Origin of the sequence: Luteimonas padinae (assembly GCF_014652935.1) — a bacterium.
GTDB classification, from domain to species: Bacteria; Pseudomonadota; Gammaproteobacteria; order Xanthomonadales; family Xanthomonadaceae; genus Luteimonas; species Luteimonas padinae.
In genome coordinates, this window is the sequence record NZ_BMZT01000007.1 from 168,940 (window position 1) to 218,428 (window position 49,489).

A 49,489-nucleotide genomic window follows, 5' to 3' on the forward strand; every position below is an offset into this window, starting at 1 on the left:
TGGGCTTCCTCTACGGGCTGGCGAAGGCACCCGGCGGCCGCTACGTCCGCCACGGAGGCTGGGGCGGATTCGGAGGCGGCGGATGGGGTGGCGGCGGCTTCGGCGGCGGAGGCGGCGGCTTCGGTGGCGGCGGCTGGTCCGGCGGTGGCGGCATGAGCGGAGGCGGCGGCGCCTCGGGGAGCTGGTGATGGCGGGCGTCGTGCGGCTGCTGCGGCATCTCTTCGCTCCGTCGGCCAGCGGTCTGTTCCCGGCCGATCGACTCCAGCGCATTGCCGGCGCGGTGGCCGCCGGCGAACGGCGCCATCGCGGCGAAGTCTGCTTCGCGGTGGAGCCGGCGCTGCCGGCGTGGCGCGCGCTGCGCGGCCTGGATGTGCGCCAGCGCGCGCGCGAGGTCTTCGCCGAACTGGGCGTGTGGGACACCCATGCCAACAACGGCGTGCTGGTCTACTTGCTGCTGGCCGACCACTGCATCGAGATCGTCGCCGATCGTGGCCTGGATGGGCGGGTGGGCGATCCGGCGTGGGCGGCGGTCTGCCAGCTGATGGAGGCGCACCTGCGCGCGGGTGATCCGGAAGGCGCCGCGGTGGCCGGCGTCGAGGCGGTCTCCGACCTGCTGGCGCGCCACTTCCCGCAGGCCCCCGGGGACCAGGACGAGAACGAGCTGCCCGACCTCCCGCAGCTGCTCTGAGCGCCGCGGCTGACGCCGGCGTCAGCCGCGCTCGCGCGCGATCGCGCGCCAGCCGATGTCGTGGCGGTGGAACTCGCCCGGCCAGGAAATGCCCGCGACCGCGGCATAGGCCCGCTGCTGTGCCCCGGCCACGCTGTCCCCCAGCGCGCAGACGCACAGGACGCGGCCGCCGGCGGTGACAGCGTGCTCGCCCTCGATGCGGGTGCCGGCGTGGAAGACCTTCGTGTCCGCGAGGTCGGGCACGTCCATGCTGTTGATCGCGTCGCCGATGCGCGGCGTCGCCGGATAGCCTTCCGCCGCCATCACCACGCCCAGCGCCGGGCGGGAATCCCAGGCGGCCTCGGCGGCGTCCAGCGTACCGTCGATGCCGGCCTCGACCAGCGTCGCGAAGTCCGAGCGCAGGCGCATCATGATCGGCTGCGTCTCGGGATCGCCGAAGCGCACGTTGAACTCGATCACCTTCGGCGCGCCGTCGGCGCCGATCATGAGCCCGGCATAGAGGAAACCGGTGAACGGCGCGCCGTCGGCGGCCATCCCGGCTACGGTGGGCTCGATCACCTCGTGCATGATCCGCGCGTGCACCGCGGGCGTGACCACGGGCGCCGGCGAGTACGCGCCCATGCCGCCGGTGTTGGGACCGGTGTCGCCGTCGCCGACGCGCTTGTGGTCCTGGCTGGTGGCCATCGGCAGCGCGGTGCGGCCGTCGACCATGGCGATGAAGCTGGCTTCCTCGCCGTCGAGGAACTCCTCGATCACCACGCGTGCGCCGGCCTCGCCGAAGGCGTTGCCACCGAGCATATCGCGCACCGCGGCTTCCGCTTCGTCCAGCGTCGCCGCCACGATCACGCCCTTGCCCGCGGCCAGGCCGTCGGCCTTGACCACGATCGGCGCGCCCTTTGCGCGCAGGTGCGCGAGCGCGGCATCGATCTCGGTGAACACCGCGTAATGCGCGGTCGGGATGCCGTGGCGGGCGAGGAAGTCCTTGGCGAAGGCCTTGCTGCCTTCCAGCTGCGCGGCCGCGGCATTGGGCCCGAAGATGCGCAGGCCTTCGGCCTGGAAGCGGTCGACCACGCCGGCCACCAGCGGGCCTTCGGGGCCGACCACGGTGAAGTCCACGCCCTCGTCGCGGGCCAGGGCGACCAGCGCGTCGATGTCGGCGGCCGCCACCGCGACGTTGCGGCAGCCTGCCTCCCGCGCGGTGCCGGCATTGCCCGGCGCCACCAGCACCTCGTCCACGCGCGGCGACTGCGCCAGCTTCCACGCCAGCGCGTGCTCGCGTCCCCCGGAACCAATCACAAGCACTTTCATGACCTGTCAACCTGCCATATCGGATCGTCGGAAGAGCATAGCCCCCTGAGTCAGGGGGCGATTCGCGCCGAAGGCGCGAATGGGGGTGTGGCAGCGCAGGGCGGGGCCCGAAGTTCGCGCAGCGAACTTTGGGATTGATGCCCGGCACAGCCGGGAATCAATGCCGGAAGTGGCGAACGCCGGTGAACACCATCGCGATGTCGTGCTCGTCGGCCGCCGCGATCACCTCGGCGTCGCGCATCGAGCCGCCGGGCTGGATCACCGCGCGGATGCCGGCCTCGCCGGCCGCGTCCAGGCCGTCGCGGAAGGGGAAGAAGGCGTCCGACGCCATCACCGAACCCGGCACCACCAGCCCCGCGTCGCTGGCCTTGATGCCGGCGATGCGCGCGGAATAGACGCGGCTCATCTGCCCCGCACCGACGCCGATGGTCGCTTCGTCCTTCGCATACACGATGGCGTTGGACTTGACGAACTTCGCCACCCGCCAGGCGAACAGCAGGTCGCGCAGCTCGGCCTCGCTCGGCGCGCGCTTCGACACCTGCTTCAGCTCGCCCACGCTCATGCCGCGGTTGTCGGACGACTGCAGCAGCAGTCCCGAGCCGATGCGCTTGCTGTCGTAGTTGTTCATGCCGTCGCCGTGCGGGATGCGCAGCACGCGCACGTTGGCCTTCTTCGCGCAGTAGTCCAGCGACGCGGGCTCGTAGTCCGGCGCGATCAGCACTTCGACGAACTGGCGGTCGAGGATCGCCTTCGCGGTGGCCGCGTCGAGCGTGGTGTTGAACGCGAGGATGCCGCCGAAGGCCGAGGTCGGGTCGGTGGCGTAGGCGCGTTCGTAGGCCTCGCCGCAGCCGGCCGCGGTGGCCACGCCGCAGGGATTGGCGTGCTTGACGATCACGCAGGCCGGCGCGTCGAACTGGCGCACGCATTCCCAGGCCGCGTCGGCATCGGCGAGGTTGTTGTAGCTCAGTTCCTTGCCCTGCAGCTGGGTGAAGGTCGCCAGCGTCCCGGGCACCGGATACAGGTCGCGGTAGAAGGCGCCAGACTGGTGCGGATTCTCGCCGTAGCGCAGGTCCATCACCTTCACGAAGGTGGTGCTCATCTGCGCCGGGAACTCGGCGCGCGCCGGCACCTCAGCCGTCGCGTCGGTGATGGCCGACAGATAGTTGCCGATGGCCGCGTCGTACTGGGCCACGCGGTTGAACGCGGCCACCGAGAGCGCGAAGCGGGTCTTCGCCGACAGCGTGCCCTCGTTCGCTTCAAGCTCTTCGACGATGCCGGCGTACTGCGCCGGGTCGGTCGCCACCGCCACGCGCGCGAAGTTCTTCGCCGCCGAGCGCAGCATCGCCGGGCCGCCGATGTCGATGTTCTCGACCGCATCCGCCAGCGTGCAGTCCGCCTTCGCGGTCACCGACTCGAAGGGGTAGAGGTTCAGCACCAGCAGGTCGATGGCGTCGATGCCGTGCTCGGCCATCACCGCCTCGTCGATGCCGGCACGGCCGAGCAGGCCGCCATGCACAACCGGATGCAGGGTCTTGACCCGGCCGTCCATCATTTCCGGGAAGCCGGTCGCCTCCGACACGTCGCGCACGGCCAGGCCGGCCTCGCGCAGGGCACGGGCGGTGCCGCCGGTGGACAGGAGTTCGACGCCGCGCGCCGCGAGGGCCTGGGCGAGTTCAACCAGCCCGGTCTTGTCGGACACGGACAGCAGGGCCCGGCGCAGGGGCAGGCGATCGGTGGTCATTGCGTGGGGAGGCAGCGGGAGACCCCGTGATTATACGGCCGCGCCCCGCCGGGACCGGCCGCGCAGGGCTCAGACGATCCCGTAATCGCGCAGCTTGCGGCGCAGGGTGGCGCGGTGGATGCCGAGCATGGTCGCGGCGCGGCTCTGGTTGCCCTCGCAGTGGTTGAGCACTTCCACGAACAGCGGGATCTCCAGCTCGCGCAGCGCGATCCCGTACAGGTTCTCGGCGTCGCAGCCGTCGAGGTCGCGGATGTAGCGGCGCACGGCGGTGGCCACGTGCTCGCGCAGCGGCGCCCGATGCGTGCCGCGCGGCTGCGGCTCGTTGCTGTCGGCGGCGTTCAATCGGACCCCTGGACCTGCTCGCGCCTCGCGCGCGACGGGTATCGAGTCTAGCGCGCCCACCGCATCGCTGCCATTGCGCGTCAGCGGAAATCGAAGGCGAATCCGACGGCGCCGGGGCCGGGCTCGAGCACGTCCATGCGGATCACCGCGCCCGCGCCGCTGTCGAGCAGCGCGGACGGCGGCTCGGCGCCCAGGTATTCGGCGGGGCGGAATGCGCGCGCGCCCAGCGGCCGGCCGTCGATGTCCGACAGCGTCAGCACCACGTCGGGCCAGGCCTGGGCCCAGGCGGCGTCGTTGCGGAAGCTCGCGGTGATGCGCAGCGCGCCCGCGGTGCCGGGATGCGGGCGCACGTCGCGCTCGAGCAGCACGAAGGCGGAGGGTTCGCGCCATGGCGGCAGGCTGCAGCGCAGCAGGCTGCAGGCGCCGGCGACCACCGGGCGCCAGGCGGGATTGGCGGCCAGGCGCGCGCGGTCGGCCAGCAGCCACTGCAGGCCGAGCAGCAGCGCGAGCCCGGCGATGGCCGCCGGCAGCAGCCAGCGTCGGCCCGCGGGGGCGTCCGGCGCCGACGCGACGCGGGTGCGCGCGAAGCTCGGCGTGGCGCGGCGCGGACGCGGTGCCGGTGGCGGGGCGGAACGTGGCGGTTCGGTCGCGGCTGCGGCTGTGGCCGAGGCTGCGAGTGCAGGTGCAGGTGCAGGTGCAGGTGCCGGTGCCGGTGCCGGTGCGGGTGCGGGTGCGGGTGCGGGTGCGGGTGCATCATCTGACGCAGACGCAGACGCAGACGCAGACGCAGACGCAGACGCAGACGCAGACGCAGACGCAGGCATGGCGTTGACGGCGTCCGGCTGGGCGGGGGCGGCGTGCTCGACGTCGATTGGAGCGAGTCCGCCCGTGCCGGCCGACGGAGCGCGCCCTTCCGGGGCCGGGGCCGGGGCCGGAACACGCGCCGGTTCCCCGCCGCTGGCCGGCTCCGCAGCGTCCTGCAGGAGGTTGGCGATGGACATGGCCGGCTGCGCCGCGCGGTCTCTGGCCGGGTCCGCCGCGCCGCCGCCCTCGGTCGCGTCATCGAGGTTGCCGAAGGCCTCGGCCATGGCCGCCGCCACGCCGCTGCGGGCATCGTCGACGGGCGCGGGCGCCGCGTCCGGCATGTCGTGCAGCACCGCGGCGCAGCGCGGGCAGCGCTCCGGCGGCCGGTCGGTGACGGGATCGGTGGCGACCAGTCCCCGGCAGAACGGGCAGTTGACGAACATGGCGGCTATTCAAGCACGCGCCACGCCAGCCCGGCAGCCGTCAGCCGCGCCGGATGCCGTCAATGCGAACCCAGTCACCCTCGACCTCGACCCGGAGCTGGTCGAACCACGCGCCGTAGCGCGCCAGCAGCGGCGGCTGCTGGCCGTCGAGGATGCCCGACAGCGCCAGCCGCCCGCCGGGCGCCACGCGCGCGGCGATCGTGTCCGCCAGCGCGTCGAGCGCCGAGGCCAGGATGTTGGCGACCACCACCGGCCAGGTGCCTGCGGGGGCGTCGTCGGGCGCGTGCACGGCCAGGCGGTCGGCGACGCCGTTGCGCTCCGCGTTGTCGGCGGTGGCCTGCAGCGCCTGCGGGTCGTTGTCGATGCCGGTCGCATGGGCGGCGCCCAGCTTCAGCGCCGCCAGCGCGAGGATGCCGCTGCCGCAGCCGAAGTCGAGCATGCGTGCGCCGTCGAGCAGGCCTTCCCCGGCCAGGCCATCGAGCCAGCGCAGGCACAGCGCGGTGGTCGGATGGGTGCCCGAACCGAAGGCCAGTCCCGGATCGAGGCGGACAACGGCGGCGCCGGCACCGGCCTCGTCGGGGAGTTCGCGGTTCCAAGGCACGATCCAGGTGCGCTCGCCGAAGCGCAGCGGCACGTACTGGTCCATCCACGCCCGCTCCCAGTCCTGGTCCTCGACGTTGCGGAAGGACACGCGGCCCCAGTCCAGGCCAGGGTCGAAGCCTTCCAGCGCGGCGAGCAGCAGCAGGGCGTCGGCGTCGTGCGCGAACAGCGCGCTCAGGGTGATAGAGGCCCAGAGCGGGGTCTCGCCCACGCCGGGCTCCAGAATCGCGTCCTCGTTGCGGGTGCCGGCGTCCGCGTCGAGCATGGTCACCGCCAGCGCGCCGACGTCGTCGAGGGCGTTCTCGTAGCGGGGCTGCTCGGATTCGCTGCAGTGCAGGGTGAGTTCGAGGAAGGGCATCGCGCGTGGGGCCGGTCGGAAACAGGCCTGCATGGTACCGGCCCCGCTCGGAGCCGGCCCGGGATGTCCCGGGCCGGCGGGTTGGATCAGAGGCCCGGGACCAGCGTGGCCACCTCGTAGGCGGCGCCACGGCCGGCACCGTCGGCGCGGAGCACCGCAGTGCCCGCCACCGGCGCCTTCGTGGAGTGCACCGTGAACGAGTACAGCTCGCCCCAGCCCAGCGAACGGCCGCTGCTGCCGGCCGCCCACTCGACGCTGTCCGCGCCGACCGTGAAGTCCCAGTCGTTGCCGGCGTCGAGGTCGCCGTCGCGGACCCGGGTCGAGGTGATGCTGGCGCCCGATCCGGTCTCCAGCGCGAAGGCGTCGAAGCCCTGCGTGGACGTGATCCGCAGGTTGGGCGTGTTGCCTTCGGTCTCCGCGAACGCGAACTCGAAGTTCATCAGCGCGTAGTGGTACTCCCAGCCGCCGGTGCGCAGGCGCTTGGCCTTCACCGCCAGCTTGGCGCGGGCATCACCGGCCACCAGTTCGCTGATCTTCCGGCGCTCCTTGTCCGGGTTCATGTGCGGGTTGCGCGGGTTGAACGGCACGGGCGCGGCGCCGAACCAGCGGTCGATGGCCGAGCCCAGGCGCTCGGCGCTGGAGGCGATGTTCCAGGTGCTGCCGGTCCAGCCCGGCGTCGTCACCCGGGTCGACATCGAGTTGTAGATGTTGATGTCGTAGCGGGCCAGGTACCAGGACTCGAACAGGAAGGTGGCGCCGGGATTGGCGGTCGGCGAGACCTGGGACTCGTTCACCAGCATGCGGTAGGTGTAGCTGTCGCCGGGCGAGTTGTTCATCACGCCGTCGCAGTTGGGGTCGAACACCGAGCCGCAGCGGCCCCACAGGCCGGCGGCCGGCAGGATCTCGTCGCGCGAGGTCATGCCCTGGGTGTAGTCGTTGTTGCCGACGGAGTAGGTGTCGGTGCAGCCGCGGCCCAGCGCATGGCCGTGGTGGTCGCCGCTGTCCAGGCAGCTGCCGTTGGTGGTCAGGTAGGCGTGCTTCACGCCGGAGCGCCCGATCTGCTCGAGGCTGCCGTCCGGATTGGTCCGGTACATGTTCCAGATCAGGTACGGGTGCTGGTCGTTGTTGTACGGCGGCGAGGGCGAGGTGAACTTCTGGTACCACGGGATGCTGGCCGTCCACATCGCCGTGCTGGTGCCGAGCGGGTCGCCGGGCACGGTGGCGTTGATGCTGCCCTCGTTGACGTTGTTCTTCAGCGTGGCCGACGGCGTGATCACCATCGTGCCGCTGCCGCTGTTGCCCGTGCAGCCCTGGCAGCGCGAGAACTGCGTGAACGTGCTCAGCATGAAGATGTCGTTCTCGTAGGTGCCGCCGTTGGGCGCCGGGTCTCCATGCCAGGTGATCTGGTTGGCCTGCGGCTGCAGGTCGCCGCTGCCGCGCACCTGCACCGGTGCGTCGAGCTGCAGCTCGGCGATCGCCATGCCGGCCGCGTGCGGCGCGCCCAGGCGCCGCGCCAGGCGTTCGCTGATGCGGATGTCGGAGGAGCCGATGGTCAGCGACGGCGGATCGTCGAGCAGCTCGTGCATGACGTGGTCGACATGGAACCAGGCCACGCCCTGCGCGTCGACGAGGTCGAACTCGGGCTCCATGCCGGGCTTCACGGCGCGCGGCACCATGCGGAAGCCGTCGAGGTCGATGCTGCCGTCCTTGAGCCCGATCACGTAGCCGCCGCGGGCCTGCAGCGCGCCGCCAGCCATTTCGCGGGCGTAGCCGTTGGTCACCAGGAACTGCAGCCGCCGGCCGTCCTGGAGCGAGAAGCGCTCCGAGCCGTCGGAGGCGCGCTGGCCGTGGACCGAGCCGGGTGCGATGCGCATGCCGAGGTCGCCGGCGAGGTCACGGTTCCAGCGGATGCCGATGTCGCCGCCGCCGGCGCTCCATGGCCGTTCGGCGCCGGCCGCGGCCGCGCCCTTGGGCGCCGGTGCCGCGGTGCGCGGCTGTGCGAAGCTGATCCCGGCCGCAGCCGTGACGAGAAGGCCGCCCACTACGACGGTCGCGAGCCTGTTCCTGCGATAACGCATCGATCCTCTCTCCCATGGTCGTTGGTGCCGGCCCCCGTGCCCGGCGAGTCCCGAGCATATGCGAGTGCCGGGCGGCGACCATGGTGCGTTGCCGCATGGTCGCCGCCGACGGGAGCGGGCGGCAGGCCCGTCAGAGGAGCGAGAGCGATTTCTCCCTGCGTTCGGCCAGGCGCTTCTCCAGGTAGTGGATGTTGCGCCCGCCTTCCTCGAAGCCGGTGTCGGCAAGGATGCGCTGCTGCAGCGGGATGTTGGTGCGGATGCCGTCGATCACCATCTCGCTCAGGGCCACCCGCATGCGGCAGATCGCCTGTTCGCGGTCGGCGCCGTGGACGATCAGCTTGCCGATCATCGAGTCGTAGTTGGCCGGCACCGTGTAGCCCTCGTAGACATGGCTGTCCACGCGCACGCCCGGCCCGCCCGGGGCGTGGAAGTGCTGGATGCGGCCGGGGCAGGGCAGGAAGCTGTCCGGGTCCTCGGCGTTGATGCGGCACTCGATCGCATGGCCGCGCAGCACCACGTCCTCCTGCCGGATCGACAGCGGGCGCCCGGCGGCGATCATCAGCTGCTCGCGTATCAGGTCGATGCCGGTGACCATCTCGGTGACCGGGTGCTCGACCTGGATGCGGGTGTTCATCTCGATGAAGTAGAAGCGGCCGTCCTCGAACAGGAACTCGAAGGTGCCGGCGCCGCGGTAGCCGATGCGCAGGCAGGCCTCGACGCACACCCGGCCGATCTCCTCGCGCATCTCCGGGGTGATGCCCGGTGCCGGGGCCTCCTCGACCACCTTCTGGTGGCGGCGCTGCATCGAGCAGTCGCGCTCGCCCAGGTGGATGGCGTGGCCCTGGCCGTCGGCCAGCACCTGGATCTCCACGTGGCGCGGGTTCTCCAGGAACTTCTCCATGTAGACCATGTCGTTGCCGAAGGCCGCCTTGGCCTCCTGCTTGGTGGTCGCGATGGCGTTCACCAGCGCGGCCTCGGTCTGGACCACGCGCATGCCGCGGCCGCCGCCGCCGCCGGAGGCCTTCACGATGACGGGATAGCCGATCTCGCGCGCGATGCGCACGTTCTCGGCCGGGTCGTCGCCCAGCGGGCCGCCGGAGCCGGGCACGCAGGGCACGCCGGCCTCCTTCATCGCGCGGATCGCCTCGACCTTGTCGCCCATCATGCGGATGGTGTCGGCCTTGGGGCCGATGAAGACGAAGCCCGACTGCTCGACGCGCTCGGCGAAGTCGGCGTTCTCGGCCAGGAAGCCGTAGCCGGGGTGGATCGCCTGGGCGTCGGTGACCTCGGCGGCGGCGATGATGCTGGCCATGTCGAGGTAGCTCTGCGGCGACGGCGCAGGGCCGATGCACACCGACTCGTCGGCCATGGCCACGTGCTTGAGGTTGCGGTCGACCGTGGAGTGCACGGCCACCGTGCGGATGCCCAGCGCGTGGCAGGCGCGCAGGATGCGCAGCGCGATCTCGCCGCGGTTGGCGATGACGACCTTGTCCAGCATCGCCGCCGCCTCAGCCGATCACGAACAGCGGCTGGTCGAACTCGACCGGCTGTCCGCTCTCGCCGACGATCGCCAGCACGGTGCCGCCGACGTCGGCCTCGATCGGGTTGAACATCTTCATGGCCTCGACGATGGCCAGCGTGTCGCCGGCGTTGACGGCCTGACCCACGGTGACGAAAGGCGGCTTGTCCGGCGCCGGCGAGGCATAGAACGTGCCCACCATCGGCGAGCGCACGACGTGGCCGTCGGGCAGCGCGGGGCCGGTCGGCTCCGCCGGGCGCGCACCGCCGGTGGCGGCCTGCACCGGGGACTGCATCGGCATGACCGGCTCGGCAGCGGCCGCGTACTGCGGCGCCGGCTGCGCGGGGACGAACGCACCGCGCGGCGTGCGCGCCAAGCGGACGGACTCCTCGCCTTCCTTGATCTCGATCTCGGCGAGGTTGGAGTCCTCGAGCAGGTCGATCAGCTTCTTGATTTTTCTCAGGTCCATGCGGGCCTCTCGGGTAGTGCCGGGCGCGCGCGCCGGCGAGGGAAACGGGGTGGGGTCAGGACGCCGGCGCGAGGCGGGCCAGGGCGGCGTCCAGGGCAAGCGAATAGCTGGTGGCGCCGAAGCCCGCGACGATGCCGACGGCCAGGTCGCTGAAGTAGCTCTGCTGGCGGAAGGGTTCGCGGGCGTGCGGGTTGGACAGGTGCACCTCGATGAAGGGAATCGCGACCGCGGCCAGGGCGTCGCGCAGGGCCACCGAGGTGTGGGTGAATGCGGCCGGGTTGAACAGGATGAAGCGGGTGCCGTCGCCGGCCGCGGCCTGGATCCGCTCGACCAGGACGTGTTCGGCATTGGACTGCAGGCGTTCGAAGGCCAGGCCCGCGGCCTCGGTCCGTGCGCGCAGCGCGGCGTCGATCGAGGCCAGGGTGTCGCGGCCGTAGATCTCCGGCTCGCGGCTGCCGAGCAGGTTGAGGTTGGGGCCGTGGAGGACGAGGATCCGGTCCATTCGAAGCGGCGTGGCGGCCTGCGGAAAAACGGCGGCCAGTCTGCGCCAAGCGGCCGATGCTGTCCAGATCGCCGAAGTTTTGCGACAAAGCGCCGTTTTAAGCGCTTGTTTGAATCAGTCCTCGAGCCGCACCCAGTCGTCGAGCTCGCCGTGCACGAAGGGGCCGATCCGCTGCTTCAGCAGGCGGCCGTCGGCCGACACCAGCGCGGTATAGGGCAGCACGCCGCGCGGATTGCCGAGCTGGACGCCGGCATCGCGCGGCCCGGGCGCGTCGATCAGGATCGGATAGCGCACCGGGATGCGCCCCAGGAAGTCCGCCACCGCGGCCGGGTCGTCGAGCGCGATGCCCACCACCTGGACGCCGTTGTAGCCCTGTTCGGCGGCGTAGCGGTCGAGCTCAGGCATTTCCTCGATGCAGGGCCCGCACCAGCTGGCCCAGACGTTGACCACCAGCGGCCGGCCGTCGAAGTCTTCGGGCAGGGTGCGCGGCGTGCCGGCGAGGTCGGGCAGGGTGATCGTCGGCACCGGCCCGCCGCGCTTCGCCACCGCCAGCCCCTCGGGCGCCGGCGGCGCCACCGCTTCCATCGCCTGCTGCACCGCGCGCTGCCCCAGCTCGGTGCGCAGCAGCGGACCCGGGCCGTTCACGGCCAGCCCGGCGACCACGCCCAGCACGCCCGCGACCAGGGCCACCAGCAGGATGGTGCGCGTGCCCATCAGCGCGCCGCCCGCTCGAGCGCGGCGACCGCGGTGTCGCGGTCGAGCACCGCCGGCAGCACCTCGCCCTCGCCGCCGCCGCGCGGATAGACGACGTAGAGCGGCACGCCGACGGCCCGGTGGCGTTCGAGGAAGGCGCTGATCTCCGGATCGACGTTGGTCCAGTCGCCGACCATGTAGGTGGCGCCGGTGCGTGCGAGGGCGTCGCGGAAGGCCTCGCTGGACAGGGTGGTGCGCTCGTTGGCCTTGCAGGTCACGCACCAGTCGGCGGTCATGTTGACGAAGACCGGGGTGCCGGCGGCGCGCAGCGCCTGCAGCCCGTCGGCCGAATACGGGACGCTGCCGCCCTCGGCGGCGACCGCGGTGTCCGCCGGCGCCGGGAGCCGGCCCACCAGCCAGGCCGAGGACAGTGCGACGGCCAGCAGCGCGACCGCCGGCAGCCGCTGCAGCCAGCCGCCGCGCATGCGCGCGCGCTCCAGCCACCACAGGGCGAGTGCCATCACCGTCGCGCCCGCGGCCACCAGGGCCATCGCGTCGACGCCGCGCTGGCGGCCCAGGACCCAGGCCAGCCAGATCGCGGTCAGGTACATCGGGAAGGCCAGCACCTGCTTCAGCGTGTCCATCCACGCGCCGGGCCGCGGCAGCCGGTCGGCCAGCGCCGGCACGAAGCCGACCAGCAGGAAGGGCAGGGCCAGGCCGACGCCCAGCGCCAGGAACACCAGCACGGCCACCGCCGCCGGCGCGGTGAAGGCGTATGCCAGCGCGCCGCCCATGAAGGGCGCGATGCAGGGGCTGGCCACGACGCAGGCCAGCACGCCGGTGAAGAAGTCGCCGACCGGGCCGGTGCGCGCGGCGAGTCCCTGGCCCAGGTTGGCGCTGCCGCCGACGCTGAACACGCCCGACAGGCTGAGGCCGACCGCGGCCATGAGCAGCGCCATCGCGGCGACGAAGCCCGGCTGCTGCAGCTGGAAGCCCCAGCCCATGGCCTGGCCGGCCGCGCGCAGCCCCAGCACCGCCAGGCCGACCACGGCGAACGCGGTGAGCACGCCCGCCGTGTACCAGAGCGCGTGGCGGCGAGCCCGGGCGCGGTCGCCGCCGCCCTGGGCCAGGCCGAGCACCTTCAGCGACAGGATCGGCAGCACGCAGGGCATGACGTTCAGCAGCACGCCGCCGGCCAGCGCCAGCAGCAGGGCGAGCGCGAGGCCGCCGCGGCCAGCGGCGGGCGGCGTGCTGCGCGCGGCGTTGTCGGCGGTGGCGTCCGCGCCGGCATCGCGCGCGGACGCGCCGCCGCCGGGTGCCTTCACGCCGGGGGCGGCCCCGACGTCCGCGATGTCGTTGCCGGCGGCCGCGCCGTCCACCGTGTCCGTTGCATCGTCCGGCGTCGCGGCGGCCGGGTCCGCAGCGAAAGTGCCGGCCTGCGCGCCAGGGGTGGACGCCGCAGCTGCCGAACCCGCCGCGTCCGCCGCGCCGGTCCCAGCCACCGCGTCCGCTCCGTCCGGCGCGGACGCCGAAGCCGGCGCCGTCACCGTGCCCGCCGGCAGCGAGAGGCGGACCTTGCGCGTCATCGGCGGGTAGCAGATGCCGTTGGCCTGGCAGCCCTGGAAGGTGGCGGTGAGGGTCGCCTGGCGCGGCTCGGCGTGGCTGCGCACCAGGGGTAGCGGCAGGTCGAGCTGGTCGAAGTAGACGACCGTGTCACCAAAGTATTCGTCGCGATGCTGCACGCCGCGCGGCCAGCGCGGCGTGCCGGCGCGGATGCCGTCGGCGTCCAGCTGGAAGCGGCTCTGGTCGCGGTAGATGTAATAGCCCGGCGCCGGCGTGAGGCGGACCAGGATCGCGTCGCCACCGTCGGCGATGGCCTCGAAGGTGAAGGCCTGGTCTTCGGGCAGCGGCATCGCGCCGGCCGCGCCGGGGAGCGCCAGCGGCCGCGGGCCGGCGCCCAGCGACTGGCCGAGCGCGGAGAAGCCTGCGTCGGGCTGGCCGTTGCCGGCGCTGTTCCGCGCGGCTGCCGCCGGCAGCGCCACGCTGATCGTGCGGGTCTGCGGCGGATAGCAGATGCCGATGTCGGCGCAGCCCTGGTAGCGCACCTTCAGCTGCGTGCGGGGGGCGGTGGCGGTGCCGGGCAGGCTGGCCTGGACGTGGCCGCGGTAGGTTTCGACCTCGCCGAAGAATTCGTCGGTGTGGCGCTTGCCCGCAGGCAGCTGCAGGCCGCCGGGCGCGGCGCGGAAGCCGTCGTCCAGGGGCTCGGCGCCCATCCGGTGGCGATACAGGTAGTAGCCGTCGGCGATCGCCCAGTCGAGCTCGATGCGGTCCGCCGAAGTGGCTTCGGCGCGCAGCACGAAGGCCTCGTCCACCGGCAGCAGGTCGTCCATGTCGATGGCGCGGGCCGCCGGGGACGCCAGCAGCGCGCCGGCGATCGCGGACAGGCCGGCCAGGCGGATGAGGAGGGAGCCGCGACGGACGATGGACTGCAGGTTCAAGGCGATGCCATGCGGGGCAGGGGCCGACTAGGGTAGCCGAGCGGGTCGGTGCGGCGCCGGCGCGAGCGGTGGACGCATCGTTGCGCCGGAACGGAAAAGGGCGCCGGTTTCCCGGCGCCCTTCCCCTGGCTACGGCCTGTCGCGGTCAGCGCAGGCGGCTGGCCCGGCTGACGGTGGTGGCCGCCGGCTTCGGTGCGGGTGCCGTCACGCGCTCGCCCAGGTTGCGCAGCCTCGGGTTGCGCGGCGGGTTGGGCTCCGGCGTCGCCAGCTCGCAGGTCGCCGGCGTGGTCGAGGTGAACAGCGCCACGCTGCCCCATTCCGGATGATCGATGAACGGGTTGCGGTTGCCCTGGTGGGCGAAGATCACCTCGTTGCGCGCGCGCTCGGCGTCATCCGGCGGGTCGGCCAGGTGCCATTCGATCAGCGTGGACAGCAGGCCCATGTAGGCCGGGGCGTCGAGCGAGCTGGTGCTGACGATCAGGCTGCGGTTGTCGGTGAGTTCCAGGTCGGGCTCGCGCTGGCCGGTGGTCGGATGCTGGCCGCCCTCGTAGCGGATGGCCATGTACATCACCGCGCGGGCCATGTCGCCCTTGCGCGCGCCCCAGACTTCGAATGAACCGGTGTTGCCGTTGCTGCCCTGCACCCAGTTCGAGTTGCCCGGGTACACGCCGGTACCGCCGCCACGGCCGTTGTTGGCCTCGGTCGGGCGCTCGCCGCAGCCCGCGCCGCAGTTGGCGAAGGGCATGTTGCCGCGGTTGGAGTTGTAGACCTCGTCGCTCAGGTAGAGCATGTGGGTGTCGGTGTAGGGCGCGTTCGGCAGGCCATCCCGGCTGTTGCTCGGGAAGCCCAGCGAGTTCGGCCAGGTGTGCTCGCGGTTGTACTTGTTGCTGCCGCCGGAGCCGGCGCGGTCCTGGCCCTTGGTGTAGCTGCGGTTGCGGTAGACGTCGAGGATCTTGCCGTCGTCGTTCGGGTCTTCGTCGGCGATCTCGAGGATGGTCCAGGTGTTGGTGCCGCCGCCGCTGTACGGATAGGCGACGTGGCCGCGGATGGTCTCGTGCAGCGAGCAGCGCAGCTGGCCGGGGCTCGAGGTGTTGACGCGGCCGTAGTAGCCGCCGCTGCCGGTGCCGCGGTCGGCGGACTTCACGCGGAAGGCGACGGTGGTGTCGGATTCGGGCGCGGTGTCGTCCAGGTCGGCGATCAGGCCGGCGTCGATGTGCAGCGAACAGGCCTGGCCCGGAACCAGCGGGCGCGACGGGGTCAGGGTGAAGCTGGTCGCCTGCCCGACGTGGTCGAGCCGCGTGGTGCGGCGGCGGCCCACGCCATCGCAGCTGAGGCTGAAGGCTCCCGGCTGCACGACCACCGGCTCGCTGAAGGTGACGGTCATGTCGGCCGCGTACGGGAAGTCGCTCGAGCCGTCGGCGGGGAAGGTGTCGACCACGCGGGGCGCGGCGTTGCCGGGCTCGCCGAAGGACTGGCCGTTGTTGCAGGTGCCGAAGGTCTGGGCGGCCGATTCGGCCCACGAGAAGTCGGCGGCGACGTTGCCGGTGCCGGTGAGCTGCAGCGAGGTGCCGATCGGGGCCGTGTTGGCCTCGGCGACGCCGATGTCCACGCTGGTCATCCCGGCCGCGGGGCCGTTGCTCGCGGTGAACGTGCCCTCGTAGCTGAGGAACTGCAGCACGTTGCCCTGCGGGTCCACCAGCGCGACGCCGTCGGGCGAGCCGTTCTGCAGGCCGTCCAGCGGATAGTTGACGGTCGCGAAGCGGACCTGTCCGCCGCACGTCGCCAGGTTGCCGGCCGGCAGGATGTCGGTGCCGTAGCTGCCGCCGCCGTTGCCGTTGTAGCGGACCAGCTGGTAGCCGGCCAGGCTTTCCCCGGCGCTGCCCACGACTTCGATCGCCTCGCCTGCGTCCGTGCCGGCGTTGTCGTAGTGGATCTCGTTGATGAAGACCTCGGCCTGGGCCGGGAACGTCGCCGCGACCGCAAGTGCGATCGCGCAGAACAAAGTGGAACGCTTGCCGCGCATTCGGTGCCTCTCCCCATGGTGGACCGCGCAATCTACCTCCCCTTCATGACGGTTGTCGCGCAGGGACACACCTTTCCGCGTGCCTGCACGCCGGCGCGACGGGCGGGCCGTATTCTTGCCGGCTTCTCCCTCCCCACTCATCGCAGGCTCTTCCATGCAGGTTTCCCACCGCTCCGCGCTGCGCGCCGGGCTGGTGGCGCTGGTGCTGGCTTCGGTGCCGCTGGCGGCTTCGGCCGGCAGCGACATCGAGCTGGCGATCGGCGCCTCCACCACGACCGACCGGGAGTTCACCCGTACGGGTTCGATCGCCTGGGTGCCGGCGCTGCGCCAGCTCGACAACGCCGTGCTGCGCGCCCAGACCGGCCTGATCTACGTTGACGGACGCCGCCCCGTCGCCGACCGGGACCTGGAGGACGATGTCTGGGTCGGCTACGTCGGCCTGCGCTACGAGCGCACCGACAACGGCCTGGCGCTGGGTGCCGCGATCGGTGCCCAGTCGGGCGAGACCGACGCGCTCTCCGGCGATCCGCAGTTCATCACCTCGGTCGGCTGGCGCTGGGACCGGTTCTCGCTGTCCATCCGCCACATCTCCAACGCCAGCCTGCACAGCCCCAACGACGGCGAGACCGCCCTGGTCGGCGCCTGGCGCTTCTGATCGGCCGGCGCCCCCCGCGCGCCGGCCGACGGGGCGGCCCGCAGACGGGCGACATGATTTATCCCGCCCCCCCTTGAACCGCGTCGGCGGCCCCCCATCTTGCGGGCATCCCGGCGCTGCCGGGTTCTCGCGGCGCGTCCTCTGGCACTCGGCCCTGCCGATTGCCAGAATGCGCGACCGATTGACCGTCGACCCCCGTAAATTCAATCACTTGTGAGGATCGCAATGAACCTGAAGCCGCTCTACGACCGCGTGGTCGTCAAGCCGATCGAAGCCGAGCAGATGTCCGCCGGCGGCATCGTCATCCCCGACAACGCCAAGGAAAAGCCCACCCAGGGCGAGGTCGTTGCCGTGGGCGAGGGCAAGGCCCTGGACAACGGCAGCCTGCGCGCGCCGAAGGTCAAGGTCGGCGACAAGGTCATCTACGGCCAGTACTCGGGCTCGGCGTACAAGCACGAAGGCACCGAATACAAGATCGTGCGCGAGGACGACATCCTCGCCATCGTCGGCTGAGCGCGCCCCGAAGGGCATCAAATCCCCATTCCCTGATCCACATTCGAGGTAACACATATGTCCGCGAAGGAAATCCGCTTCGGTGAGGACGCGCGCGCCAAGATGGTGCGCGGCGTCAACGTGCTCGCCAACGCCGTCAAGGCGACCCTGGGCCCGAAGGGCCGCAACGTCGTGCTCGACAAGAGCTTCGGCTCGCCCACCATCACCAAGGACGGCGTGTCCGTCGCCAAGGAAATCGAGCTGCAGGACAAGTTCGAGAACATGGGCGCGCAGATGGTGAAGGAGGTCGCCTCCAAGACCTCCGACAACGCCGGCGACGGCACCACCACCGCCACCGTGCTGGCCCAGGCCTTCATCCGCGAGGGCATGAAGGCGGTCGCCGCCGGCATGAACCCGATGGACCTCAAGCGCGGCATCGACCAGGCCGTGACCGCGGCCGTGGCCGAGCTGAAGAACATCTCGAAGCCGTCGTCGACCTCGAAGGAAATCGCCCAGGTCGGCACCATCTCCGCCAACTCCGACGCCAACATCGGCGACCTGATCGCCCAGGCGATGGACAAGGTCGGCAAGGAAGGCGTGATCACGGTCGAGGAAGGTTCGGGCCTGGAGAACGAACTCGACGTCGTCGAGGGCATGCAGTTCGACCGCGGCTACCTGTCGCCGTACTTCATCAACAACCAGCAGTCGATGTCGGCCGAGCTGGATGATCCCTTCATCCTGCTGCACGACAAGAAGATCTCGAACGTGCGCGACCTGCTGCCCGTCCTCGAGGGCGTGGCCAAGGCCGGCAAGCCGCTGCTGATCATCGCCGAGGAAGTCGAGGGCGAAGCCCTGGCGACGCTGGTGGTGAACACCATCCGCGGCATCGTGAAGGTCTGCGCGGTGAAGGCCCCGGGCTTCGGCGACCGCCGCAAGGCGATGCTGGAGGACATGGCGATCCTGACCGGCGGCACCGTGATTTCCGAGGAAGTCGGCCTGTCGCTCGAGAAGGCGACCATCAACGACCTCGGCCGCGCGAAGAAGGTGCAGGTCTCCAAGGAGAACACCACCATCATCGACGGCGCCGGCGAGACCTCCGGCATCGAAGGCCGCATCAAGCAGATCAAGGCGCAGATCGAAGAGACCTCTTCGGACTACGACCGCGAGAAGCTGCAGGAGCGCGTGGCCAAGCTGGCCGGCGGCGTGGCGGTGATCAAGGTCGGTGCTTCGACCGAGATCGAGATGAAGGAAAAGAAGGCCCGCGTCGAAGACGCCCTGCACGCCACGCGCGCAGCCGTCGAAGAGGGCGTGGTCCCGGGCGGCGGCGTCGCGCTGCTGCGCGCCAAGGCCGCGGTCGAGAGCCTGAAGGGTGCCAACGAAGACCAGAACCACGGCATCCAGATCGCCCTGCGCGCGATGGAAGCGCCGCTGCGCGAGATCGTGACCAACGCCGGCGAAGAGCCGTCGGTCATCGTCAACAAGGTCAAGGACGGCCAGGGCAACTTCGGCTACAACGCTGCCAACGGCGAGTTCGGCGACATGATCGAGTTCGGCATCCTGGACCCGACCAAGGTCACCCGCACCGCGCTGCAGAACGCGGCGTCGATCGCCGGCCTGATGATCACCACCGAGGCGATGGTGGCGGAGCTGCCGAAGAAGGAAGAGCCGGCGATGCCGGGCGGCGGCGGCATGGGCGGCATGGGCGGCATGGATTTCTGATCCAGCGCGCCCGCGTCACTGCGACATGGAGGACCCCGCTTCGGCGGGGTCCTTTTTTTGGGGGGGGCGAACGTCCGTGACGGGGGCGTATCGCCCGATTCCGGAGGCGATGCGACAATCCGCGGCTCCTGACCGAATCGACCCACACCCATGGCCGGCGCCTCCCTGCTTACCCTCCTCGACGACATCGCGGCCCTGCTCGACGACGTCTCGATCCTGACCAAGGTCGCCGCCAAGAAGACCGCCGGCGTGATCGGCGACGACCTGGCGCTCAACGCGCAGCAGGTCGCCGGGGTCAAGGCGGCGCGCGAGCTGCCCGTCGTCTGGGGGGTCTTCAAGGGCTCGCTGGTCAACAAGCTGATCCTGGTGCCGGCGGCGCTGCTGATCAGCTGGCTGGCGCCGATGCTGGTGGTCCCGCTGATGATGGTCGGCGGCGCCTACCTCTGCTACGAAGGCTTCGAGAAGGTGGTGGAGAGGCTGTTCCACCGCCACGAGAAGCCGGACCCCGAGGCGCGGGCGAGGGCCGTGCTGGCCTCGGGAGAAACGCCCGCCGAGCTCGAGAAGAAGAAGATCAAGGGCGCGGTGCGCACCGACTTCATCCTGTCCGCGGAGATCATCGTGCTCTCGCTGGCCGTGGTCGCCGGCGAGCCGCTGCTGACGCGCGCGACCTCGCTCGCGGTGATCGCGCTCGGCGTCACCATCGTCATCTACGGCGTGGTCGCGGCGATCGTGAAGATGGACGACGCCGGGCTGTGGCTGGACAAGCGGCCCGGCACGGTCGTCCCGGCGATCGGGCGCGCACTGCTGTATGCCGCGCCGTGGCTGATGAAGGCGCTGGGCATCATCGGCACGATCGCGATGTTCCTGGTCGGCGGCGGCATCTTCGTCCACAACATCGATGCCCTGCACCACCTGCTCGAGACGATGCAGGGCTGGGGCCTGCCGGCGTTCGCCGCCGACACATTGAGCAGCCTCGTGGTCGGCGTGATCGTCGGCGCGATCGTGGCGGGTGCGGTGACGCTGTTCAACCGCGTGCGCGGCAAGTCGCCCGCCGCGGCGCACTGAGGTCGGAGCATGAGGGTCGAGGACGCGGGCGCGCGGCGCGCCACGGTCGGGCTGGCCGCCGGCGGCACCGGGGGGCATCTGTTCCCCGCCGAAGCGCTGGCGCGCGAACTGCAGGCGCGTGGCCACGGCGTGGTGCTCTACACCGAGGCGCGCGGTGCACGCTTCACCCGGGCGCTGGAAGGGATCCCGCACCGCGTGCTGCCCGCGCGCAGCCTGGCCGGCGGCCCCGCGGGCAAGCTCGCGGCCGCGGCGGTGATCGCGCGCGCGGTGCTGGCTGCGCGCGCGGACATGAAGCGGCGCGGCGTGGCGCTGATCGCGGGCTTCGGCGGCTATCCCAGCTTCGCGCCGGCGCTTGCCGGCCGCAGCCTCGGGCTGCCGTTGCTGCTGCACGAGCAGGGCTCGCGCCTGAGCATGGCCAACCGCCAGCTGCTGCGCTTCGCCGACCGCGTGGCGACGTCGTTCGCCGGCACCGGCGGGGCCGACGCCGATGCGCGCGGCCGCTTTGTCGAAACCGGCAATCCCGTGCGCGCGAGCATCCTCGAGGCCGCCAGCGCGCCGTACCCGTCGCTCGACGCCGCTGCGCCCCTGCGCCTGCTCGTGGTCGGCGGCAGCCAGGGCGCCGCGGTGTTCGGCCGCGTCGTGCCGCCGGCGCTCGAGGCGCTGCCCGCCGAGCTGCGCGCGCGGATCCGGCTGTCGCTCCAGTACCGCGGCGACGATGCCGACGCCGTCGCCGCCGGCCTGCGCGCGGCCGGCATCGAGGTCGAGCTGCGGCCCTTCTTCGACGACATGGCCGCGCGCCTGCGCGATGCGCACCTGGTCATCACCCGCGCCGGCGCGACCACCATCGCCGACCTGCTGGTGGTGGGGCGGCCGGCGATCGTGGTGCCGATCCCCCAGGGTGGTTCGCGCGAGGAGCAGCGCGGCAATGCCGAGGCGCTGGAGCGCCTCGGTGCCGGCTGGTGCATGCGCGAGGACGATGGCGGCTTCACCGCGTCCGCGCTGGCGGACCGGCTGCGGGTGCTGGCGGCGGATCCCTCGATCCTGACCGGCGCGGCGGCGGCCGCCGCCCGGCTCGGACGCCCCGACGCGGCCGCGCGCCTGGCCGACGAGGTCGAGGCGATGCTGGCGGCCCGCGCCAGCGGGGCGGGCTGAACGCCATGGCCGCGATCGATGACGTCATCATCATCGGCGGCGGCCACAACGGCCTGGTCTGCGCCGCCTACCTGGCCGGCGCCGGACTGAAGGTGCGGGTGCTGGAGCGTCGCGGCATCGTCGGAGGCGCGGCGGTGACCGAAGAGTTCCACCCCGGCTTCCGCAACTCGGTGGCCAGCTATACGGTCAGCCTGCTCAATCCGCGGGTGATCGCCGACCTGCGGCTGGCGCAGCACGGGCTGCGCGTGGTCGAGCGGCCGTACTCCAACTTCCTGCCGCTGCCCGATGGCCGCGCCTTCCGCCTGGGCGGCGAACACGGCCTGGCCGAAGTGGCGAAGTGGTCGGCGCGCGACGCGGAGCGGCTCCCGCTCTACTACGCCATGCTCGAGCGCGTGGTCGCGGTGCTGCGCGAGCTGATGCTGCTGACGCCGCCGAACGTGTCCGCCGGCTTCGTGCTTGGCGACTGGCTGGCATCGGCCGCGGTGGCGCGGCGCCTGGGCCGGCTCGACATGCGTGGCCGGCGCGACCTGCTCGACCTGTTCACAAAGTCGGCGGGCGAGCTCCTCGACCACTGGTTCGAGGGCGAGCCGCTGAAGGCGGCGCTGGGCTGGGATTCGGTGGTCGGCAATTTCGCCAGCCCCTATACGCCGGGCAGCGCCTACGTGCTGCTGCACCACGTGTTCGGCGAGGTCAACGGCCGCCAGGGCGCCTGGGGCCACGCCATCGGCGGCATGGGTGCGATCACGCAGGCGATGGCCGCCGAATGCGCGGCGCGTGGCGTCGTGGTCGAGACCGGCGCCGAGGTCGCCGAGGTGCTGGTCGAGGGCGGCCGCGCGTTGGGCGTGGCGCTGGCGGACGGCCGCACGCTGCGCGCCAGGGCCGTGGCCGGCAACGTCAATCCGAAGCTGCTGTACACGGCGCTGGTGCCGCGCGAGCACCTGGACGAGGACACCGCGCAGCGCTTCGAGCGCTACCGCTGCGGCTCCGGGACCTTCCGCATGAACGTGGCGCTGTCGGAGCTGCCCGACTTCACCGCCGCGCCGGGGACGTCGCTGCAGCCGCACCACCAGAGCGGCATCCTGGTGGGGCATTCCCTGCGCCACTTCGAGCAGGCCTGGTTCGATGCGAAGTCGAAGGCGTACAACCCGGGCTGGGCGCGCGCGCCGATCGTCGAACTGGTGATTTCGTCCACCCTGGACGACACGCTGGCGCCGCCCGGGCGGCACGTCGCCAGCCTGTTCTGCCAGCACGTCCACCCCGAGGTGGACGGCGGCTGGGACGCGCACCGGGACACGGTGGCGCGGCTGATGATCGCTACGGTCGACGCGGTGGCGCCGAATTTCCGCGCCAGCGTGCTGGGCTGCGAAGCGCTGTCGCCGCTCGACCTGGAGCGGCGCTTCGGGCTGACGGGCGGCGACATCTTCCACGGCGCGCTGGGGCTGGACCAGCTGTTTTCGGCGCGACCGGTGCTGGGCCAGGGAAACTACCGCGGCGCGCTCCCGGGCCTGTACCTGTGCGGATCGGGCACGCATCCGGGCGGCGGCGTCACCGGGCTGCCGGGCCGCAACGCCGCCCGCGAGATCGCCCGCGACCTGGGGCGGAGGCTGTCCGCCGGCACTTGACACATCCTGTACCGGCAAGTCCTGTTTTGCGGTGCAGCGTGCAAGTTGCATAACGCTTCCTTCACGATCGACCCGCACCCGACGTGGGGGAGGGAGCAAAGCCCGGAACGGTCCGCCGTTTCGGGCTTTTTTTCCGCCCGCCTTTCAGCGACCTGCGACGACGCGTCGGAGATCCGCGCCCCGCCTGCCACAATCCCGGCATGACGACCTCCCTGGACCCGCCCGGCGCCGGCGACGTGCCCGCCGCGCTCGACGCCCACGTGACCCGCCAGCTCGCGCGCCTGCCCGAAGCGGTCGTGGCCGGCGGCGACACGCTGCGCCGCGTGGCGGTGGCCAGCGACTTCGCGATCGAAGTGTTCGCGCGCCAGCCGGAGGTGCTGGCCGCGCTGCTCGACGATGCCGACGCGTTACCGCCGCCGCCCCGGCTCGATCCGGCGGCGCCCGACGCCTGGCCGGGCCTGCTGCGGCGCTGGCGCAGCGCCTGCTCGGCGCGCCTGGTCTGGCGCGACCTCGCCGGCCTGGACGACGTCGCCGCGACCCTGGACGGCAGCACCGCGCTGGCGGAGGACTGCCTCGGGCTTGCGCTGGCCGCGCTCGAGGCGCAGTTCGCCGGCCGCCACGGCGTGGTCCGCGACGCGGCCGGGGCGCCGGTGCGGTTGGTGGTGTTCGCGCTCGGCAAGCTCGGCGGCGGCGAGCTGAACTTCAGCTCCGACATCGACCTCGTCTACGCCTACGAATCCGCCGGCGAGAGCGACGGCGCGCGCCCGCTCGCGGCCGAGGAATACTTCGCCCGCCTGGGCCGCGCGCTCGCCAAGCTGCTCGACGAACCCACGGCCGACGGCTTCTGCCACCGCGTCGACCTGCGCCTGCGTCCGTTCGGCAACGCCGGGCGCGTGGCGCTGAGCTTCGCGGCGATGGAGCAGTACTTCCAGCGCGAAGGCCGCGACTGGGAGCGCTACGCCTGGCAGAAGGCGCGCCCGGTGGCCGGCGACCGCGAGGCCGGCGAGCGCTTCCTTGCGTCGCTGCGGCCCTTCGTCTATCGCCGATACCTCGATTACGGCGCGCTCGCCGGGCTGCGCGAGATGAAGGCCGCGATCGCCGCCGAGGTCGCGCGCAAGGAGCTGGCCGACGACATCAAGCGCGGGCCGGGCGGCATCCGCGAGATCGAGTTCCTGGTGCAGGCGCTGCAGCTGGTGCGAGGCGGGCGCGAGCCGGGGCTGCGCGGCCGGCGGCTGCTGCCGATGCTCGAGGCGCTGCGCGGGGCGCGGCAGGTGACGCCCGAAGCGGCCGCGGGGCTGGCCGAGGCCTACCGGGTCCTGCGCCGGCTGGAGAACCGCCTGCAGATGCTGCGCGACGCGCAGACCCACGTGCTGCCCGAGGCGCCGCTCGACCGCCTGCGCATCGCCCGCGGGCTGGGGCATGCCGACTGGGACGCGCTGGCGTCGGAGCTGGCGCCGGTACGCGCCCGCGTGGCGACGGAGTTCGGGGCACTGCTGTCGCAGCGCGACGAGGCGCGCGCCGACGTCGACGGCGACATCGCCGGCTACTGGCGCGCGCTGCCCGATGGCGGCGATGCCGCGGTGCTGGCCGCGGCCGGCTTCGGCGATCCCGGCGAGGTCGACGCCGCGCTGCGCGACTTCGCGCGCTCGCCCAGCGTGCGCGACCTGTCCGACGCCGCGCGCGCGCGCCTGGACCGGGTGATGCCGGTGATGCTGCAGGCCAGCGCGCCGGCCGATCGCCCGCTGCAGGCCATGCGCCGGCTGCTGGCGCTGCTGCACAACATCCTGCGCCGCGCCAGCTACCTGGCGCTTCTCGACGAGCAGCCGGCGGCGCTGGCGCGCCTGACCGGCCTGGTCACCCGCAGCGCCTTCCTCGCCGAGCGCGTGGCCGCGCATCCGCTGCTGCTCGACGAGCTGCTCGACCTGCGCGTGGAGGGCCCGATGCCGGGCCGCGACCAGATCGACGCCGCCTGCAGCGCGGCGCTGCAGCGCGACGACATCGAGGGCGCGCTGTTCGCGCTCAACGAGACCCGCCAGGCGCTGAGCTTCCGGATCGCGCTGGCCACGCTCGACGGCCGCCTTGCCGCCGTCGACAGCGCACGTCAGCTGGCCTGGCTGGCCGACAGCGTGGTCGGCGTGGTGGTGGAGCTGGCGCGGCGCGAGATGCAGGCCGCGCACGGCCAGGTGCCGGACGCGCCGTTCGCGGTGATCGGCTACGGCAGCCTGGGCGGCGAGGAGCTAGGCATCGGCTCCGACCTCGACCTGGTGTTCCTGTACGACGCGGCCGCCGACGCGCAGTCCGACGGCGCGCGGCCGCTGGAGGCGCAGCGCTGGTTCGCGCGGCTGGCGCAGAAGATCGTGCTGCTGCTCGGGACCACGACCGGCGCCGGCCGCCTGTACGAGGTCGACGTGCGCCTGCGTCCCGACGGCGGCAGCGGGCTGCTGGTGTCGTCGCTGGTCGCCTACGGCGAGTACCAGGGCGAGCGCGCCTGGACCTGGGAGCACCAGGCGCTGGTGCGCGCGCGCTGCATCGCCGGCGACGACGGCCTGCGTGACGCCTTCGAACGGGTGCGTGCCGCCGCGCTGGGGCGCCCGCGCGATCCGGCCGCGCTGGCGGCCGACGTGGCGGGCATGCGCGCGCGCATGCGCGCCAGCCTCGACCGCGGCAGCGAGGGCCTGTTCGACCTCAAGCAGGGCGAAGGCGGGCTGGTGGACCTGGAGTTCCTGCTGCAGGCGCTGGTGCTGGGACATGCCGCGACGCATCCCGCCCTGCTGGCGCCGCGCGCCACGCACGGGCTGATCGCCGCCGGCCGCGAGGCCGGCCTGCTCGACGCCGCCACCGCCTCCGGACTGCAGGACGCCCACGCCGCGCTGGTGGCGCTGGGCCTGGCGCATACCCTCGACCGCCGCGCACGGATCGTGCCGCACGGCGAGGCGCTGGGCGCCGCCCGCGCGGCCATCACCGCCGCGCTGCGCGCGGCCGGCCTGGACGCCACGAGTCCCGACGCACCCGCGCCTCCCGGCACACCCGCGCCCTCTGGCACATCTGCGCCCTCTGGCACATCTGCGCCCCTGTAGGAGCAGCTACAGCTGCGACCGCCCTGCAGCGCACGCTGCGCCGTGCGGCGCGTTCCACGCAGGAACGGGTCGCAGCTGTAGCTGCTCCTACACAGGAACGGGGCGGTTCCTGGCGGGCGTCTTTCAGCCGGCGTCGATGTCGATGCCGGCCAGCTGCTGCAGCGCTTCGGCGTACTTGGCGCGCGTGCGCTCGATCACTTCGGGCGGCAGGCGCGGGCCGGGGGCGGTCTTGTCCCAGTCCTGTGTCTCCAGCCAGTCGCGCACGAACTGCTTGTCGTAGCTCGGCGGGCTGGTGCCGACCTCGTAGGCGTCGGCCGGCCAGTAGCGCGAGGAGTCGGGCGTGAGCATCTCGTCCATCACGTACAGGCGGCCGTCGGCGTCGGTGCCGAACTCGAGCTTGGTGTCGGCCAGGATGATCCCGCGCGCGGCCGCGTACTCCGCGGCGAAGCCGTACAGCCGCAGCGTCGCGTCGCGCACCTGTTCGGCCAGCTCGGCGCCGATGGTGCGCACCATGGTGTCGAAGTCGATGTTCTCGTCGTGGTCGCCGGCGGCGGCCTTGGTCGAGGGCGTGAAGATCGGCTGCGGCAGCTGCTCCGCCTGGCGCAGGCCGTCAGGCAGCGCGATGCCGCTGACCCGCCCGGTGCGCTGGTAGTCCTTCCAGCCGCTGCCGATGAGGTAGCCGCGGGCGATGGCCTCCACCGGAACCGGCTTCAGCCGGCGGGTCACCACCGAGCGCAGCCGGTAGGGCGCGGGATCCACGCCGGCCGGCAGCACCGAGGCCACGTCGATGCCGGTGAGGTGATTGCGCACCAGGTGTTCGGTGCGGTCGAACCAGAAGTTCGAGACCTGGCACAGCATCTCGCCCTTGCCGGGGATCGGGTCGGGCAGGACGACGTCGAAGGCGCTGAGGCGGTCGGTGGCGACCATGAGCAGCAGCGGGCCGAACTCCCCGGGGCCGGAGCCGGGCGGAAGCGCGTAGACGTCGCGGACCTTGCCGCGGTGGAGCAGTTCGAGCCCGGGAAGATGGGCTTCGAGCAGGGTCGTTGCCATGGGTCGTCTTGGAGCCGTCGGGGGGGCATTGTAGCGATGCGCGGCCGCGCGTGCGGGCGGCCACGGTAGAATCGCGCGCATGAAGCGCTCGTATGGAAAGGTCCTGGGATTCATCGCCGGCTGGCTGCTGATGCGGCATCCGGCGGGCGGCCTGATCGGGCTGCTGATCGGGCATGCCTTCGACAGCGACTGGTTCCGGGTGGCGGCCAACGATGCCTACGCCGTGCTCGGCGTGGAGCGCGACGCCAGCGACATCGAGATCGACCTTGCCTACCGCCGGCTGATCGCGCAGGTCCACCCGGACCGCATGGCCGGCGCCGCGCCCGAACTGCTCGAACAGGCGCAGAAGCGCGCCGCCGACATCAACCGCGCCTACGACCGCATCCGCAAGAAGCGCGGCCGCCGCTAGCGCCATTCGCCTTCCGGGCCGACGGCCGCCAGGTGCCCGGCGCCGGGCGGTGCCGGTGCCACCCTTCCACCGTTCCCAACGCGAGCCCTCACCATGCAGCCCACCGTCATCGCCCCCTCCATCCTTTCGGCGGACTTCGCCCGCCTCGGCGAGGAGGTCGACCACGTGCTCGCCGCCGGCGCCGACTGGGTGCACTTCGACGTGATGGACAACCACTACGTGCCCAACCTCACCATCGGGCCGCTGGTGTGCAGCGCGTTGAGGAAGCACGGCGTGACCGCGCCGATCGACGTGCACCTGATGGTGTCGCCGGTGGACCGCATCGTCGGCGACTTCGCCGAGGCCGGCGCGACCCTGATCAGCTTCCATCCCGAAGCCAGCAGCCACGTCCACCGCACGATCCAGCTGATCCGCTCCGCCGGCTGCCAGCCGGGCCTGGTGCTGAATCCGGCGACGCCGGTGGAGGTGCTGGACTACGTGCTCGATGAGCTCGACCTGGTGCTGCTGATGTCGGTGAACCCGGGCTTCGGCGGCCAGGCCTTCATCCCGTCCGCGCTGGACAAGCTGCGCAAGGTGCGCGAGCGGATCGACGCCAGCGGGCGCGCCGTGCGCCTGGAGATCGACGGCGGGGTGAAGCCGGACAACATCGGCGCGATCGCGGCCGCGGGTGCCGACACCTTCGTCGCCGGCTCGGCGATCTTCGGCCAGCCGGACTATGCCGACGTGGTGTCGCGGATGCGCCGCGAGGTCGCCCGCGCCTGCGGCGGCGCGCCGTGAGCCCCGGCCGAGATCACGGCCGCAGCGACGGGACGCCGGCATGACCACGCCCCGCTGGCTGCTGGTCATCAACGGCAAGGCCGCGGGCGACGACGCGCTGCGCGGGGCCGTGGTCGCGATGCGCGACCGCGGCGTGCACGTCGACGTGCGCGTGACCTGGGAACCCGGCGACGGCGCGCGCGAAGTGGATGAGGCCATCGCGGCGGGCGTCGACGCCGTGATCGCCGCCGGTGGCGACGGCACCCTGAGCGAGGTCGCGACCGCGCTGGCCGGCCGCGACGCCGGCCCCGGCGAGCTGCCCACGCTCGGGCTGGTGCCGATGGGCACCGCCAATGATTTCGCCTCGGCCGCCGGTCTCCCGGACGCGCCGCTGGCCGCGCTCGAACTGGTGCTGTCGCAGCCGGCGCGCGCCATCGACCTGCTGCGGCTTCAGAGCGAGGACGGCACGCACTGGGCCGCCAACCTCGCCAGCGGCGGCTTCGGCACCCAGGTCACGCTGGACACCGACGAAGGCCTGAAGAAGCTGCTCGGCGGACTGGCCTACCTAGTCACCGGCCTCGCGCGGCTGGGACGCATCGACCCGATCGAGGCGCGGATCAGCGGGCCGGGCTTCGGCTGGCGCGGCGGGTTCATCGCGCTGGGCATCGGCAACGGTCGCCAGGCTGGTGGTGGCCAGGCGCTGTGCCCGGACGCCCGGATCGACGACGGGCTGCTCGACCTCACCATCGTTCCCGGCCTCGAGGGCGAGGTCGGCGCCACCCTCGGCACGGTGCTGGCGGAGGGTCGCCACGCCGCGTTGGACCGCGTCGCCGTGCGCGCGCGCCTGCCGTGGATCGAGATCGAAGCCGACGCGCCGATGGTGCTCAATCTCGACGGCGAGCCGGTGGAAGGCCGCCTCTTCCGCGCCGAAGCGGTCGCCGGCCGCCTGCGCATGCACCTGCCGGACGACTGCGCGCTGCTGTCCCCCGGCGACGCCGATCCATCGCACACGGAGCCACGATGACCCCCGAACAGTTCCAGCAGCATGCCGACGCCGGCCACACCCGTATCCCGGTGGTGCGCGAAGTGCTGTCCGACCTCGACACGCCGCTGTCGGTCTACCTGAAGCTGGCCGACGGCCCGCACAGCTGCCTGTTCGAATCGGTCGAGGGCGGCGAGCGCTTCGGCCGCTACTCGATCATCGGCCTGCCGGCCACGCGCGTGCACGAGTTCCGCGGCCATCGCTACGCGCTGCGCGAGCATGGCGAAGTGGTGGCCGAGCGCGATGTCGCCGATCCCTTCGCCGAGGTCGAGCGCCTGCGCGCCGAGCAGTCGGTGCCCGAGGTCGAAGGCCTGCCCGGCTTCAGTGGCGGCCTGGTCGGCTGGTTCGGCTTCGAGACCATCGGCTACATCGAGCCGCGCCTGGCCGCGGATGCCGGCCTGCGCGACGAGCTGGGCACGCCCGACATCCTGCTGATGCAGTGCGACGAGCTGGCGGTATTCGACAACCTCAAGGGCCGGCTGTACCTGGTGGTGCACGCCGACCCGCGCGAACCGCAGGCGCTGGCGCGCGCGCAGCGCCGGCTCGATGCGCTGGTGCACCGCCTGCGCCAGGCCGGCACCGGCTACCCGGAAACCCTGCATCCGGCGGCGCTGCGCGAGGAGGATTTCGTCTCCGGCTTCACCCGCGAGGGCTTCATCGCCGCGGTGGCGAAGGTGAAGGAGTACATCGCCGGCGGCGATGTGTTCCAGGTGGTGCTGTCGCAGCGGCTGAGCGTGCCCTTCCAGGCGCGGCCGGTGGACGTGTACCGCGCGCTGCGGGCGCTCAATCCCTCGCCCTACATGTATTTCCTCGATGTCGGCGGCACCCAGGTGGTGGGCAGTTCGCCGGAGATCCTGGTGCGCATGCAGGGCGGCGAGGTGACGGTGCGCCCGATCGCCGGCACCCGTCCGCGCGGCGCGACGCCGGCCGACGACATGGCGCTGGAAGCGGAGCTGCTGGCCGACCCCAAGGAGCGCGCCGAGCACCTGATGCTGATCGACCTCGGCCGCAACGACGTCGGCCACGTCTCGGCGCCGGGCACGGTCGAAGTGGGCGAACAGTTCGTGGTCGAGCGCTACAGCCACGTCATGCACATCGTCAGCGAGGTCACCGGCAAGGTGCGCGAGGGCCTGTCCTATGCGGACGTGCTGCGCGCGACGTTTCCCGCGGGCACGGTCAGCGGCGCACCGAAGATCCGCGCGCTGGAAGTGATCCGCGAGCTGGAGCCGACCAAGCGCAACGTCTACGCCGGCAGCATCGGCTACATCGGCTGGAACGGCGACGCCGACATGGCGATCGCCATCCGCACCGCGGTGATCCAGGACGGCCGCCTGCACGTGCAGGCCGGCGCCGGCATCGTCTACGACTCCGACCCGGTGGCCGAGTGGGAGGAGACGATGAACAAGGGCCGCGCGCTGTTCCGCGCGGTGGCGCAGGCGGCCGGCGGGCTTTGAGCGCCGCGCTGCGCCGGAGCTGCGTGATCGCCGTGTCCGGGCTGGCCATGGCGCTTGCATCAGCTGCCGCCGCGGCCGGCCATCCATCGTCCGGCGTCGTGCCGGCGCAGGGCGCGGAGGGCGCGTCCGGCGGGGAGGCCGTGGTCCGTACGCAGGGGGCGTCGCTGTTCTACACCGGACCGATCACGCCGGAAGCCGTGGCGCGTGCGCGTGGCCTGCTGGAGGCGTCGCCGCAGGTGACCGAAGTGGTCATCCACTCCGAGGGCGGCGACGTGGAGGCGGGCATGGATTTTGGCGAAGCGATCCACGGGCGCGGGCTCGATGTCCGGGTGGAGGGCGGCCTGTGCATGTCGTCCTGCGCCAACTACGTCTTTCCCGCCGGGCGCCGCAAGACCATCGAACCGGGGAGCCTCGTGCTCTGGCATGGCTCGATGCTGCAGGATGGACTGGCCCGGGACGTCGACTTCTCGCGCGCCGAAGAGCAGCTTGGCCGTCCGTTGAGGTTTCTCGAACGCTGGCAGGCACGTCGCGCGGCGCGTGGATTCGTGCGCAGCAAGGGACGACGTCAGGACGCGTTCTACGATCGCATCGGCGTCGACGGCGCGATCACCGTGATCGGGCAGCGGCAGGGGTGCCGCTGCAACTGGACCCTGTCGATCGCTGACATGGCCCGGTTCGGCGTGCTCGATGTGTCCGCGCCCGCCGATTACGCCATGCCCGGCTATGCGGACGTGGCGTATCCCTGGGAGCTCGTCGAGGCGCGCACGATGAAGTCGATGACGATGGCGCCGGGCTCGCGCTGGCGGTAGGCGATCCCGATGCGGTCGCCGAAGCGGTCCTGGATCTGCGCCAGCAGCGGCAGCGGGTCGTGGTCGTTGACGAAGCGCATCGCCTCGCCGGGCTGCAGCGCGCCCAGCGCGCCGAAGATCGCGGAATGGCGGAAGCGCCGCGCGATGCCCCGGGCGTCGAAGGGGTGCGCGGTGTACTCGGGCGCGGCGGTGGTGGCGGCATCGCTCATGGCGGTCTCCTGTGGTCGGAACCGCAAGCGTGCGGCCGCGGCGGTGGCTGCGGCCATGATCCAGGTCAGGGCGCCGGCGATCGGCGCGACAGCCGCGCGAAGCCGTGCCACAGCAGCCACATCGCGCCGGCCAGGTAGGGGATGCAGCTCGGCACCCACATCAGCACGCCGGCCAGCTGCTGGTCGGCCATGACGTCGAGGCCGAGCTGCGGCGCGCGCTCGGCGTAGATGGGATAGAGCGGCCGCGGCGAGAAGGTGAGCAGCGCGCCGAGGAAGCCCATCTGCATCATCACCGCGACCATCGCCACCACGCCGGCCCCGGCGCCGACGTGCGGGTCGCGGATGCGCGTCCACATGGCGGCCCACAGCCACAGCCCCGAGGCCAGGAAGGTGCCGTGCATGGTCCAGTGCACAGGGTCGCTGTGCAGCGCGGCGGTCGTGGCCACCGGCAGGTGCCAGGCACACAGCACGACGCCGTGTGCGACCGAGGCCGCGGTGAGCGAACGGGCCGCGCGCGCCGAGGCCGCGCCCAGCGCGCGGTGCAGGCGGCGCGCGACCGCCGCCGGCAGCGCGTGCGCGGCCACCGCCAGCGGCTGCCCGGCCAGCAGCAGCGGCGGCACGAAGGCGATCAGCAGCATGTGCTGGGCGATGTGCGCGGCCAGCGACCATTCGCCGTAGGCGTCGAGCGGCCAGGTCGTGGACAGCAGCAGGACCCCGACGCCGATGACGGCGCTGGCGAAGCCGATGCGGGACACCCCGCCGCCGATGCCGGCCCGTCCCCAGAGCCGGCGCAGTCCGGCGGCGTACAGCAGCATCCAGGCCGCGAGCGGCACCAGCAGCCACGGCGAGGGTGAAAAGGCGGTGCCCAGCGTCGGCGGGTGCTCGTGGCCAGCGTGGGCGAAGGCGGGGCCGGTGGAGAGGACCAGCGCGGCTGCGATCAGCCGGGCGGCAGCGGACAGGGCGTACACATGCGGATGGCGTTCGGGCGTGGCAGGCACCGCGGCCCCGGTCTGCGCATGCGTCCGGTCGCGCGACGGTCGCGCCCACCACGGCCGCTTCGCATCGGAACGGGCAGACTGCTCCGGATTCCCTCGGGGCGCCCCATGTACTTCTGGCTGAAGATCCTGCATGTCTCGGCGATGGTCCTGTGGTTCGCGGGGCTGTTCTTCCTGCCGCGGCTGTTCGTGGCCCGGCACCGCGGCGAGCGCGACGCCGCCGCGGCTTATTTCAACGCCACCGCCAACACGCTCTACTTCCGCATGGCCACGCCCGCGGCGCTGGTGGCGGTGGCCAGCGGCATGGCGCTGATCGCCTACGGCCCCGGGGGCGCGTGGCTGGTCATGAAGCTCGTGATCGTGGCCGGCGCGGTGTGCGTGCATCTCTACATGGGCATGGTGCTGTACGAGCTCGGCCAGGGGCGCGACCGGCACGGTGCATGGTTTTACCGCCTGCTGGGCTGGGCGCCGCTGCTGCTGCTGCTCGCGATTGCCGCGCTCACCGGCGCCAAGCCGCCCACCGTCGGCGACCTCCCGCCACCGCCGGGAGCCGCCGGCCGGCCCTGAATCGTGCCGCCACGGGCAAGGCGCGCGGCGCACGGCTCAGGCCTCCGGCGGGGCATCCGGCCCCCGGTCCTCGGTGCCCGGATGCCCGGCCACGCCGATGCCGTGGTGGAAGCTCAGCCCGCCGCCCAGCCAGCCGGCCACGCCCACCAGCAGCGCCATCACCGACGACAGCAGCAGGCCCCAGGGCCAGACCGCGGCCACCGGATCCTCCCAGCGCAGCCAGGTGTTGGCCGCGGCGATCGCCAGCAGCATCACCGCCGCCAGCGCGTGGCTCCAGGCCGAGACGTGGCGACGCACCACCGGGATCAGCAGCAGGTCCACCGTGCCCACCGCCGCGGCCACCAGTCCAAGTGCCAGGCCGGCGGCGCTGAGCACCATCGCCATTTGCGCCCAGAAAGCGAGCCCGCTCCAGAGGTGCAGCAGGTCCAGCGGTGCCACCACCATCAGGAAGGCGATCGGGAACACCACCAGCATCGGATGCACCGGATGCTTGCGGATCGCGACCCGGCTTTCGACCGTGCGGCTGAGCTGCGGCGGCTTCGGCGGCTTGAGCGATTCGGGCATCAGGCGCACCCCGGGAGCAGCAGCACGGGAATCGTGGTGAACAGCACGGCGACCACGGACAGCGCGCTGAGCAGCGCGGTGAGGGTGGCGGCGAAGCGGCGGCGCGAGGCGAGCAGCGGACTGGAGCGGTCGTCTTCCGACACGCGCCGGGCGCGCAGGGCGCGGACGCCCATCCACGCCAGCGCGGCGAACGCGGCTGCGGTCAGCGCAAGCACCCACCACGTCAGCGTGTGCAGGCCCGCAAGGCGCGGATTGGCGAGGTCTTCTCCGCACGTCACACCCTGCAGCGAATACACCACCACCAAGTGCAGCGCCCAGACCACCATCGGCGCGGCGATGCCGGTCAGGCGATACGGCGACAGGGGGCCGTGCGTGCGCGGTGGTGGCAGTGGATCGCGTGGCGTGTCCTTGCTCATGCCAGCCTCGGGAAGAGATGGATCACGCCCCAGGCGAGCACGCCCTGGGCCACGGTGTAGCGCCACAGCCCGGCGGTAACGCGTGCTTCGAGCGGGCGCGCCGCGGTGACCAGGTTCCGGCGCAGCCGCGCGGCCACGAACGCGGCGAACAGCATCGCCAGCAGCACGTGCACGATGTGGAATCCGGCCAGCGTCCAGGCCACCGAGGCATAGGCGTGCGTGCCCGGCGCGCCGGTGGGCGCCATCGCCCAGGCCTGGGCGACGAGAAAGCCCGTGCCCAGCAGCCCTGTCGCCAGCCAGCCCGCCGCCGCCCGGCCGCGTGCGTCGCTGCGCAGTGCGCGGGTGGCGAACTGCGCGGCTCCGGCGCAGGCGGCGAGCAGCACCAGCGAGGTGATCGCCGCCGGCCAGCCAGCGATGGCGATCCCCGCCGGCGGCCAGGCCTCGGTGCCCAGCCACAGGTAGAAGTAGCTAAACACCAAGGACGCGAACAGCGAACCGTCCACCAGCAGCGACATCACCAGCGCCCACCAGCCCGGCGCGTTGCGCGCGGCGCCCTGCGTGGGCAGCACCAGGCCCGGCTCGGCCTCGACGGCGTCGGGGCCGCCGGGATCGCCCGTGGTCCAGGCCCAGCGCCATAAGACCGCGAACAGCGGCAACGCCATCGCCAGTGCCAGCCAGTACAGCTTGGCGATGAAACAGGCCAGCAGCATCGCCAGCACCAGCGCCGCGACCAGCGGCAGCCAGGTCGGACCCGACACGCGGATGACCTGCTCGGGGCGCGCATCCAGCAGGCTGGAGCCGATCAGCTCGCGCACGCCGTGGCGCGCATCGCCCAGCAGGCCGTCGGGGCGCGAAGTGGCCTCGGCCAGCATCGGATCCGCCCACAGCGCATCGCGGCCCTGCACGCGCGGCACCGAGGCGAAGTTGAAGTTCGGCACCGGGTGCTGCATCGCCCATTCCAGCGTGCCCGCGCGCCAGGGGTTGCGGCGCGCGCGGGGCCCGTGGCGGAAGCTCAGCGCCACGTCCACGAGCACCGCCACCATGCCCACCGCAAGCACGAAGCCGGCGGCGGTGGACACCAGGTTGAGCCAGTGGAAACCCAGCTCCGGCAGGTAGGTGTACGAGCGCCGCGGCATGCCGAGCAGGCCGGTGAGGTACATCGGCAGGAAGGTCAGGTTGAAGCCGATGAAGACCAGCCAGAACGCGGTGCGGCTGAGGCTCTCCGAGGGCTCGCGCCCGCTCGCCAGCGGCAGCCAGTAGTACAGGCCGGCGAACAGCGGGAACATCAGCCCGCCGATCAGCACGTGGTGCAGGTGCGCGACCACGAAGTGGCTGTCGTGCGCCTGCCAGTCGAAGGGCACCATTGCCACCATCACGCCGGTCAGGCCGCCGGGCACGAAGACGAAGAAGAAGCCGAACAGGTACAGCGTCGGCACCCGCAGCCAGGGACGCCCTGCCCACAGCGTCGCGATCCAGGCGAAGACCTGGATGCCCATCGGGATCGCCACCGCCATGCTCGCCGCGCTGAAGAAGGCCAGCGCCAGCAGCGGGATGCCGACGGTGAACATGTGGTGCACCCACAGCCCGAAGCTGAGGAAGCCCGTGCCCACCAGCGCCAGCACGATCCAGGTGTAGCCGACCATCGGCCGGCGCGCGAAGGTCGAGACCACCATCGACACCACGCCGGCCGCCGGCAGGAAGATGATGTAGACCTCGGGGTGCCCGAACAGCCAGAACAGGTGCTGCCAGAGCAGCGGGTCGCCGCCCAGCGCCGGATCGAAGAACACGAAGCCGAAGGCGCGCTGGATCTCGAGCAGGATGCTGGCCAGGATCAGCGGCGGGAAGCCGAACACGATCATGAAGCTGGTCACCAGCATCGCCCAGGCGAACAGCGGGATCCGCCGCAGGTCCATGCCCGGCGCGCGGCCGATCAGGATGGCGACGATCATCTCCACCGCCGCGGCCACCGCGGCGATCTCGGAGAAGGTCACGCCGATCAGCCAGAAATCGGCGTTGAGGCCCGGCGACCAGGTGGCGTCGGTCAGCGGCACGTACATGAACCAGCCCGAGTCCGGCACCGCGTCGAACAGGAAGCTCGAGTAGAGGAACAGGCCGCCGAACAGGTAGCACCAGTAGCCGAAGGCCGACAGCCGCGGGAAGGGCAGGTCGCGCGCGCCGAGCATCTTCGGCACCAGGTACAGCGCGAAGCCCTCCATGATCGGCACCGCGAACAGGAACATCATCGTCGTGCCGTGCATGGTCACGAACTCGGCGTAACGCTGCGGATCCAGCACCTCGTTGCCGAACCAGGCCAGCTGCAGCCGGATGAACATCGACAGCAGGCCGCCGATGAGGAAGAAGGCGAGGCCGGTGACGATGAAGCGCAGGCCGATGGTGGAGTGGTTGACCGCGGTCAGGCGGCCGCGCCAGCCGGGCGGCGTGGACCAGGTGTCGTGGAGGGCTTGGAGGCGCTCGTCTTCGGGGGTGGCGGTGGACGGTGCGACGGCGCTCATCGTGGCGTCCGCCGTGCGTTGTCCAGCCGGATCGCGTCACCGGGTTCCAGGCGGTCCAGCGCCTCAAGCGCGCGCGCGTCTGCGGACGACACCGCCTCGGGAACGCGGGCCGACGCCTGCCGCGCGAGCCAGGCGGCGTGCGCGGCGTCGTCCTGCACCAGCACGTCGAAGGCCATGTTCGTGTGCCCGGTGCCGCAGTATTCGGCGCACTGGCCGCGGATGCGGCCTTCGCCGTCGGCGCGCAGGCGCAGGCGGTTCACGCGGCCGGGCACCGCGTCGATCTTGCCGCCCAGGCGCGGGATCCAGAACGAATGGATGACGTCGGCGCTGGTGATGTGGAACTCGACCAGGCGCCCGCGCGGCATCGACAGCACGTCCAGCGATTCGCCCACGACGCGGCCGTCGGCATCGCGGTAGAGGAAATGCCAGCGCCAGCGCCCGGCGACCACGTCCACGCGCGCATCCACCTCCTGGCCCAGGCCGGTGATGCGCGCGCTCGACACCGAGCCGTACACCAGCAGTCCGGCCAGCAGCAGCGGCGGCAGCACCAGCCCACCGCCGACGATCAGGTGCTGCGGCTTCGCCAGCGCGCGCGTGTTGCGGCCGCGGTACAGCGCCCAGCCCACCAGCGCCATCACCAGCAGCCACACCGCCAGCGCGCCCCAGAACATCGCCCACCAGATGCCGGCAATGCCCGCGGCCGCCGGCCCCGCCGGATCCAGCGTGGACTGCGGCCCGGTGCAGCCCGCGGCGGCGAGTGGCCACAGCGCGCCGGCTGGCAGCCGCATGCGGGATGCGATGGTCGCGATGGTGTCCCCTCCCTGCTGGCCCCGCTGCGCAGGCGGCCCCGGCGTGAACCCGAGAGGCTAGCCAGCAGCGTGGACAGCGAATGTGAACGCGCACCGCCGCGGAACTTTCGGCGAGAATGGACGGCTTCCGGTGGCGCTGCCGCCACGCGCCTGCAGGGGCCTTCCGTGCTGCTGATGATCGACAACTACGACAGTTTCACCTTCAACCTCGTGCAGTACCTGCAGGTGCTGGGCGCGGAGGTCGAGGTGGTGCGCAACGACGCGCTCACCGTCGACGACATCGCGCGCCGCGCGCCCACGCACATCGTGATCTCGCCGGGGCCGTGCACGCCCAACGAGGCGGGCGTGTCGCTGGACGTGATCGAGCGCCTGGGCCCGACCACGCCGATCCTCGGCGTCTGCCTCGGCCACCAGGCCATCGGCCAGGCCTACGGCGGCCGCGTGGTGCGTGCGGGCCGGATCATGCACGGCAAGACCTCGCCGATCCGGCACCAGGGGCATGGCGTGTTCGCCGGCTTGCCGGACGGGTACGAGGCCACGCGGTACCATTCGCTGGTGGTGGAGCAGGCGAGCCTGCCCGATTGCCTCGAAGTCACGGCCTGGACCGAGCACGACGACGGCAGCCGCGAGGAGATCATGGGCCTGCGCCACCGCACGCATCCCGTGCAGGGCGTGCAGTTCCATCCCGAGTCGATCCTCAGCCAGCACGGGCACGCGCTGCTGAAGAATTTCCTCGACGCCTGAGGCCGCGCGCGGCCACCCCGTCGCGCGCCTCGTGCCGCACGGGCATCCCCGTTCCGACAGAAGCCCGTTTCCATCATGCCGATCACTCCCCAGGAAGCCCTCCAGCGCACCATCGAACACCGCGAGATCTTCGAGGACGAGATGTTCGACCTCATGCGCCAGGTGATGCGCGGCGAGGTTTCGCCGCAGATGACCGCGGCGATCATGATCGGGCTGCGGGTGAAGAAGGAGACGGTGGGCGAAATCACCGGCGCCGCGCGCGCGATGCGCGAGCTGGCGCGCAAGGTGGACGTGGCCGACCGCACGCACCTGGTCGACATCGTCGGCACCGGCGGCGACGGCGCCAACACCTTCAACATCTCCACCGCGTCGAGCTTCGTGATCGCGGCCGCCGGCGGGCGCGTGGCCAAGCACGGTGGGCGCAGCGTGTCGTCCACGTCGGGCAGCGCGGACGCCTACGAGGCGCTGGGCGCGGCCATCGAACTGCCGCCCGAAGCCGTGGCCGAATCGATCGCGCGCACCGGCATCGGCTTCATGTACGCGCCGGCCTACCACCCGGCGATGAAGGTCGTGGCCCCGGTGCGGCGCGAGATGGGCGTGCGCACCATGTTCAACATCCTCGGCCCGCTGACCAACCCGGCCGGCGCGCCCGCGATCCTGATGGGCGTGTTCCACGCCGACCTGGTCGGCATCCAGGTGCGCGTGCTGCAGGAGCTGGGTGCCGAGCGCGCGCTGGTGGTCTGGGGCCGTGACGGCATGGACGAGATCTCGCTGGGCGCGGGCACGCTCGTCGGCGAGCTGCGCGACGGCCAGGTGCGCGAGTACGAGATCCATCCGGAGGACTTCGGCATCCCGATGGCGGCCAGCCGCAACCTCAAGGTCGACGGCGCCGCGGAATCGAAGGAGATGGTGCTGGAGGCGATCAGCGATGCCGAAGGCCTGCCGGGCCGGATCGTGTCGCTCAACGCCGGCGCGGCGCTGTACGTGGCCGGCGTGGCGGACTCGATCGCCGGCGGCGTCGAACTGGCGCGCGCGACCATCGCCTCGGGCGCGGCGCGCGCGAAGCTGGACGCGTTCGTAGCGGTGACGCGGGCGCTGGCCGGCGACGCGGTCGCAGCTACAGCTGCGACCACCCCCGCAGCATCGAGCGGAGACGCCGAATGACCCCCACCCCCCCGCCCAACGTCCTGGCCCGCATCCTCGCGCGCAAGGCCGAGGAAGTCGAAGAGCGCAGGCAGCGCGTTTCGCGCGTCGAACTCTTCGCCCGGCTCGACGATGCGCCGGCGCCGCGCGGCTTCGCCGCCGCCATCGAGGCGAAGGTCGCCGCCGGCCACGCCGCGGTGATCGCCGAGGTCAAGAAGGCCAGCCCGTCGAAGGGCGTGATCCGCGCCGACTTCGATCCCGCCGCGATCGCGCGCAGCTACGAGGCCGGCGGCGCGGCCTGCCTGTCGGTGCTCACCGACGTCGACTTCTTCCAGGGCGCGGACGAGTACCTGCGGCAGGCGCGCGAGGCCTGCTCGCTGCCGGTGCTGCGCAAGGACTTCATCGTCGATGGCTACCAGGTCGACGAGGCGCGCGTGCTCGGCGCCGACTGCGTGCTGCTGATCCTGGCCGGCCTGGACGACCTGCTCGCGAGCGACCTCTGCGTGCAGGCGCTGGAACTGGGCATGGACGTGCTGGCCGAAGTGCACGACGCCAATGAATTCGAGCGCGCGCTGCGCCTGCCGGCGGTCGCCGGACGCAGGCCGCTGCTGGGCGTGAACAACCGCGACCTGCGCACTTTCGAGGTGGCCCTGGACACGACGCTGGCGCTGAAGGCGATGGCGCCCGCAGGCCGCCGCCTGGTGACCGAGAGCGGCGTGATGACGGCGGACGACGTCGCGCGGCTGCGCGGCGCCGGCGTCGATGCCTTCCTTGTGGGCGAGGCCTTCATGCGCGCCGCGGATCCGGGTGCGGCGCTGCGCGGGATGTTCGGCACATGACGGGGCGTGAGGTCGCAGCTGTAGCTGCTCCTACAGGCCCGGCTGCCGCTTCCCCTGTAGGAGCAGCTACAGCTGCGACCCTGGCCAAAGCGCACCGCTACACCTCCCCCCGCGCCGACGCGCCGCTGGTCGTCTTCGACTTCGACCACACCCTCTACGACGGCGACTCCGGCAGCCACCTCTTCGCCTGGTTGATCAAGCGCAGCTGGTGGCGGTGCATCCTGGCCCTGCTGCTGGCGCCGGTGTTCGGGCCGATGGTCGCCTTCCTGCCCACGCGGCGCGCGGGCATTTCCGGCTTCGTCTGGGCCGGCACGGTGGGCGTCCAACGCGTGCGCGACCTGGATGCGCTGACCGATGCCTACGTGGCGCAGCACGTCGACCAGATCCGCGGCCGTCTGCTGCCGCTGGCGCTCGAGGTCTTCCACGCCCACCGCGAGCGCGGCGATCGCGTGGTGGTGGCCACCGGCGCGCCGCCCGAGCTCGCGCGCGCGATCCTGGCTTTCGCCGCCCACGAGGACGTGCCCGTGGTCGGCACGCTCGCCGGCCCGCGCTTCGGCGCCGTGGTCGCCGCGCGCCACTGCCACAACGAGGAAAAAATGCGCATGCTGCGCGAACGCGGCTGGGGCGACATCGATGCCGCCTATTCCGACTCCAGCGCCGACCTGCCGCTGCTGCGCGCCGCGCGCAGGCCGGTGGTGGTGAATCCGAAGCCGGGTTCGATCGAGCGCTTCCGTCGCGAGCTGCCGCCCGGCACGCCGATCCTCAACTGGGGCTGCCCCGGGCGCGGCGGCGCGCCGGTGGCGGCTGCGGTGGGCGCGGATGGCCGCCTGCCCTCCGACCCCGCTCAGCCGGCCAGCGCGCGGTAGATCTGGTAGACCGAGATCCCCAGCACCAGCAGGCCCACCGCCAGCAGCACCAGGCGCTCGCGCACGTGGCGCACCAGCAGCGCCGCCAGCGGCGCCGCGATCACGCCGCCCAGCAGCAGGCCGACGATGATCCGCCAGTGCTCCAGGCCGACCGTGAACAGGAAGGTGATCGAGATCGCCAGCGTCACCGGGAACTCGGATGCGCTGACGGTGCCGATGCTGGTCCGCGCCTCGCCGCCGTTGGCGAGCAGGGTGGACGTGGCCATCGGCCCCCAGCCGCCGCCGCCGATGGCATCGAGCAGGCCGGACACGAAGCCGAGCACGCCCACGCGCCGGACCTCGCGCCGCGGGATGCGCCGGCCAAGCGCGCGCACCAGGATCAGCAGCGCGAGCACGAGCAGGTAGGCGTGTATCCAGGGCTTGATCGCCGCGCCGTCCACGCGGCTGAGCGCGAAGGCGCCGATCGCGCCACCCACCACGCCCGGCACCGCGAGTCGCAGCAGCAGCCGGCGGTCGACGTTGCCCAGCATGCCGTGCGCCGCGCCCGAGACCCCGGTGGTGAACACCTCGGCGGTGTGCACGCTGGCGCTGACCGCGGCCGGCGGCATGCCCATGGCGAGCAGGATCGACGACGACACCAGGCCGAACGCCATCCCCAGCGCGCCGTCGACGAGCTGGGCGCCCAGGCCGATGGCGACGAACATCAGGAAGTGGCTGTCGATCAGGTCCATGCGCTGCGTCCAGGCGCCACGAGGCGCCTCCGGAGCGGCAGATTAGCCGGCCCGCGTGGCGGAGGCGTTGTCGCCGGTCAAGCGTCGCCCAGGCGCTTGATGAAGCGCAGGGTGCCGTCGCTGAAGCCGCAGGCGCGATAGAAGGCGTGGGCCTCGCTGCGCTGCGAGCCGCTGGTCAGCTCGATCCGGGCGGCCCCGGCGGCACGCGCCCGGCGTTCGGCCTCGCGCAGCAGCTGCCGGCCCAGGCCGCGGCCCTGGGCGCCGGGCGAGACCACCAGCGCGGTGATCCGGCAGGTGGTGGTGTCCAGCGGAAGGTAGTACATGAAGTCGAGCGCGACCAGGCCGGTGACCATGCCGCCGCAGCGTGCGACCACCAGGGCCTGGCGGTCGTTGGCGGTGATCGTCGCGATGCGGCGCGCGGCGTCCGCGGCGTCGCAGGGGTAGCCGAGCGCGCTGAGCAGGGCGGCGACGTCGTCGGCGTCGATCACCGACGCGCTGCGCAGGTCCGCGTCCGGCAGGCTGCCCCTGGCTTCGAACGCGGCCACCATATGCGTCAGCGCGTGCCGTAGAGGACGATGGTCTTGCCGCGGGCGTGCAGCTTGCCGTCGGCCTGCAGCTTCTTCAGCACCCGGCCGGCCATCTCGCGCGAGCAGCCCACCAGGCGTGCCAGCTCCTGGCGCGAGACCCGCAGCTGGGTGCCGTCGGGGTGGGTCATCGCCTCCGGCTCCCGGGTCAGGTCGTGCAGGGTGCGGGTGATGCGGTCGGTGACGTCGAGGAAGGCCAGGCGCCCGGCCTTGCGGCTGGTGTCGAGCAGCCGCCGCGACAGCTGGGCCCCGATCGCATACATGATCTGGGTGGCGTCGCCGGACAGGGAACCGTCGAACAGCTGGTACAGGCGCTCGTAGCTGATCTCGGCCAGTTCGGTCTGCACGCGCGTGCGCAGCACCACCTCGCGGACGTCGGACTCGATGAACAGGCCCATCTCGCCCACGAACTCGCCGGGGCCGAAGTAGCCGAGGATCAGCTCGCGGCCGTCGTCCTCCTCGGTGATGATGGTCACCGAGCCGCTGACCACGTAATACATGGTGCCGGCCTGGTCGCCGGGGCGGAACACCTCGGTGCGGGGCGGATAGCGGCGGCGATGGCAATGGGCGAGAAAGCGTTCGATCGTCGCCGGCGATGGCATCAGGGGGTGCGGGGGACGTCTCAGATTGGTAATGATGGCCACAGGGCTGATAGTCATGGAAAAGTTGAACGGGGGATGAAGCAAGAGTAGGCCGTCCGGACCCATCCGGCAAACGCGTCGGAGCCCCGGAGAGGGGCCCGGGGCGGGGCTTCACTCGCGACCGGGGGGCCTTTGCCGCATAATCGCGCACTTTCCGCCCGAACCGGGGTCCGCACGACGTGGTCAAACCGCTGCCTCGCCTGAAGCTGCAGGGCTTCAACAACCTCACCAAGGCCCTGAGCTTCAACATCTACGACGTGTGCTACGCCGTCTCCAAGGACGAGCGCCAGCGCTACATCGAATACATCGACGAGGAATACAACGCCGATCGCCTCACGCAGATCCTCACGGACGTGGCGGAGATCATCGGCGCCAACATCCTCAACATCGCGCGCCAGGACTACGATCCGCAGGGCGCCTCGGTGACGATCCTGATCTCCGAGGAACCGGTGATCGACAAGGCCGACGCCAAGGGCGTGATCTCCGACGCCGTGGTCGCGCACCTGGACAAGAGCCACATCACCGTCCACACCTATCCCGAGACCCACCCGCAGGCGGGCATCGCGACCTTCCGCGCCGACATCGACGTCGCCACCTGCGGCGTGATCTCGCCGCTGAAGGCGCTGAACTACCTGATCGAGAGCTTCGAGTCGGACATCGTGATCGCCGACTACCGCGTGCGCGGCTTCACCCGCGACATCAAGGGCAAGAAGCACTACATCGACCACAAGATCAATTCGATCCAGGACTTCCTGGCCAAGAACATCAAGGCCCGCTACGAGATGTTCGACGTCAACGTCTACCAGGAGAACATCTTCCACACCAAGATGCACCTGAAGGACTTCGACCTGGACCAGTACCTGTTCGAGGAGAAGGCGCGCAACCTGTCGTTCAAGGAGCGCATGAAGATCGAGACGCTGCTCAAGCGAGAGATCGAGGAGCTGTTCCACGGCCGCAACCTGGTGGAGTGAGCGCCGGCCCGCCTGCCGCAGTGCGCGCGCAGGCAGGGTTGCGCGGGGTTCGGCCACGCGGTGGCAGGATGGACGCACGAACACATACCGCGGGACGGCCCGCGGGCGGGACGGGTTCCCGCGGATGATGACCGACGGCGGTCCGGAGCGAAGGCTCCGGGCCGTTTTTCATTGCGGCGCCGCGCGGGCGTGATCCGGCGGGGCGCTGAGGAGGCAAGCGATGGCGTGGATCTACCTGGTGGTGGCGGGACTGTTCGAGGTCGTCTGGGCGCTCGGCCTGAAGTACACCGAAGGCTGGACGCGGTTGTGGCCGAGCCTCGGCACGCTGGTGGCGATGGTGGTCAGCTTCTGGTGCCTGTCGCAGGCGCTGAAGGCGATCCCGATCGGCACCGGCTATGCGATCTGGACCGGCATCGGCGCGGTGGGCGTGGCGGCCTTCGGCATCCTGGTGTTCGGCGAGAGCGCCTCGCCGGCGCGGCTGGCCTGCATCGCGATGATCGTGGGCGGCGTGGTCGGCCTGAAGCTGGTGTCGGGCTGAGCGCCCCGGTCCGCCAGCATCCCGTGGAACCGGCATCCCGGTAGGAGCAGCTACAGCTGCGACCGGGCGTGCATGTGCGGGCCGTACCTGCACGGCATGTGCGAGGTCGCAGCTGTAGCTGCTCCTACGGATGCGTGGAGTGGTCGGGGGCCCGGTCGGGCGGGGGCGTCAGAGGCGGTAGGCGACGGTCTTCATGACCTTCGACGCCGCGGCCATCAGCGTCGGGATCGGCTGCGGCAGCACGCGCGCGCCGGCGGCCTCGGCGTTGTCGGCGTGGCGGGCCTCGTCGGCCTTCATGGTTTCGAGGATGGCGCGGCTGCGCAGGTCGGCCGGCGGCAGGGTCTGCAGGTGCTCCTCGAGGTGGGCCTCGACCTGGCGCTCGGTCTCGACCACGAAGCCGAGGTTCCAGCCGTCGCCGCGCAGCCCGGCCAGCAGGCCGATGGCATAGGCGCCGCCGTACCACAGCGGGTTGAAGAGGCTGGGGCGGCTGTCGAGCTCGCGCAGGCGGTCGTCGCACCAGGCCAGGTGGTCGGTCTCCTCCTGTGCGGCCTCCAGCAGATGGGCGCGGGTGGCCGGGTCGCGGGCCACGGTGGCCTGGCCGACATACAGCGCCTGGGCGCAGACCTCGCCGACGTGGTTGATCCGCATCAGGCCCGCGGCGTGGCGGCGCTCGGCATCGTCGAGCTCGACTTCAGGCTCTCCGGCGCCTGGGTTCGGCCGCTCCGCACGCGGCCTGCCGGCAACGGTCTCGAGGGCGTTCTGGGCATCCGCCAGCAGGCGGTCGAGCGGGGAGAGGCTTCGCGTGGTCATGCGTGGATTGTGCGCCCAGGCGGAGAGGAGGTCATCCTGGACGCCGGTGCCCGATCTCGCGACAGCGGTCGGGGCAGGGGCCCGCATCACCCGCGAGTTGCGGTCTCCCGGGGCGCCCGGTACAATTCCGCCTCTTGCGTTCCCCGAACGTGAAAACGCGTGGTGAAGTTCCGCAGGGCGATGGCCCGCGCAACCAGCCCGACCAGTCACCCCTGAGAATGTCCTGATGAAGACCTTTACCGCCAAGAACGAGACCGTCCAGCGCGACTGGTTCGTGGTCGACGCCACCGGCAAGACCCTCGGCCGCCTGAGCACCGAGATCGCGCGTCGCCTGCGTGGCAAGCACAAGCCCGTCTACACCCCGCACGTCGACACCGGCGATTACATCATCGTGATCAACGCCGAGAAGATCCACGTCACCGGCAACAAGCTCGCCGACAAGATGTACCACCGCTTCACCGGGTACATCGGCAACCTGAAGTCCGAGACCCTGGGGCAGGCGCTGGAGCGCCACCCCGAGCGCGTCATCGAGCATTCGGTCAAGGGCATGCTCCCGAAGAACATCCTGGGCCGCGCGATGTACCGCAAGCTCAAGGTGTACAAGGGTTCCGAGCACCCGCACGCCGCCCAGCAGCCGCAAGTCCTGGATATCTAAGTCATGGCAATCACCCAGAATTACGGCACCGGCCGTCGCAAGTCCTCCACCGCCCGCGTGTTCCTGCGCCGCGGCACGGGCAACATCAACGTCAACGGCCGTCCGCTGGACGAGTTCTTCGGCCGCGAGACCGCGCGCATGATCGTGCGCCAGCCGCTCGAGCTGACCAGGAACACCGAAAGCTTCGACATCATGGTCACGACCTCCGGCGGCGGCACCACCGGCCAGGCCGGCGCCATCCGCCTGGGCATCGCCCGCGCGCTGGTGGAGTACGACGAGACCCTGAAGTCCGAGCTGCGCAAGGCCGGCTTCATGACCCGCGACGCCCGCGAGGTCGAGCGCAAGAAGGTCGGCCTGCACAAGGCCCGTCGCGCCACGCAGTTCTCGAAGCGTTAATTGCGGTATTCAGGATTCCGTTCGCGGAATCCTGCGCTACAATTGCTCCATAGCCCCGTCGCCAAGCGGTAAGGCACCTGACTCTGACTCAGGCATTCGGTGGTTCGAATCCATCCGGGGCTGCCACATTGCAACAAGGTCCGAAGCCCGCCGCGTGCGGGCTTCGTCCTTTCCGGGCCCGGCGCCAGGCGGCGGCGGCCACGCCCGCGCCTCCGTGGCCGCCAGGGCATCGCCATGGCCGTCATCTTCCCCCCGCCGTACACGCCCGAGGGTGCCGGGCAGGCCGCGCTCCGCGACGAGGGCTACGCGGTGCTGTCGCCATCCGGGGTCGCCGCCGCGACCGGACTGGACGTGGCCGAGATCGCCGGCCTCGGCACCGGCTGGGACGAGCTTCCTCCCGACGACTACCTGCGTGACGGCGGCCGCTACCGGCGCCGGCGGCATTCCTGCTTCGTGGTCGACGGCGATGACGTGCGGATGGCGGCGCACCGCGCCCACTGGCAATCGCTGGACTACAACGCCCTGCACGGCGGCATGGCGCGGATGTACCAGCCGCTGTCGGATGCGGTGGTGTCGCAGCCGGCCTGGCCGCGCCTGCTGGCCGCGCTCGGCGCCCTGTGCAGCGGCGTGCGCGACGCCGGCCCCTGGTACGTCGAGGCCCACCAGTTCCGCATCGACACCAGCGACGGTATCGGCCGCCCGACGCCGGAGGGCGCGCATCGTGACGGTGTCGACTTCGTGGCCGTGTTCATGGTGGGTCGCACCGGCATCAAGGGCGGCGAGACCCGCGTCTTCGACGCCGCCGGCCCCGACGGCCACCGCTTCACCCTGGACGAACCGTGGTCGCTGCTGCTGATGGACGACACCCGCGTCATCCATGAATCCACGCCCATCCAGCCGCTCGAACCGGACGGCCACGGCCACCGCGACACCCTGGTCCTGACCTACCGTTCGGGCGCGTTCCAGGGAGAGGGTTGAAAAGCCTGGCCACGGATTTACGCGGATCACGCGGATTTTCACGGATAGAGCAAATGCCCAATGGGGTACGGCGAGGCCTCGTTCCGGGCGCTGCCCATGAGTGGACTGCTTCTGCTTTATCCGCGTGAATCCGCGTGATCCGCGTAAATCCGTGGCAAAAGCTCTTCCTCCCAGTCCCGCATCCTTGCCGCACCGCTACAATCCCGGGATTGCAACGTTTCGCGGAGTGGCGATGAAGCTGGGTTCCCTGAAGGAAGGCGGGCGCGATGGCACGCTGGTGGTGGTGTCGCGGGATCTTGCGCGCGCGGTGCGCGCCACCGGGATCGCGGCCACGCTGCAGCAGGCGCTGGAGGACTGGTCGAACATCGCGCCGCGCCTGGTCGCGCTGTCCGACGCGCTCGATGCCGGCGATGCCGACGGCGCCTTCGACCTGGAACCGGCGCAGCTGGCCGCGCCGCTGCCGCGCGCCTACGAGTTCGTCGACGGCTCCGCCTACCTGCCGCACGTCGAGCGCGTGCGCCGCGCGCGCGGTGCCGAGGTGCCGGAGTCGTTCTACACCGATCCGCTGATGTACCAGGCCACCAGCGCCGGCTTCCTCGGCCCGCGCGATCCGGTGCGCGTGACCAGCGAGGACTACGGCATCGATCTCGAGGCCGAGATCGTGGTCATCACCGACGACGTGCCGATGGCGGTGACGCCGGAACAGGCGGCCGGCCACATCCAGCTGATCGGCCTGGTCAACGACGTGTCCCTGCGCAACCTGATCCCGGGCGAGCTGGCCAAGGGCTTCGGCTTCCTGCAGTCCAAGCCGCGCTCGGCGCTGTCGCCGGTGTTCGTGACCCCGGACGAGCTGGGCGATGCCTGGCGCGGTTGCAAGCTGCACCGGCCGCTGGTCACCCACGTCAACGGCGAGTGGTTCGGCGCACCCGAGGCCGGCGTCGACATGCAGTTCGACTTCTCGCAGCTGGTGGCGCACGCGGCGAAGACGCGCCCGCTGTCGGCCGGGACCATCGTCGGCTCGGGAACGATCGCCAACCAGGACACATCGCTTGGGGCCTCGTGCTTCGCTGAAAAGCGCACGGTCGAGGCGCTCGAGCACGGCAAGCCGCAGACGCCCTTCATGTCCTTCGGCGACCGCGTGCGCATCGAGATGTTCGATGCCGGCGGTGCGTCGATCTTCGGTGCCATCGAGCAGCTGATCGAGCACCAGGCCGCGCCCTGAGCCCGCGGCGCGGTCGGGCGACCAGGGGGCGCGGCGGAACGGGCGGCACGCCCGGCAGACACGGATCACGGGGAGAGGCCATGGCGGGCGAAGGCGACGAGGCGGCGGGTGGCAACGGCAACGGCAACGGCGCGCTGTGCCTGCATTCCTATTGGCGGTCGAGCGCGGCCTACCGCGTGCGCATCGGGCTCAACCTCAAGGGCCTGAAATACGACATCGCGCAGGTGCACCTGGTGCGCGGCGGCGGCGAACAGCACGCGCCCGACTTCGCGGCAATCAACCCGCAGGAGCTGGTGCCGGTGCTGCAGCACGGCCACCGCAACCTGCGCCAGTCGCTGGCGATCCTTGAATACCTCGACGAGATGTGGCCCGAGCCCGCGCTGCTGCCCGCGACCGCCCGCGACCGTGCGCGCGTCCGGGCGCTGGCGCAGGTGGTGGCCTGCGACATCCATCCGCTCAACAACCTGCGCGTGCTGCAGTACCTCGAGCGCGACTGGGGCGTGCCCCAGCCCGAGCGCGAGGTGTGGGTGAAGCACTGGATCGAGGCCGGCTTCCGCGCCTTCGAGGCGCTGCTGGTCGACAACCCCTCCACCGGCGAGTTCTGCGACGGCCACCAGCCGACCATCGCCGACTGCTGCCTGGTGCCGCAGGTCTACAACGCGCGGCGCTTCGGCGTGGACATGGCGGCCTACCCGGCGATCGAGCGCATCGAGCGGCGCTGCCTCGAACTTCCGGCATTCGACGCCGCCAGGCCGGAGCGCCAGCCGGACGCCCCCGCGACCTGAGAGAGCGCCCCTGTAGGAGCGGCTATAGCCGCGACCAGGGTTGCAGTAGTGGCGTTGCGACTGTCGCGGCTATAGCCGCTTGTGTCTTTGCTTTGTTCTAGCGTGTAGGCGAGAGCGGAGTGCGGGACGCCGACCAGCCGGGGTG

47 protein-coding genes, 1 tRNA gene and 2 pseudogenes (1 of these 50 cut by a window edge) are annotated in these 49,489 nt (G+C 71.8%); 27 read left to right on the forward strand and 23 right to left on the reverse strand.

Going from position 1 to position 49,489, the window contains the following annotated elements; translation table 11 throughout:
• Together IE168_RS09785 and IE168_RS09790 are read left to right on the forward strand one after the other, a co-directional pair.
• A pseudogene (locus IE168_RS09785) lies at positions 1-188 on the forward strand (TPM domain-containing protein) (it extends 741 nt beyond the left edge of the window).
• 11 nt (positions 189-199) lie between these two features.
• Entirely contained in the window at positions 200-688 is a 489-nt protein-coding gene (locus tag IE168_RS09790) for a TPM domain-containing protein (protein WP_189497845.1), read from the forward strand.
• A 21-nt stretch (positions 689-709) separates the two neighbouring features.
• Here the strand turns inward: IE168_RS09790 and purD are convergent, their stop codons facing one another.
• The 12 genes and pseudogenes from purD to IE168_RS09850 all read right to left on the reverse strand — a co-directional run.
• The gene (gene purD, locus IE168_RS09795; RefSeq protein ID WP_189497719.1) at positions 710-1,996 is read right to left on the reverse strand and encodes a phosphoribosylamine--glycine ligase; all 1,287 of its coding nucleotides are present in this window, start codon (positions 1,994-1,996) and stop codon (positions 710-712) included.
• Positions 1,997-2,153: 157 nt separating this feature from the next.
• Positions 2,154-3,737, reverse strand: a complete 1,584-nt coding sequence (gene purH / locus IE168_RS09800) for a bifunctional phosphoribosylaminoimidazolecarboxamide formyltransferase/IMP cyclohydrolase (protein WP_189497721.1) — start codon at positions 3,735-3,737, stop codon at positions 2,154-2,156.
• A 69-nt stretch (positions 3,738-3,806) separates the two neighbouring features.
• Positions 3,807-4,079 (reverse strand): DNA-binding transcriptional regulator Fis, encoded by a 273-nt coding sequence (gene fis, locus IE168_RS09805; RefSeq protein WP_189497723.1) that lies wholly within the window; start codon positions 4,077-4,079, stop codon positions 3,807-3,809.
• An 80-nt stretch (positions 4,080-4,159) separates the two neighbouring features.
• Entirely contained in the window at positions 4,160-5,326 is a 1,167-nt protein-coding gene (locus tag IE168_RS14545; RefSeq protein ID WP_229823364.1) for a DUF3426 domain-containing protein, read from the reverse strand.
• A gap of 40 nt (positions 5,327-5,366) precedes the next feature.
• Positions 5,367-6,284 (reverse strand): 50S ribosomal protein L11 methyltransferase, encoded by a 918-nt coding sequence (gene prmA, locus IE168_RS09815; protein WP_189497725.1) that lies wholly within the window; start codon positions 6,282-6,284, stop codon positions 5,367-5,369.
• An 86-nt stretch (positions 6,285-6,370) separates the two neighbouring features.
• Entirely contained in the window at positions 6,371-8,362 is a 1,992-nt protein-coding gene (locus tag IE168_RS09820; RefSeq protein ID WP_189497726.1) for a hypothetical protein, read from the reverse strand.
• A 130-nt stretch (positions 8,363-8,492) separates the two neighbouring features.
• Positions 8,493-9,860, reverse strand: coding sequence for an acetyl-CoA carboxylase biotin carboxylase subunit (accC, locus tag IE168_RS09825; RefSeq protein WP_189497728.1), 1,368 nt, complete (start codon positions 9,858-9,860; stop codon positions 8,493-8,495).
• Between the two features lie 10 nt (positions 9,861-9,870).
• Positions 9,871-10,350, reverse strand: a complete 480-nt coding sequence (gene accB, locus IE168_RS09830) for an acetyl-CoA carboxylase biotin carboxyl carrier protein (protein ID WP_189497730.1) — start codon at positions 10,348-10,350, stop codon at positions 9,871-9,873.
• Between the two features lie 55 nt (positions 10,351-10,405).
• Positions 10,406-10,852: a type II 3-dehydroquinate dehydratase gene (aroQ, locus tag IE168_RS09835; RefSeq protein ID WP_189497732.1), complete on the reverse strand. Its 447-nt coding sequence runs from the start codon at positions 10,850-10,852 to the stop codon at positions 10,406-10,408.
• A 114-nt stretch (positions 10,853-10,966) separates the two neighbouring features.
• The gene (locus IE168_RS09840) at positions 10,967-11,566 is read right to left on the reverse strand and encodes a TlpA family protein disulfide reductase (RefSeq protein ID WP_189497734.1); all 600 of its coding nucleotides are present in this window, start codon (positions 11,564-11,566) and stop codon (positions 10,967-10,969) included.
• A complete protein-coding gene (locus tag IE168_RS14745) occupies positions 11,566-14,043 on the reverse strand; it encodes a protein-disulfide reductase DsbD family protein (RefSeq protein ID WP_189497736.1) in 2,478 nt (825 codons plus the stop codon). Before IE168_RS14745 ends, IE168_RS09840 begins: the two co-directional genes overlap by 1 nt.
• Positions 14,044-14,302: 259 nt before the next feature.
• Positions 14,303-16,066: pseudogene (locus IE168_RS09850) on the reverse strand (endonuclease); the annotation flags it as partial.
• Between the two features lie 154 nt (positions 16,067-16,220).
• Here IE168_RS09850 and IE168_RS09855 point away from each other — a divergent pair.
• The 7 genes from IE168_RS09855 (at position 16,221) to glnE (ending at position 25,848) form a co-directional block, all read left to right on the forward strand.
• The gene (locus IE168_RS09855; RefSeq protein ID WP_229823366.1) at positions 16,221-16,721 is read left to right on the forward strand and encodes a porin family protein; all 501 of its coding nucleotides are present in this window, start codon (positions 16,221-16,223) and stop codon (positions 16,719-16,721) included.
• A 225-nt stretch (positions 16,722-16,946) separates the two neighbouring features.
• Entirely contained in the window at positions 16,947-17,234 is a 288-nt protein-coding gene (gene groES / locus IE168_RS09860; RefSeq protein WP_132998933.1) for a co-chaperone GroES, read from the forward strand.
• 57 nt (positions 17,235-17,291) lie between these two features.
• The gene (groL, locus tag IE168_RS09865; RefSeq protein ID WP_189497740.1) at positions 17,292-18,932 is read left to right on the forward strand and encodes a chaperonin GroEL; all 1,641 of its coding nucleotides are present in this window, start codon (positions 17,292-17,294) and stop codon (positions 18,930-18,932) included.
• Between the two features lie 150 nt (positions 18,933-19,082).
• Entirely contained in the window at positions 19,083-19,997 is a 915-nt protein-coding gene (locus IE168_RS09870; RefSeq protein ID WP_189497742.1) for a DUF808 domain-containing protein, read from the forward strand.
• Between the two features lie 9 nt (positions 19,998-20,006).
• A complete protein-coding gene (locus IE168_RS09875) occupies positions 20,007-21,149 on the forward strand; it encodes a UDP-N-acetylglucosamine--N-acetylmuramyl-(pentapeptide) pyrophosphoryl-undecaprenol N-acetylglucosamine transferase (RefSeq protein ID WP_189497744.1) in 1,143 nt (380 codons plus the stop codon).
• Between the two features lie 5 nt (positions 21,150-21,154).
• Positions 21,155-22,771, forward strand: coding sequence for a phytoene desaturase family protein (locus IE168_RS09880; RefSeq protein ID WP_189497747.1), 1,617 nt, complete (start codon positions 21,155-21,157; stop codon positions 22,769-22,771).
• A 200-nt stretch (positions 22,772-22,971) separates the two neighbouring features.
• Positions 22,972-25,848 carry a bifunctional [glutamate--ammonia ligase]-adenylyl-L-tyrosine phosphorylase/[glutamate--ammonia-ligase] adenylyltransferase gene (gene glnE, locus IE168_RS09885; protein ID WP_189497749.1) on the forward strand — a complete coding sequence of 959 codons (2,877 nt, stop codon included), beginning with the start codon at positions 22,972-22,974 and terminating at the stop codon, positions 25,846-25,848.
• 123 nt (positions 25,849-25,971) lie between these two features.
• Here glnE and IE168_RS09890 read toward each other — a convergent pair whose 3' ends face one another.
• A complete protein-coding gene (locus IE168_RS09890; RefSeq protein WP_189497751.1) occupies positions 25,972-26,898 on the reverse strand; it encodes a phosphoribosylaminoimidazolesuccinocarboxamide synthase in 927 nt (308 codons plus the stop codon).
• A gap of 79 nt (positions 26,899-26,977) precedes the next feature.
• Here IE168_RS09890 and IE168_RS09895 point away from each other — a divergent pair, with 79 nt between their 5' ends.
• From IE168_RS09895 to IE168_RS09915, 5 genes are all read left to right on the forward strand, one after another.
• Positions 26,978-27,307: a J domain-containing protein gene (locus IE168_RS09895; protein WP_189497753.1), complete on the forward strand. Its 330-nt coding sequence runs from the start codon at positions 26,978-26,980 to the stop codon at positions 27,305-27,307.
• A 93-nt stretch (positions 27,308-27,400) separates the two neighbouring features.
• A complete protein-coding gene (gene rpe / locus IE168_RS09900; RefSeq protein ID WP_132998946.1) occupies positions 27,401-28,084 on the forward strand; it encodes a ribulose-phosphate 3-epimerase in 684 nt (227 codons plus the stop codon).
• A gap of 40 nt (positions 28,085-28,124) precedes the next feature.
• Entirely contained in the window at positions 28,125-29,087 is a 963-nt protein-coding gene (yegS, locus tag IE168_RS09905) for a lipid kinase YegS (RefSeq protein ID WP_189497755.1), read from the forward strand.
• Entirely contained in the window at positions 29,084-30,559 is a 1,476-nt protein-coding gene (trpE, locus tag IE168_RS09910; RefSeq protein ID WP_189497757.1) for an anthranilate synthase component I, read from the forward strand. The genes yegS and trpE overlap by 4 nt, the downstream gene beginning before the upstream one ends.
• Positions 30,560-30,582: 23 nt before the next feature.
• Positions 30,583-31,368 carry a hypothetical protein gene (locus tag IE168_RS09915; RefSeq protein ID WP_189497759.1) on the forward strand — a complete coding sequence of 262 codons (786 nt, stop codon included), beginning with the start codon at positions 30,583-30,585 and terminating at the stop codon, positions 31,366-31,368.
• On the opposite strand, the gene IE168_RS09920 is transcribed toward IE168_RS09915, so the two are convergent.
• Positions 31,281-31,577: a DUF2249 domain-containing protein gene (locus IE168_RS09920; RefSeq protein WP_189497762.1), complete on the reverse strand. Its 297-nt coding sequence runs from the start codon at positions 31,575-31,577 to the stop codon at positions 31,281-31,283. The two genes, IE168_RS09915 and IE168_RS09920, sit on opposite strands and share 88 nt — an antisense overlap.
• Before the next feature lie 65 nt (positions 31,578-31,642).
• Positions 31,643-32,545, reverse strand: coding sequence for a cytochrome c oxidase assembly protein (locus IE168_RS09925; protein ID WP_189497764.1), 903 nt, complete (start codon positions 32,543-32,545; stop codon positions 31,643-31,645).
• 135 nt (positions 32,546-32,680) lie between these two features.
• Here IE168_RS09925 and IE168_RS09930 point away from each other — a divergent pair, with 135 nt between their 5' ends.
• Positions 32,681-33,139 carry a CopD family protein gene (locus IE168_RS09930; RefSeq protein WP_189497766.1) on the forward strand — a complete coding sequence of 153 codons (459 nt, stop codon included), beginning with the start codon at positions 32,681-32,683 and terminating at the stop codon, positions 33,137-33,139.
• Positions 33,140-33,175: 36 nt separating this feature from the next.
• Here the strand turns inward: IE168_RS09930 and IE168_RS09935 are convergent, their stop codons facing one another.
• The 4 genes from IE168_RS09935 to IE168_RS09950 are packed head-to-tail and all read right to left on the reverse strand — an operon-like array spanning position 33,176 to position 37,420.
• Complete coding sequence (locus IE168_RS09935) at positions 33,176-33,703, reverse strand: DUF2231 domain-containing protein (protein ID WP_189497768.1); 528 nt, start codon at positions 33,701-33,703, stop codon at positions 33,176-33,178.
• Positions 33,703-34,119 carry a hypothetical protein gene (locus tag IE168_RS09940; protein ID WP_189497770.1) on the reverse strand — a complete coding sequence of 139 codons (417 nt, stop codon included), beginning with the start codon at positions 34,117-34,119 and terminating at the stop codon, positions 33,703-33,705. Before IE168_RS09940 ends, IE168_RS09935 begins: the two co-directional genes overlap by 1 nt.
• Positions 34,116-36,632: a cytochrome c oxidase subunit I gene (gene ctaD / locus IE168_RS09945; RefSeq protein ID WP_189497772.1), complete on the reverse strand. Its 2,517-nt coding sequence runs from the start codon at positions 36,630-36,632 to the stop codon at positions 34,116-34,118. Before ctaD ends, IE168_RS09940 begins: the two co-directional genes overlap by 4 nt.
• Positions 36,629-37,420 carry a cytochrome c oxidase subunit II gene (locus IE168_RS09950; RefSeq protein ID WP_189497774.1) on the reverse strand — a complete coding sequence of 264 codons (792 nt, stop codon included), beginning with the start codon at positions 37,418-37,420 and terminating at the stop codon, positions 36,629-36,631. The genes ctaD and IE168_RS09950 overlap by 4 nt, the downstream gene beginning before the upstream one ends.
• 186 nt (positions 37,421-37,606) lie before the next feature.
• Here IE168_RS09950 and IE168_RS09955 point away from each other — a divergent pair, with 186 nt between their 5' ends.
• The 4 genes from IE168_RS09955 to IE168_RS09970 all read left to right on the forward strand — a co-directional run bounded on the left by IE168_RS09955 (position 37,607) and on the right by IE168_RS09970 (position 41,033).
• Positions 37,607-38,185 carry an anthranilate synthase component II gene (locus IE168_RS09955; RefSeq protein WP_189497776.1) on the forward strand — a complete coding sequence of 193 codons (579 nt, stop codon included), beginning with the start codon at positions 37,607-37,609 and terminating at the stop codon, positions 38,183-38,185.
• A gap of 75 nt (positions 38,186-38,260) precedes the next feature.
• Positions 38,261-39,349, forward strand: a complete 1,089-nt coding sequence (gene trpD / locus IE168_RS09960) for an anthranilate phosphoribosyltransferase (RefSeq protein WP_189497777.1) — start codon at positions 38,261-38,263, stop codon at positions 39,347-39,349.
• Positions 39,346-40,167 (forward strand): indole-3-glycerol phosphate synthase TrpC, encoded by an 822-nt coding sequence (gene trpC / locus IE168_RS09965; protein ID WP_189497779.1) that lies wholly within the window; start codon positions 39,346-39,348, stop codon positions 40,165-40,167. The genes trpD and trpC overlap by 4 nt, the downstream gene beginning before the upstream one ends.
• Positions 40,164-41,033: a haloacid dehalogenase-like hydrolase gene (locus IE168_RS09970; protein WP_189497781.1), complete on the forward strand. Its 870-nt coding sequence runs from the start codon at positions 40,164-40,166 to the stop codon at positions 41,031-41,033. The genes trpC and IE168_RS09970 overlap by 4 nt, the downstream gene beginning before the upstream one ends.
• Here IE168_RS09970 and IE168_RS09975 read toward each other — a convergent pair.
• The 3 genes from IE168_RS09975 to crp form a co-directional block, all read right to left on the reverse strand.
• Positions 41,012-41,764, reverse strand: coding sequence for a sulfite exporter TauE/SafE family protein (locus IE168_RS09975; protein WP_189497783.1), 753 nt, complete (start codon positions 41,762-41,764; stop codon positions 41,012-41,014). The genes IE168_RS09970 and IE168_RS09975 overlap by 22 nt on opposite strands.
• A 77-nt stretch (positions 41,765-41,841) precedes the next feature.
• On the reverse strand, positions 41,842-42,312 hold the full coding sequence (locus IE168_RS09980) for a GNAT family N-acetyltransferase (protein WP_189497785.1): 471 nt from the start codon (positions 42,310-42,312) through the stop codon (positions 41,842-41,844).
• A gap of 5 nt (positions 42,313-42,317) precedes the next feature.
• A complete protein-coding gene (gene crp / locus IE168_RS09985) occupies positions 42,318-42,950 on the reverse strand; it encodes a cAMP-activated global transcriptional regulator CRP (protein WP_225218194.1) in 633 nt (210 codons plus the stop codon).
• A gap of 218 nt (positions 42,951-43,168) precedes the next feature.
• Here crp and speD point away from each other — a divergent pair, with 218 nt between their 5' ends.
• Positions 43,169-43,960: an adenosylmethionine decarboxylase gene (gene speD / locus IE168_RS09990; protein ID WP_189497789.1), complete on the forward strand. Its 792-nt coding sequence runs from the start codon at positions 43,169-43,171 to the stop codon at positions 43,958-43,960.
• A gap of 220 nt (positions 43,961-44,180) precedes the next feature.
• Positions 44,181-44,498 carry a quaternary ammonium compound efflux SMR transporter SugE gene (sugE, locus tag IE168_RS09995; RefSeq protein ID WP_189497791.1) on the forward strand — a complete coding sequence of 106 codons (318 nt, stop codon included), beginning with the start codon at positions 44,181-44,183 and terminating at the stop codon, positions 44,496-44,498.
• Positions 44,499-44,666: 168 nt separating this feature from the next.
• On the opposite strand, the gene coq7 is transcribed toward sugE, so the two are convergent.
• On the reverse strand, positions 44,667-45,308 hold the full coding sequence (coq7, locus tag IE168_RS10000; RefSeq protein ID WP_189497793.1) for a 2-polyprenyl-3-methyl-6-methoxy-1,4-benzoquinone monooxygenase: 642 nt from the start codon (positions 45,306-45,308) through the stop codon (positions 44,667-44,669).
• Positions 45,309-45,534: 226 nt separating this feature from the next.
• Here coq7 and rplM point away from each other — a divergent pair, with 226 nt between their 5' ends.
• The 6 genes from rplM (at position 45,535) to maiA (ending at position 49,344) form a co-directional block, all read left to right on the forward strand.
• A complete protein-coding gene (rplM, locus tag IE168_RS10005; protein WP_189497795.1) occupies positions 45,535-45,963 on the forward strand; it encodes a 50S ribosomal protein L13 in 429 nt (142 codons plus the stop codon).
• A gap of 3 nt (positions 45,964-45,966) precedes the next feature.
• Positions 45,967-46,359 carry a 30S ribosomal protein S9 gene (gene rpsI / locus IE168_RS10010; protein WP_189497797.1) on the forward strand — a complete coding sequence of 131 codons (393 nt, stop codon included), beginning with the start codon at positions 45,967-45,969 and terminating at the stop codon, positions 46,357-46,359.
• A 51-nt stretch (positions 46,360-46,410) separates the two neighbouring features.
• A tRNA-Gln gene (locus tag IE168_RS10015) sits at positions 46,411-46,485 on the forward strand.
• Positions 46,486-46,593: 108 nt separating this feature from the next.
• Positions 46,594-47,337, forward strand: a complete 744-nt coding sequence (locus IE168_RS10020; RefSeq protein ID WP_189497799.1) for a 2OG-Fe dioxygenase family protein — start codon at positions 46,594-46,596, stop codon at positions 47,335-47,337.
• A gap of 232 nt (positions 47,338-47,569) precedes the next feature.
• Positions 47,570-48,559 (forward strand): fumarylacetoacetate hydrolase family protein, encoded by a 990-nt coding sequence (locus IE168_RS10025; protein WP_189497801.1) that lies wholly within the window; start codon positions 47,570-47,572, stop codon positions 48,557-48,559.
• 80 nt (positions 48,560-48,639) lie between these two features.
• Positions 48,640-49,344: a maleylacetoacetate isomerase gene (maiA, locus tag IE168_RS10030; protein ID WP_189497803.1), complete on the forward strand. Its 705-nt coding sequence runs from the start codon at positions 48,640-48,642 to the stop codon at positions 49,342-49,344.
• The last annotated feature ends 145 nt before the right edge of the window (positions 49,345-49,489 follow it).

Bases quoted from the DNA above. Each gene is read 5' to 3' on its own strand.
- trpC (WP_189497779.1), top strand. From the start codon at position 39,346: ATGACCCCCACCCCCCCGCCCAACGTCCTGGCCCGCATCCTCGCGCGC.
- maiA (WP_189497803.1), top strand. From the start codon at position 48,640: ATGGCGGGCGAAGGCGACGAGGCGGCGGGTGGCAACGGCAACGGCAAC.
- IE168_RS09890 (WP_189497751.1), bottom strand. From the start codon at position 26,898: ATGGCAACGACCCTGCTCGAAGCCCATCTTCCCGGGCTCGAACTGCTC.
- IE168_RS09840 (WP_189497734.1), bottom strand. From the start codon at position 11,566: ATGGGCACGCGCACCATCCTGCTGGTGGCCCTGGTCGCGGGCGTGCTG.
- IE168_RS09855 (WP_229823366.1), top strand. From the start codon at position 16,221: ATGCAGGTTTCCCACCGCTCCGCGCTGCGCGCCGGGCTGGTGGCGCTG.
- IE168_RS09980 (WP_189497785.1), bottom strand. From the start codon at position 42,312: ATGGTGGCCGCGTTCGAAGCCAGGGGCAGCCTGCCGGACGCGGACCTG.
- IE168_RS09870 (WP_189497742.1), top strand. From the start codon at position 19,083: ATGGCCGGCGCCTCCCTGCTTACCCTCCTCGACGACATCGCGGCCCTG.
- IE168_RS09975 (WP_189497783.1), bottom strand. From the start codon at position 41,764: ATGGACCTGATCGACAGCCACTTCCTGATGTTCGTCGCCATCGGCCTG.
- IE168_RS09970 (WP_189497781.1), top strand. From the start codon at position 40,164: ATGACGGGGCGTGAGGTCGCAGCTGTAGCTGCTCCTACAGGCCCGGCT.
- groES (WP_132998933.1), top strand. From the start codon at position 16,947: ATGAACCTGAAGCCGCTCTACGACCGCGTGGTCGTCAAGCCGATCGAA.
- IE168_RS09930 (WP_189497766.1), top strand. From the start codon at position 32,681: ATGTACTTCTGGCTGAAGATCCTGCATGTCTCGGCGATGGTCCTGTGG.
- trpE (WP_189497757.1), top strand. From the start codon at position 29,084: ATGACCCCCGAACAGTTCCAGCAGCATGCCGACGCCGGCCACACCCGT.
- coq7 (WP_189497793.1), bottom strand. From the start codon at position 45,308: ATGACCACGCGAAGCCTCTCCCCGCTCGACCGCCTGCTGGCGGATGCC.
- rpe (WP_132998946.1), top strand. From the start codon at position 27,401: ATGCAGCCCACCGTCATCGCCCCCTCCATCCTTTCGGCGGACTTCGCC.
- IE168_RS09880 (WP_189497747.1), top strand. From the start codon at position 21,155: ATGGCCGCGATCGATGACGTCATCATCATCGGCGGCGGCCACAACGGC.
- trpD (WP_189497777.1), top strand. From the start codon at position 38,261: ATGCCGATCACTCCCCAGGAAGCCCTCCAGCGCACCATCGAACACCGC.
- ctaD (WP_189497772.1), bottom strand. From the start codon at position 36,632: ATGAGCGCCGTCGCACCGTCCACCGCCACCCCCGAAGACGAGCGCCTC.
- crp (WP_225218194.1), bottom strand. From the start codon at position 42,950: ATGCCATCGCCGGCGACGATCGAACGCTTTCTCGCCCATTGCCATCGC.
- rplM (WP_189497795.1), top strand. From the start codon at position 45,535: ATGAAGACCTTTACCGCCAAGAACGAGACCGTCCAGCGCGACTGGTTC.
- purD (WP_189497719.1), bottom strand. From the start codon at position 1,996: ATGAAAGTGCTTGTGATTGGTTCCGGGGGACGCGAGCACGCGCTGGCG.
- yegS (WP_189497755.1), top strand. From the start codon at position 28,125: ATGACCACGCCCCGCTGGCTGCTGGTCATCAACGGCAAGGCCGCGGGC.
- aroQ (WP_189497732.1), bottom strand. From the start codon at position 10,852: ATGGACCGGATCCTCGTCCTCCACGGCCCCAACCTCAACCTGCTCGGC.
- rpsI (WP_189497797.1), top strand. From the start codon at position 45,967: ATGGCAATCACCCAGAATTACGGCACCGGCCGTCGCAAGTCCTCCACC.
- IE168_RS09820 (WP_189497726.1), bottom strand. From the start codon at position 8,362: ATGCGTTATCGCAGGAACAGGCTCGCGACCGTCGTAGTGGGCGGCCTT.
- IE168_RS09940 (WP_189497770.1), bottom strand. From the start codon at position 34,119: ATGAGCAAGGACACGCCACGCGATCCACTGCCACCACCGCGCACGCAC.
- IE168_RS09920 (WP_189497762.1), bottom strand. From the start codon at position 31,577: ATGAGCGATGCCGCCACCACCGCCGCGCCCGAGTACACCGCGCACCCC.
- accC (WP_189497728.1), bottom strand. From the start codon at position 9,860: ATGCTGGACAAGGTCGTCATCGCCAACCGCGGCGAGATCGCGCTGCGC.
- sugE (WP_189497791.1), top strand. From the start codon at position 44,181: ATGGCGTGGATCTACCTGGTGGTGGCGGGACTGTTCGAGGTCGTCTGG.
- IE168_RS09895 (WP_189497753.1), top strand. From the start codon at position 26,978: ATGAAGCGCTCGTATGGAAAGGTCCTGGGATTCATCGCCGGCTGGCTG.
- accB (WP_189497730.1), bottom strand. From the start codon at position 10,350: ATGGACCTGAGAAAAATCAAGAAGCTGATCGACCTGCTCGAGGACTCC.
- IE168_RS14545 (WP_229823364.1), bottom strand. From the start codon at position 5,326: ATGTTCGTCAACTGCCCGTTCTGCCGGGGACTGGTCGCCACCGATCCC.
- prmA (WP_189497725.1), bottom strand. From the start codon at position 6,284: ATGCCCTTCCTCGAACTCACCCTGCACTGCAGCGAATCCGAGCAGCCC.
- purH (WP_189497721.1), bottom strand. From the start codon at position 3,737: ATGACCACCGATCGCCTGCCCCTGCGCCGGGCCCTGCTGTCCGTGTCC.
- IE168_RS10025 (WP_189497801.1), top strand. From the start codon at position 47,570: ATGAAGCTGGGTTCCCTGAAGGAAGGCGGGCGCGATGGCACGCTGGTG.
- IE168_RS09875 (WP_189497744.1), top strand. From the start codon at position 20,007: ATGAGGGTCGAGGACGCGGGCGCGCGGCGCGCCACGGTCGGGCTGGCC.
- IE168_RS09950 (WP_189497774.1), bottom strand. From the start codon at position 37,420: ATGCGGCTGCCAGCCGGCGCGCTGTGGCCACTCGCCGCCGCGGGCTGC.
- glnE (WP_189497749.1), top strand. From the start codon at position 22,972: ATGACGACCTCCCTGGACCCGCCCGGCGCCGGCGACGTGCCCGCCGCG.
- IE168_RS10020 (WP_189497799.1), top strand. From the start codon at position 46,594: ATGGCCGTCATCTTCCCCCCGCCGTACACGCCCGAGGGTGCCGGGCAG.
- IE168_RS09935 (WP_189497768.1), bottom strand. From the start codon at position 33,703: ATGCCCGAATCGCTCAAGCCGCCGAAGCCGCCGCAGCTCAGCCGCACG.
- groL (WP_189497740.1), top strand. From the start codon at position 17,292: ATGTCCGCGAAGGAAATCCGCTTCGGTGAGGACGCGCGCGCCAAGATG.